Raw genomic sequence first — 55341 nt, 5'->3', positions numbered from 1 at the left:
TCGCGGCATCCGCCGGTTATCGCGTTCTCGTGGCCGCGTCAGGAAACCCTGCTCTCATCGCCCCGCTGATGAACGCTATCGGTGCGACGGCCACCACCACGGAAACGGTCATTGCCGAATCGGATGCCGTCATACTGGCGATGCCGCTCGGCAGATACCGGACACTGCCTGCCGAATCGCTGCGCGGGGTTCTGGTGATCGACGCGATGAACTACTGGTGGGCATCTGATGGCGTTCGCGATGATCTGAGCGATCCGCGCACCTCGACCAGTGAACTCGTACAAGCGCACCTCACCGGAGCGCGCGTCGTGAAGGCGCTGGGCCACATGGGCTACCAGGATCTCGAGGATGAGGCGCGTCCTCAAGGACGCCCCGGACGCAAGGCGATCGCGATCGCTGGCGACGATGCGGATGATGTTGCGATCGTCGCAGCGCTCGTGAACAACCTCGGGTTCGATCCGGTAGTCGCTGGCCCGCTTGCCGCGGGAATCATGCTGGAATCCGGCGCCGAGGCGTTCGGAGCGGATGTCGACGCCGCTCAACTGCGAGAGATGCTCGACCATTTCCCGACGTCGCAGCGGGGAATCGTCGTGGCGCGAGCACGCGGTGAGGCGCCTCGCTAGCTAGGGGGCACGTTGATGCCGAGGATGCGTGCACGTCCCGGCCAGTTCGATTCACCCACGTACGGAAAATCGAGCTCAAGAAGTGCCGAGTTGTCGAACGCCGGGAAGATGTCGCGGTACCAGTCGGGGTCAAGCCCGACGAGCTCGCACAGCATGAGTCGCATCAGAGTCGCATGTCCGACCACGAGTACTCGGCCATCGGGGAACTCGTCCGCGAGTTCATCCAGCACCGGCATGGCCCGGGCGATACCGTCGCGTCCTGCTTCTCCGCCAGGCAGCGGGTGCTGCGCAGGCTGTCGCCCGAACTCCGCCCACTCATCCGGAAACGCCGTCGCGAGCTCCGCTGGCGACAGCCCCTCGCCGCGCCCGAAATCGATCTCCACGAGACGCGGATCGATTCGAAGCGTCAGGCCCGCAGCCTCTGCAGCGGGTTCGGCTGTCAGCCACGCACGGCTCAGGGGCGAGGCGACGATCGCCGAGAGTCCCGCCGTCCCTGCCCACTCCGCGAGATTCGCAGCCTGAGAGATCGCGTCCGGTACGAGGGCCACGTCGGACGAACCCGCGTAGCGATGCTCGGCATGCCACTCGGTTTCGCCATGTCGGGCAAAGTAGAGCGTCGTCATATACTCTCCGATCGATTCCTCTGATCGTAGGTGCACAGGGTGACGTGCACCGGATGCCGCGGCCCTACGAGTTCTCCGTTCACCCGCATGTCACTCAGGCGAAGTAAGTTGTCCCCTCGTGCATAAGTTTCAGCTCCGGGCAGTCGGGTTCGGACTCTCTGTCCACCTGGCGCGCTTCGCCATCATCTGGGTCACGCTTGCACTCGCGCCGCTGGTGGGCATCACCGGTTGGTATCTGGGCCTGGCCGCGAACGTTGCTTGTGTCATCTTCGCCGCAGCGTTGGTAACGGCGCGTGGATTGTGGAAAACCTCCGGGATCCTGGTCGCCTGGCGTGGACCAAAAGCCGTCATCCTGCTGGTCCCTCTTGTCATCGAAGTGCTTCTCTGGGCCGTACCAGCGGGGGTGATCGAGCAGCCTCCGGGCTTCGGGCTCTGGAGCATCACTCTTCTGCTCGCTGCCGCGAACGAGGAACTAACGAGCCGGGTGATCGTGCTGGAGCGGATGCGTTCGGCATTCCGCCCACACGCGGCTGTTGCCATCACTGCAGCCCTCTTCGGGCTCCAGCATCTCTCCGCCTTCGCGACGACGAGCCGTTCCGTCGACGACATCCTCCTCAATGTGCTCGTCTCCGCGTGCTACGGATTCGCGCTGGCATCGTTCCAGTTCCGCTTCCACTGGGTGTGGCCACTGATCCTGCTTCACGCGTGCGCGAATTTCACGTCGATCTTCTCCGCACACCCGCTTCCGGATGCTGTGATCGCGATCACCCTCGTGATGTTCATCGCGCTCGGGTTGCTGATATTGCGTCCTCTTAAGTCACTTCCGCCTCTTAAGTCACTCCCGCGCTCAAAGTCACTTCGACGCTGAGACTGCTGCCCCCATGCGTATGACCGCTTCGCGGAGGATCGGCCGAGGCATGGCGAAGATGAAGCGGGCACTGCCCACGCCCGCGGAACCGCACGCGCTGCCATCGGTGAGCCCGACGCCCGCATGCTCACGGAAGTAGTCTCCCGGCTGCTCGATTCCCAGTTCGCGGAAGTCCAGCCATCCGACATATGTGCCCTCCGGCGCGGAGATGCGCACGCCGGGAAGATGCTGCGACACCAGCGACACAAGTTCGCGGCGGTTGCCATCGAGGTAGTCGACAACTTCGTCGAGCCAGGGCTGACCGTCACGGTAGGCGACGGTGTTCGCGATCGCGCCGAGGTTGGACGTGCCGTGGCCGATCCATCCTCCGATCTCATCGAGCTTTTCCTGATCCGCGTCATTGCTGACGACGAGCTGCGCGCACTTGAGCCCAGGAAGATTCCACGCCTTCGAGGCGGAGACTGCCGTGATCGTGTGCCCCGCCGTCACATCCGAGATCGTCGCATACGACACCATCGCCGTCTCGCCGTAAACGATCGGCGCCCAGATTTCGTCCGAGAACACGCGTCCGCCGTTTCGATCGACGAGTTCGCTCACGGCAACGAGCTCTTCGCGCGTGAAGACACGACCGAGCGGGTTGTACGGGTTGCAGAGGATGAGAACCTCGCCGCCCTCGTCGAATGCGCGCTGGATGCCGTCGAGGTCGAGGTTCCACACACCGTCCACCCGCGACATCGGGACCTCAATCACTTCGCGCCCCATGGTGGGTGGAACGAAGAGGAACGGCATGTACGAAGGTGTCGGCACGATCACCTTCGAACCGGGCGCGGAGAAGTGCTCGATCGTCACTTCCAATGCCTTGATCACATCGGGGATCGGAAACACCTGCTTGGCCTCAATCGTCCAGCCCTGTCGGTCGCGGAGCCGATCGGCTGTCGCCTGCTTGAGATCATCGCTCATCGCGGCCGGCATGTATCCGAAGACGCCCGCATCCACGGCGTCGTGAAGAGCTGCGCGGATGACGGGAGCAACGCCGAAGTCCATCTCGGCGACGAACGCGCCGATGGGCACCTGCGGATCCGTCCACTTCATCCCACCCTTTGCGCGGAGCATTTCAAGGGAGGTCGCGTTGATCTCGTCGGCAAAAGTCATTCTGGTCTCCTCTGGCACGGCTGCGGTTAACCCTATCCAGTGGCGGATGCACCGGCGCCGGTGCAGGGTGGATGTGGGAAACGTCATCCACGGTGTCGAGTGACACCTTGCTCACGAGTGGTTTCTGGAAGCGGCGTCCTAAGCGCTCGCCACCGGAGCATCCACCAGCTGAGCCACAGTCACGATCGAAGCGAAACCACGGGCTCCGAGAACGCTCTCAGTTCGCCGCATGATGTCCTCGCCGGCCACAGCGGCGTACCCGTCGCCTGCCGAGATTCCGGAGGTCGTGGTGGCGTCCGTGACGAAATCGACCGTGAAGCCGAGGTCGCTCGCCACCCTGGCAGTTGTTTCGCAGCACTGCTCAGTACGGATGCCGCAGATCACCAGACGACGGATGCCGCGCCGCATCAACTGCTGCTGCAGATTCGTCGTGGTGAAGGCGTTGATCGAAGTCTTCGTGATGTGGATGTCCTCGTCGGCAGGCTCGAAGTCCGATACGACCCGAACAAGACCAAGCGCAGGATCGAACACCCCACCCGATCCTGGTTCGGCATGGGTGATCCATACGATCACGTCGTCGACTGACCGCGAATGATCCACCAGCCGCGCGATGTTGTCGAGCACCTGAGGATTCGCCGTCGCCGCCCAGTCGTCGGTCCGATGACGGAAAGACTCCTGCGCATCGATAACAAGCAAAGCGGTGTCGGTTCCAGTTGTCATGCATCCATCCTGGTTCCGCATCCTGCGGCGAGGCAAGACATCGCACTGCCAACATGCGAAATAATCCAGCCACGCTATGTCGTCGGTGCCCACTATTAGGCTGAACCCATGGATGCGCTCGCACGCCTGCTCGACGCTCCTCGCGGTCGCGACGCCTACCTGTTGCGCGCGAGCCTGACGCCACCCTGGTCGGTACGGCTCGCTGACGAGTCGCCGTTGGGTTTGATAGCGATTGTGCGCGGTTCAGCCTGGGTCGAAGGAGGCGAAGGTGCCCCGCTGGAGCTGCGCACGGGTGATGTCGCAGTCGCGCGCGGACCCGCTGCTGTCACCGTTTCGTATGAGCCCGGCGTCAGTGCGGACGTCGTAATCCTGCCCGGCATGCGCGTCGAAAGTCCTGACGGCCGCGATGTCGAGGACGAGTGGTCACTTGGCTTGCGAGCATGGGGCAACGATCGCGATGGCGAGACCGTCATGCTCATGGGCTGCTACCAAGTGCGCGGTGAAGTCACGCAGCGACTGTTGAGTGCACTTCCGCCCGTCATTCACGTGCGGGCGCCCGAATTCGATACGCCGTTCATCAGCATCCTGGCAGATGAGATCATGCGGGATGCGCCCGGTCAGTCAGCCGTGCTCGATCGTCTTTTCGACGTGCTGCTGGTCGCGGTACTGCGCGCGTGGGTCACTCACGCGGAACCGGAACGCGCCGGGCTCTACGGCGCGCAGAGCGACCAGATCATCGGCCACGCCCTGCAACTGCTGCACGACGACCCTGCGTACCCGTGGACGATCGCGGAGCTCGCGGCCCGTGTGCGCGTCTCGCGGGCGGCGCTCGCCCTACGCTTTTCGAAGCTGGTCGGAGAGCCGCCCATGACTTACCTGACTGGGTGGCGCCTCGCACTTGCGGCCGATCGTCTCTTGCAACCGAACGTGACGATTGAAGCGGTCGCCCGCGAGGTCGGATACAGCACGGGCTTTGCGCTCAGTACCGCGTTCAAGCGCGAGCGCGGCATGAGCCCGAAGGAGCACCGGGCACGATCGCTCGCGTCATAGCCGCTCGACCGGGGAACGCAGCCCGGTGAGTCGTTCGCTTTCGCGCCAGAGGTTCGCTGCGATCGTCAGGTCGCGGGAGGTGCGGCTTGTGGACACCTCAGTCGGGAAGCCGTTGCGTTGAAACCGACCGTCAGGGCCGATGCAGGTTCCGCCCGTGATGTTCGGCGCGGTCGCAGCGAAAAGGATGGCAGCGCACCCATCGCTGACGGCTGGGCTCGGCCGCCCGCGAGGATCTTGCCCTGCAGAGAAGTGTCGCGGCGTTGTCCCTTGGTCGCAGCGACGCCCGGGTGCGCAGCGATCGAGACGATGTCGCGATTCTCGGCCGCGAGCCGTCGTTGCAGCTCGTAGGCGAAGAGCGCGTTGGCTAGCTTCGACTGCGCATAGGCGAACCACCGCTGATATCGGCGATGCTCCCAGTTGAGGTCGGGCGAGATCGTGCCGAGCACATGCAGACCGCTCGTGACCGTCACGACGCGGGCGGAAAGCCGGTCTAGCAGCAGGTTTGTGAGGAGGAACGGCCCGAGGTGATTCGTGCCGATGTGCCGTTCAAAACCGTCGGCCGTGCGGCCCTTCGAAACGCCCATGACGCCGGCGTTGTTGATGAGCACATCAACGCCAGTGTCGATGCCGTCCGCGAAGGCCCGCACCGAGGCCAGATCGGCGAGGTCGAGGTGGCGCACCTCGACCTCGCCGAGAACAGTGCGGGCGAACGCAGAGGCCCGATCGATGTCGCGACATGCCGCGACGACTCGTGCACCCGCACCCGCGAGCACACGCGTCATCTCGGCACCGAGTCCGCTGTTTGCACCTGTGATGATGACCGTGCGTCCACGCTCATCTGCCACGTCGTCCGCGACCCACTTCGCCACAGCGATCACCTCACGCGTAGGCCAACGCCGGGGTCTTCCCCAGCCAGACGTCATCGGTGAGTTGCGAGACGACGAAGTCAGCGACATCGGCGCGAGTGATCTTGAGCGATGACTCCGCCTCTCGAGGCCCGAATCCGAGCAGGTACTGCCCGGTACGCGGTCCGTCGACGAATGCCGCTGGCCGCGCGATTGTCCAGTCCAGGCCGCTGTCACGCGTCACTCGCTCCTGCTCGACGTGGTCGGCGTAGGCCTTGCGCAGCAGGAAGCCGAACATCACGCGCTTCCACATGAAGTTGAGGTTCTCCCAGCTGTCCCCCACTCCCAGCGTCGACTGCACGATGAGTCGGCGCACACCAACCTGCTGCATTGCCGCGACAATCGTCGCAGTGCCTCTCGATCGCACTTCACCCTTCGCTCCGTTGCCGAGCGTGACGATGACCGCGTCGTGTCCCTCGATCGCGGACGCGACGTCGCCGATCTCGAATACGCTGCCCTCGACAACGGTGAGTCGCGTTTGCATCTTGGCAACGGATGTTTCACTTCGCGTGAACACCGTCACTTCGTGCCCATGCTCAAGCGCCTGCCCGACGACGAGTGTTCCGATGCTGCCGGTGCCTCCGAATACGATGACCTTCATGACGACCTCCCTAGGTGTGTTGTGTCACTTCCTAGTTCAGCCGCTCAAGCATGGATGAGCCATGGTCTCTCGTCCTGAATTTATACGCAGTCGTCCACACTCTGGATCCCCACGCGGTGTCCGTTCAAGCCGCGTCGAATGAGCGCAGCAGAATTCGTTCGTCTTCCACGTTGACCTCCCAGAGCGGCTGGGGCACGCTAGCGGGCCCCCGTTCGACAGCGCCGTCTTCGAGGCGGAATCGACTGCCGTGCCACGGGCAGGTAATGCAGCCGTCCGGATCAAGTGTTCCTTCATCCAGCGGACCACCCGCGTGCGTGCACACCGCCGAGATCGCGCGAAGTTGACCGCCTTGGCGCGTCAACAACACGGGCACGTCGTTCACGCTGACGCGAACGAGCGAGCCGTCGAGGATCTCGCTATCGGCGGCGACGTCAGTCCACGATCGCGCCTGCTTCTGAAACGCCGTCCGGTTGACGCCGATGCCGCGCACGAAAGACAGATGTCCACCGAGGTACGCAGAGGCGAGCGTGATGCTGAGACCGAGGGCACTGAGGGCGATGCCCGTACGGCGGTGACCGCTGCGGCGGGCGAGCCACGACCCGGCCTGCATCGTCGTGGCGACCGCGTTCGAGAGCCCATGAACGAGCCCGACACGCTTGTCAGCGCCTCTTGTGCTCGACCAGTCCGATGCGCCTGACATCGCGGTCGGCGCGGAAGCGAGGATGCCGAGACCGACGAGCCGTCGTGCAGCCGCTGCGCCCTCCTCTCCAGCTGTGAAGTCGAGCGCGACGGCCGCACCCCACGCGCCGATCGGCAGATCGCTCAGCACCGGGTGCAGCTGATGTCCGAGCCAGGATCCTGACAGAGCGTTCTTGAGCCAGGTGGGATGTGTCACGGCATCCACCCAGCCGCTGACCGTCTTCGCCGCACCATCCAGCGCCTTCGCCCGCTCGATGCTGTGAATGACTTTGCTCGGCATACTTGTCGAATCGTTCATTTGTGCCACTCCTCACGACGGTGATGGGGCCTTGCATGTCCGCTCTGTCTACTCCGACGATACCCCCGGGTCAACGGTCTCGAGTTGTGCGCTGGGAAGGTGTGAGATCGGGGCACACTGGGTGGGTATACGGTTGAGCACATCAGTACCCCACCGGGGTATTAACGTAAACAAAGCAGCACCGTTGCGCTCGCCGCTGAGCCGCCCTGCACGCAGCGATCATTCCGAAAAGGAAACCCATGAGCAACTCGCACAACGGCGACGTTGAACACTTGGCCGACCGCCACCCATCCCCCAGCCACGTCGAGCACGCGGCCAGCCGCGCCCACGGAGACGGAGCAGAAAGTCACACGCGGCACGGCCACCACGACGGGCACGGCGACCACGTCGGACAGTTCCGGCGTCTTTTCTGGATCATGCTCATCTTGGCCGTCCCCACCGTTGTGCTGTCAGGCATGTTCTCCGTGATCCTCGGCTACTCCCTCCCGGACATCCCTGGCCTCGCCTGGGTATCCCCGGTGATCGGAAGCGTGATGTACGTCTGGGGCGGCAGGCCATTCCTTGTCGGTGCGGTCAGCGAGATTCGCTCCCGCAAGCCGGGAATGATGCTCCTCATCGGTCTCGCCATCACGGTCGCATTCCTCGCTTCGTGGGGCGCAAGCCTGGGGCTGCTGCATCATGAGCTCGATTTCTGGTGGGAGTTGGCGCTCCTCATCGTGATCATGCTGCTCGGCCATTGGGTCGAGATGCGCTCCCTCGCTCAGACGACCTCCGCCCTCGATTCGTTGGCCGCGCTCCTGCCGGATGAGGCCGAACGCGTCGTCGATGGCCAGGTCGTCGCCGTCTCACCAGCCGATCTCGTTGTTGGCGACATCGTCGTCGTCCGCCCGGGTGGCAGCATCCCGTCAGACGGACGCATTGTCGACGGACGTGCGTCCATTGACGAATCCATGGTCACTGGTGAATCCCGCACCGTCACCCGTGGCACCGGCGACTCGGTCACAGCGGGCACCGTGGCCACCGACTCCGGGCTGCGCATCGAGATCACCGCGACTGGTGACGACACGACTCTCGCAGGCATTCAGCGCTTGGTGACTGAAGCGCAGAGCTCATCCTCTCGCGCCCAGCGCCTCGCCGACACAGCCGCCGGTTGGCTGTTCTGGTTCGCGCTGGGTGCCGCCGTCCTGACCGCGATCGTATGGAGCGCGTGGGGCTTTCCCGACGCCGCGGTCATCCGCACGATCACGGTGCTTGTGATCGCCTGCCCCCATGCACTCGGATTGGCTATTCCGCTCGTGGTGTCCATCGCGACCGAGCGTGCAGCTCGTGGCGGCGTTCTCGTCAAGGATCGTCTCGCGCTGGAGAGCATGCGCACGATTGACACCGTGTTGTTCGACAAGACCGGCACCCTCACGATGGGTGAACCTGTCGTCTCTGAAGTCTCGGTCGTCGACGGCAATGATGCCGACCAGGTGCTCGCGTTCGCTGCGGCCGCGGAAGCCGACAGCGAACACCCGCTCGCGAAGGCGATCGTCCGTGCCGCGGCCGAGAAGAAGCTCACGGTGGCCGAGAGCCGCGAGTTCACTTCCTCTCCCGCCGTCGGAGTCACCGCAACCGTGGAGGGCACCACTGTTCGCGTCGGCGGCCCACACTTGCTGTCGGAAGAGGATCTGGCGGAGCTTCCCATCGCCGAGCAATGGCGCAGTGACGGCGCCATCATCCTCCACGTCATCCAGGATGGCAGCGTTGTCGGCGCGCTGAAACTATCCGACGAGGTACGCGCCGAATCACGCGAAGCAGTTGACGCACTGCGCGCCTTGGGGGTGCAGGTCGTCATGATCACGGGAGATGCCGAAGCTGTCGCTCAGACGGTGGCGCAGGATCTGGGAATCGATCGGGTCTTCGCCGGCGTCCGTCCGGCAGACAAGGCGATGAAGGTTCAAGAGCTTCAGAACGAGGGTCGGAGAGTCGCGATGGTCGGCGACGGCGTCAACGACGCTCCTGCCCTCGCCCAAGCTGACGTCGGTCTGGCGATCGGAGCTGGCACCGACGTAGCGATCGCTTCGGCAGGAGTCATCCTCGCCAGCGACGACCCCCGTTCCGTGCTCTCAGTGATCGAACTGTCGCGCGCTGCGTACAGGAAGATGAAGCAGAACCTCTGGTGGGCCGCTGGCTACAATCTCCTCGCGGTGCCGCTTGCGGCTGGTGTCCTCGCACCGGTGGGATTTGTCCTGCCGATGTCGGTCGGCGCAGTTCTCATGTCGCTGTCGACCATCGTCGTCGCGGTCAACGCGCAGCTTCTGCGCCGCCTCGACCTTCAGCCTGAATCCACGGTTCGCGCGATCCTCAGCCGATGACCTCAGAGCCGCGCGCTATTGGGCGTCACCACAGTCCACGGCGACCCCAGGGTGACACGCGCTGCTAGGCGCATCGACCATATGCGGCGAGGAAGACGTCAAGTCCGCGCGCCACCTGGGTCGCAAGGTCCACGCCGGACAGTGCTTCGTCATCCCCGAGCAACATGGCGCGATTGACGGGGTCACCCATGATCAGCCAGTTGAGCTGCGTAGCTGCGAGCACCGGATCAGGCGTTTTGAGAGCATCCACGGCATCCAATCGCGTAAGCACCTCGGCGAGGGAGTTGATCGCACGCTGTGGACCGTGCGCATGCAGAGCGCGTGCGAGATCAGGAAACTGCGGCAAGAGTCCAATCACGAGGCGTCGGAGTGCGAGCAGTCCCGGAGCCAACACTGTGGAGAGCTGCTGTTCGAGGATCGGCGCGAGCACAGAACGAGCGTCGGCGTTGTCCGAGATCACCGGAGGCGAGCTGAGGACGCGTTCACTCGCGGCGCGAGTCTGCGAGCCGACAAGCTCGAGAAACAGTCCCTCCTTGCCGCCGAAGTGACTATAGAGCGTCTGCTTGGCGACACCGGACGCCCGTGCGATCGATTCCATGGTGACACCCTCGTACCCGTTGGCGAGGAACTGCTCCTGCGCAGCCGCCAGCATGGACTCGCGTTTGCGCGCAGAACTCGGACGGAGATCTACGGCACCGCTTGATAATTTCATACTGATCAGTCTAGTTTAGAGAAATCAGACTGTTTGGTCTTAAAATTGGAGATGATGATGAGCACGAAGACCGCTCTTGAGTTCGAAGCCGAACTCATTCACCCCGATGAAGCTGGATCATGGACCGTGTTCGAGGTGCCGGGCTCGATTGAGTACTTCGGCACGGGAAACCCCGTGCGCGTGACGGGAACGATCGACGAGACGCCGGTGGAGCTCACGCTCATGCCCACTGGACGGGGGCTCCATTTCGGTCCAGTGAAAGCAGCGACGAGGAAGCTGCTCAGCAAGACAGCCGGCGACCGTGTGCGAGTGCGGATCGAGGCTGCGACTTGAGTGCACTCACCACCACGCGCGGCGATCGCATCGTCTACGACGACCTGGGCTCAACTGGAGCGACGACCGCGATCTTCATTTCCGGAGCGGGCCCCACTCGCGCTGAGGACCCTGTGACTCTCGCGACAGGTGAGGCGTTCGCTGCACGTGGCGGGCGGGCCTTCATTCCCGATCGCCTGGGGCGTGGCGAGTCGATAGCGGCGGGCCCGATTGACCTCGACGCGCAACTCGACGTGATCGATGCGCTTTCACGTGAGGCAAGAGCCCCGGTCATCCTGGTTGGACACTCCTCCGGCTGCGCGATCGCGATACTCGCCGCCGCCCGCACCACAAACCTCGCCGGGACGGTGTTGTGGGAGGCGCCACTCGGACTATTCGAAGGCGGAGCACCTTCGTGGTGGGCCGGCGTCCGCGCTGCGATCGACGCCGACGACCTCGACGACGCGGTCGCCCGGTACATGGTCGGGATGCCGCCAGAATGGCTTGAGGAGCTCAAACAGTCCCCTGCCTATCCACAGATCGTGCTCGGCTGGGTTCCAGACGGTGAAGCGCTCAAGACCGTCGAGGAACGCGGCTATCAGGACGTGCTGTCATCTGTAACGGCACTTCTCCTCACTCTGGTCGGCTCCGAGACCTTTCCCGGCATGACGGCGACCGCCGACGAACTTGCGGCCTCGGCATCCGACGGGCTCTCGGAGCAACTGGCCGGCGCGTGGCACTCGTGGGAGCCGGAGGCGATGGCAGAGCGGCTCGCGCGGCTCGCAGGGCTGGCTCGATAGCTTCATAGGCTCTATATAGGCGCCGTGTTGCGCCAGACCTCCGCGTCGACGCTCGCGCTGTCGGCTTCGCCCCAGGCGAGGAGGCAAAGGGGACCATGAGTGCTCGACGCGATCTCAGGTCTCAACCTCCCGTCTATGCTGCAGCTCGCGTCATCGGAATGTGGGGAATTCCGTCTTCAAAGAAGACCTCACCCGAGCGAGCAAAGCCAAAGCGCTGATACCAGAGTTCAAGGTGCTGCTGCGCATCCAGAACAATCACATCCCCGACACAATCGGCAATCGCGCGGCGCATGAGATCCGCGGCGAGACCTCGACCGCGAGCGGCCGGCGCAGTGGCGACGCGTCCGATTCGTGAACCAGCAGACTCTGCCAGAACCCTCAGCGTCGCGAGAACAGCTCCCTCTTCCTCTGCCCAATGGAGGCGAGCGGCCGGTTCGATATCTATGCCATCGAGATCGTCATATGCTGCAGCCTGCTCGACAACAAACACATCGATTCGGAGCTTCAGAACCGAGTACAAACGGATGGGATCCATCTCGGCGGCGCTGGCCGAGTGAAAGGTCACAGTCACGTTTGTTCCTCGTTCCGTCAAGGGTTTCATCTACACAGGCAAAGCAGCGTCAACGAGTGGTCGTACCTCAGTGCCGAGAAGCTCAATCGCGTTCATGACGATCGCGTGCGGGACCCCCGACCAATCGAACTGCAGTCCGTAGCGGTCAGCGCCTACCACCCCACCGATGGTGATGAGGCGCTCAGCGATCTCGGCTGGGCTACCGGCCAGGAGCGATCGAGCGCCGGTCGTGTAATGGTCGTAGTCGGCCCGGCTGGGCACAGTCCAACCACGGGCCATGGCGCCGTACTCCATCATCCGATTCCAGTAGGGGTAAAAGCTATCTTTCGCGTCCTGCGAGTTCTGCGCAAGCATCGCGACGCCGGTCATGGTCACGTGCTGCGTCTGCGGATCGTGGCCGCCGGCGACGCTCGCCCGCCGGTAGAGGTCGACAAGCCGTGCGAATCTCTCAGGTGCTCCGCCGATGATCGCATACACGATGGGCAGGCCGAGCATGCCGGCGCGAGCGGACGAGTTCGGGTTGCCGCCGGTACCGACTGAGATGCGCAGGTGCTCGCCGTAGGGCCTGGGCAGCACGCGCGCCGCGTCGAGCGGGGATCGGAAGCGGCCCGACCAGGTGATCGGGTCAGAACGGTCGAGCGCAAGCAGCAGGTCGAGTTTCTCCGCATAAAGGTCGTCGTAGTCGGCAAGGTCAGCGCCGAACAGCGGAAAGGACTCAGTGAAAGAGCCGCGCCCTGCCAGCAGTTCGGCGCGACCGTGACTGAGCTGATCGAGAGTGGTGAATTGCTGAAACAGGCGCACCGGGTCTTCCGAGCTCAGCACGGTCACCGCGGTGCTGAGGGTGATCGACGACGTCACGGATGCGGCAGCCGCCAGCACGGTGCCGGGACTCGAGATCGCGTAGGTGTCGATGTGGTGTTCACCGAGCCCGTAGAAGCCCAGCCCCACCTGCTCGGCGAGGCGAATACGCTCGAGGGTCTGGTCGAGCACCGTGGCGACCGACAAGGGTGCGCCGATCTCGTCGCGACCGATGTCGCCAAAACTCAATACGCCGAGTTGCATGGGGTTATCCGTTCTCGTGGACCATTTCCACAGTTTGTTCGACGAGCGTCGCGTGATCAGTCGTCAGGACGCGTCGATCAGTACATAGACGCTGGTGATGCTGTCGCCCCGGATGATGAGGACGTCGCGGCCAGTCACCATGGTGGTTCCACCAGCGGGGCCGAGACTCCAGCTGTATGTGACGAGGTCTTGCGCTGTCTGAATCGGACTGGATCGGGTGATGACGGTACCAGGCAGCTGCACCTGGAGGCCAGCAATCGCCTCGGTCATACCCGCGTGCCCGGTGTAGGCGGCCCCTGGCTCGCCGATGGTCACGTCGGGTGAGTAAATCGAGGCGATCGCCTGCTCCCGTTCCGGGCCGGGCGCCCCATTCCAGGTGCTTAGGTGTGCGTCGATGATCGATTCGTGTGATTCGGACATTGTTATCCCCTTCGGTATCGGTTGTGGTTTCCACGGCGATGCCATGTCAGGTATATGGCGTGCGAGATCGTCAGGGCGAGGCCGAGCGTGCCGACAGGGATGCCGACAAGAGTGAGAGCCCCGGCGCCGATGTTGGCGTCCAATGCCGTCGGGTCTCGAATGAGTGCTGCGGTCGCGAGCATGACGAAACCCAATCCGAGAAGGATCGTCCCTAGATTGCGAATGAGCATTTCAGCCTTTCTCGACAGCGACCTCAGTACCGACCGAGGCCGTCATCGCCGGTCTTGGTCGTGCTCTCAGAATCGCATCGACGGATGGGGCTTCGCGTCGGTGGAAGTCACGTAGGTCGACGCGCGGGTACCGATCCCCCGCTGCGCCCGGAACTCACAAGCCTCAACACAGGTAAGGAAATCAGGAACAAGCGCTACAGCGGTGGGGCGAGCAGTTCCGTGAAGAACGCACGCATGTCGGCGCTGAGGATTGCCGGCTGTTCGATGGGCGCGAAGTGTCCGCCCGACGACAGCTTCGTGTAGCGCTGGACGTTGTGGGTGCGCTCCGCCCACGCACGCGGTGGCTGTTGCAAGTCGGCCGGGAACAGTGCCAGCGCGGTGGGCACCGTCACGTACTCGTGCGGAGGAAGCGCCTCGTAATATGGGCGGAAGGACGTACTGATCGTGTCAGTGAACCAGTAGAGGCTCGCCTGCGTGAGCAGGAAATCATCGGTGAGCGCCAGTGCCGCGCCGGAGCTGCGGTCGCTCCATGCTCGGTACTTCTCGAGTATCCACGCGAGAAGGCCGATCGGTGAATCCGAGAGCCCATATGCCAACGAGAGAGGGCGGGTGCGGTGCTGGTGCATGTACGCGCCTTCATCACGGTTCCACGCGTCGATCCGCTTGAGGTGAGCGCCTTCTTCCTCGGTCAAGGATGACCTGTCCAACTCCTGCGGCATTCCCACTGACATCACATGTGCCCCGAGCACTGATTCCGGATGCGCGGACGCCAGCCGCGACGTGATTCCGTTGCCCAGGTCTCCGCCGTGCGCAAAATAATGATCAATTCCCAGCCCGCGCATGAGTCGATGCCACAACTCATGGGTCGGCACTCCCGGCGGAGAGGTCGGTGAAGCATCTGAGAAGGTGAAGCCAGGCAGCGAAGGCACGATCACAGTGAAGGACAGACCCTTCTCCCCGTAGGCGGAAGGAGTGGAGAGCCGTCGTGCGACCTCGACCATCTCGAAGAAAGTGCTCGGCCAGCCGTTGGTCAGCACAACCGCTGGTGCGTCAGTGGTTTCAGCGTCGAAACGGAGAAAGTGAATCTTTTGCCCGTCGACCTCCGCCATATAGGAGGGAAGCGCGTTGATCTCTGCCTCGTGAACGCGCCATTCGTATCCATTGCCCCAGTAGCCGGCCAAGCGTCGCACTTCCTCGACATCGGCCCCGGCTGCCCAGGGCTCGGTCGGCCACGACCGTGGCCACCTCGTCGCGGCGATCCGGCTTCTGAGATCATCCAAGTCCTGTTGAGGGACGGTGATCAGCGGATCGCATCTCACAGCAAAACTCTCTGACTGCTCCGCCATCTGGAACATCCTCTCGAGCTAGTGCGATCCAGCGAGTCCGAACTGCTAGGAGAGCTCCCTTATCGCCCAAGAGCGAGCGCTCAACGTCAAGTAAACATCAACTGTCGGCATCCTGCCTTCTCGTTCGGTCACCTTGCCGGGCCGTCGCGGAGGACGCCGCGCGGGTCAGTTGTGCAGCGGCGTCAGCCGCAGAAGGGCGAGACCGAGTCTTTGAGCTGATCAATCGCCTCAATCGTCTCGGGTGCTTGCAGATCAGTCATTCCACCGACCTGCTGCGCACCTGAACTGATCAGGTCGCCGAGTTGACCGTCGACATCCGCCGCGAGACCGTCGAGCGTCACGACGAGTTGGTCGCGGGCGGCGTCGATCTGCTCCGCCGAGGCCTCACCCTGGTCGAGCAGCGTCTGATACTGCCCGTAGGCGTCGTCGATCGTCGAACAGGTCGCCTCGACGTCGACGCCGAGTGCGTCACCCGCGACTTGCACCACCTGTGAGCACCCCGCGAGGAGTCCTACGGCAAGAAGAAGGGGAAGGATGACGAAGCGACGCATGCTCCGAGGGTAGCGGCGCGACCTGAGGAAGGTCGGTCAGCCTGGGCCGTTCGGATGCGCGAGATCGTAGGCGCGGGAGACCTTTTGGGGAACAACCATGCGCCACGCGTCTACGACGAGTTCACGCGCCTCGCTCGACTCCAAGGATGCGAGATCTGCATGAACCCAGTTGAAGCGCAGATCCAACTCTGATGGCATCTGAAACTTGCGCGGATCGCCGCCGACCAGAGCTGCACGCTCCTCTTTCGGGAAGGCGAACTCCATGACGCTCTCATCGAGGGAGAACGCCACATAGACGAGCTGACCGACGCGGAACTTCAACTTTCCGCGCACGTACACCTGATATGAGCGCTCCAACTCAGTACCCAGCGCCAGGACGCTCTCAATCACCGCCATGCTGAAGACCCTACTCAGCCGCATGCCGCGAAGACGGGGTGCGCTGCGATGAGCAGCCGGAACGACTGCTCGCTGACCCGATACGCCGAATTTCGGCGGCAGTTCCTCGGCGAATGTCCCAGCCACGTACTGGACAGCCGGTCGCTGCGGGCGGACAATTTCTTACAAGAGCGACAGCTCACGACACGCAAATTTGGGGGCATCCAAAAGCAGAGGAGTGCTTCATGGGCAAGGTGGTCATGTATAGCTCGGTGTCGATGGACGGCTTCATCGCCGACGAGAACGACCAGCCCGGACCCCTGTTCGACTGGTTGTCCAGCGGTGACGTGTTGTTGGATGAGAGCGGCGAGTTGAAGGTGTCGCAGACGTCCTACGACTACACCCGACCGTACTGGGACCAGATCGGCGCGACGCTCGTCGGCCGCCACGTCTTCGATATGACGGACGGATGGGACGGAAAACCTCCGGGCGGGATCGACCACGTCGTCGTCGTGACGCACCGGCCGGAACCCGAGGGTTGGGACCCCGAGTCGCCGTTTCATTTCGTCGACAGCGTTGAGGCAGCCGTAGCCACGGCGCAGAAGCTTGCGGGTGACCGCATAGTCGAGGTTGCCGCTGGCGACGTCGGTGGTCAGGTGCTTGCTGCAGGTCTGGTCGACGAAGTACGCATGGACGTCGTACCTGTCGTGTTCGGGTCCGGCAAGCGCTACTTCGGGTCGGTCCACGCACAGCACCTGTTGGAGGATCCTGACCTGGTGATTCAGGGCAACCGGGTGCTTCACCTGCGCTTTGTGGTGCGCCGTTGACTGGGTGTGACCGATTCAAGGCCGGAGGAGGCCGGATCGATATCGGCAACCACTTGCACGCCACCGTGTGACGCATGCCAGCAACCTAAGAGGCGAAGTCAGATGAGCGCCTCGAGCCCCGTGATGATTCGGGCCAGTCCGAAGTCGACGGTCTGCTCGGTGCCGTCCTCCAACTCGCCGCTAGCCAGCACCCGCGAGAGCATCGGGAAGGTTCCGGTGTCGATCAGCGGCACGAGCCAGTCGGTCGGGCCGACACGACCGCCTGCCGCGGCACGAGCGATCTCCCGCGAGAGGTAGGCGGTGTTGCGCGCATGGCCGTCGACCAGCAGTGCCGCGTCGAGCATGTCCTGCAGGTTCAGCCCCGTTGTCGCGAGCACCTGGAGCATGTATTCCAACCACAGCGCGTTGTTCTTGCTGGTCGGGAAGCCGCTGATTGGCGCGTCGATCAGCCAAGGGTGCGCCTGATAGCGCTTGGTGATCGCCTCGGCCCAGCGAGTGAGCCCCTGCTGCCACGTCGACGCTTCCACGATGCCCTTATCGGGCGGGCCCAGAGCCACGTCGACCATGAGGATGACCAGATCGTCGCGCGAGTCGATGTGGCGGTACGCGGCCATGGTGCCGGCGCCCAGGCGTTGTCCAAGCTTGCGGATGGAGAGAGCCGCGAGGCCATCCTCATCGGCCAGCTCGACGGCCGCTTGCACGACGCGGGTGGTGCTCAGGCCCGCGTCTGACGGAGAACGCGCGCCAGAATCCAAGCCCCAGGACGCCGAGGCCCAGCGCGGTGGGCCAGTTGGCGAAGCATCCGTCATGTGATTTCTCTCGTCGGCGTTGACACGAGACTAACAGCCGCGTACGGTGTACGCAACCGAAGGACGCGTACACCGTACGCAGCACAGTCGAGCTGGCCTGACAGAGAGAAGAGAGCACATGAGTACGAGAGTCATCGCGACCGTCATCCTGATGGTCGCCATGTTCATGGACCTGGTGGATTCCACCATCGCCACCGTCGCCTTGCCGGTGATCGGCGCCGACCTGGGCGCGAACGCGGCACAGCTGGAGTGGACTCTGGCCGGGTACGTCGTGGCCTTCGCTACCCTGCTCATCACAGGCGGACGCCTCGGTGACATCTTTGGCCGGCGCCGGGTGTTTGTAATTGGCGTTGCAGGTTTCACTATCGCCTCGCTCGCTGCATCCTTCGCAGGCAGCGGCGACGTGCTTGTAGCCAGCAGGGTGATCCAAGGCGCGTTCGCTGGAGTGATGGTGCCGCAGGTGCTCTCCAGCGCGCAGGTAATGTTCAGGCCGGAGGAGCGCGGCCCGATCTTTGGGATCATCGGTGCGCTCAGCGCCCTCGGTGCGGTGTCTGGTCTGCTGTTCGGCGGAGGACTCATCACGGCTAACGTGTTCGGCCTCGGTTGGCGGAGCATCTTCTTGGTGAACGTGCCGGTCGGCATCTTGCTCATCATCGCCGCACTGCTCTTCGTGCCAAATAGTAAGTCCGAGCATCCGCTGAAACTAGATCTGGTCGGAGTGCTGCTGGGTGCGGCATCCGTATTCCTGGTGGTCTTTCCGCTCACCGACGGTCGTCAGGCGGGCTGGCCGCTGTGGATCTGGGCCATGCTGGCCGCCGCACCATTCACGATTGCGCTGTTCATCTGGCAGCAGAAGCGCAAGCTCGCCAGGAATGGCTCTGCGCTGCTGCCGATGCCGCTATTCCGCAACCGCGCATTCTCGAGCGGCCTCGTGGTGCAGGTACTCTCGTCGATCGGCAACGGTGGCTATGCGCTAATCCTGATCTACTACGTGCAGCAGGCACTCGGCTTCACCCCACTCTCTGCCGGCCTCACCATCCTGCCAATCGCGATCGGTTCGATGGCCGTCACACCGCTCGCGATGTTCGCCGCGAAGAAGCTTGGCCGGCTCGCGGTGCTCGTCGGTGGCGTGGTGCAGGCTGGTGCATTCCTCTGGGTCATGCTCATCGTGGACGGGCTCGGCCATCAACTGTCTGGCTGGCACCTGGTTGTGCCGCTCGCGTTGGCCGGTGTCGGGATGATGATCCTGATCATGTCGCAGATGGAGATCACGCTCGCGACGGTTCCGACCGCCTCCGCCGGAGCCGCGTCGGGCACCCTGACAACTTTCGGACAGGTCGGCATGGTGCTCGGGGTGGCGTTGGCCGGCACCGTGTTCTTCGGCATCCTGGCCGACTCGGGGGCGCCGACCGACGCCGTGACCACCGGGCTGTGGGTGACGATCGGCGCCTACCTGCTGGCCGGCACTGCCGGACTCGTCATGCCGCAGATCGCTACGACAGTGCACACCGACGCGACGGTCGAGGTCCTTGTCTCTACTTGAGACGTCGGCGTGCCGCGTGCTGCGTCAGGCGGGCTGCGGGCTGCGGGCTGCGGGCTGCGGGCTGCGGGCAATGTGCCAGCCAGGGCACCAACCTGCCCTGTATAGGCACCAACCTACGCTTCGTAGGTTACGCTTGTCGTCGAGGGAGGGAAGTGGGCAAATGGCACGAGCGGGTTTGAGTGGCGACCGTTTGGCGCAGGCCGGTTTCGAGCTGGTCGATGAGATCGGTTTCGAGAAGGTCACCATCGCTGAGCTTGCGCGGCGCTTCGCAGTGAAGCCGGCGAGCCTCTATTCTCACCTGCACGGGTATGACGACCTCAGAACTCGAATCGCGTTGCTGGCCCTCGAAGAAATCGACGAGCGAGTGTCGGATGCTGTTGCCGGGCGAGCGGGCATCGACGCCCTCCGCGGCCTCGCCGACGCGTACCGCGACTATGCCGCCGCCCACCCCGGTCGGTTCGCCGCCGCCCAGCACCCACTCGACCTGGAAACCGCCATCGCCAGCGCGGGCGCTCGTCAGTCGCAGAGAATCCGTGCAATTCTGCGTGCATACCCACTCGCTGAGCTGGAGCAGGTACATGCGATCCGGATGATCGGCAGCACCATTCGCGGATTTGTGGCGTTGGAGCTGAGCGGCAGCTTCAGCCACAGCGCTCCCGGCGCAGAGGCGAGCTGGGATCGCATCATCGACGCGCTCGATGCACTGTTGCACAACTGGCCGACCCACTGACCAACGAGAGATGAAGCATTGTCCGTGCCGCATTTGACGACTATCCCGATCACCGCCAGTCTCATCCGCGGCGCGGCGGAACTCGAGCACACCGACCGCGGCATACTGCCGCACCGGCTTCCGGCCTGGGCGCTGAAGCAGTGCGCTGACCCGCAGTTGGCAATGGTGGAGGCGCAGCCGTCTGGTGTGCGGATCGCCTTCAGCACAAGGGCGACGGTGATCGAACTCGACATTCTGCGCTCCCGCACCGCCTACGCGGGTATGCCGCCGCGACCTGACGGCGTGGTCGACCTCGTCGTCGACGGTGAGGTGGTCGCGCTCTCCCCCACGTCCGGCGGCAACACGATGACGATCGACATGTCGACCGGTGGCGCCGAACAGGTGGCAGGAGCAGTCCACACGGCCCGTTTCGACGGGTTGGCGGATGCGATGAAGTCTGTTGAACTGTGGCTTCCGCATAACGAAAAGGTTGAGCTGGTCGAGCTGCGCGCCGACGCCGTTCTCGAGCCGGGAACGGTTTCGGGCCGACCCACGTGGTTGCACTACGGCAGCTCGATCAGTCACGGGTCGAATGCGGCGCGCCCGACCGGGATCTGGCCGGCGGTGGCGGCACGTGAGTCCGGGCTCGAGTTGGTCAACCTGGGCTTGGGCGGAAGCGCGCTGCTCGACCAATTCGCAGCGCGCACTATGCGCGACACCGAGGCCGACGTGATCAGCCTGAAAGTGGGGATCAACCTGGTGAACACTGACCTGATGCGCCTGCGGGCTTTCGGGCCCGCGATACACGGATTCCTAGACACGATTCGGGACGGGCATCCGTCGACCCCACTGCTGGTGATATCGCCTATCTTCTGCGAAATTCAGGAGAACACCCCCGGGCCGGTTGGGTTCGATCTGGATGCTCTTGCCGACGGGGCGGTGCGTTTCAACGCGACCGGCAACCCCGCGGAGGTTGCGGCCGGGAAGCTGACGTTGATGGTGATCAGGGCAGAGTTGGAGCGCGTCGTCCGGGAACGACAGGAGGCCGATCCGAACCTGTTCTACCTCGACGGCCGACAGCTGTATGGCGCGGATGACGCGGCCCGGTTGCCGTTGCCTGACGCGCTGCATCCGGATGCAGCGACCCACCGCTTGATGGGCGAGCGGTTCGCGAGGGTGGCGTTCGCGGAGGCTGGCTTGCTGGCCTCTCCACGTTGAGTCGACGTCCTAGTCGCTGCCACTGAGCATCGCCCCGGTCACGACCGCAAGTGGCAATTGCTCCGCTACAGTGGATGCACTGGAAGTAAAAACGCAGATCCCGCATCTGTGTCCACACGCCGCTCATCGAGTCGCCACTTCTCCCCATATCGAGGAGTGCGCCATGAGCGACAACAATCAATTTACTTCCGCGCCTGAGGTATCTCAGGTCGCCTTCGGCCGAGGCCGGCCACAGACCCTACGAGCTGCAGGGCTGGCCCTAGCCGGTCTTTCCGCCGTGTTCCTGTTCGAGATGCTCGACAACTCGGTCCTCAACGTGGCGCTGCCCACGATCGGCCGCGATTTAAGGGCGTCCACGACAGCGTTGCAGTGGGTTACCAGCTCGTATGCAGTGGTGTTCGGCGGACTGATGATCGCGTTGAGTGCCGTAGCCGACAGGCTGGGCCGCCGCAGCGTCATGATCGTCGGCCTAGTGCTGCTCGCCCTCGCGAGCCTCGCGACAGTCTTCGTCACCACCATCGAACAACTGATCGCCGTCCGCGCGGTTATGGGCATCGCCGCCGCAATGACCACACCCGGTTCCCTCGCCCTCGCGTTCCGACTCTTCGATGACGAGCAACTCAGAGTGCGCGCCATCACCTTCATCTCCACCGTGGGTCTCATCGGTCTGGCGCTCGGCCCCACCGCAGGAGGCCTCGTACTCGCCTTCGCACCTTGGCAGACACTGCTGCTGATGAATGCGCCGATCGCCGTCGTTGCGCTGGTGTGCATCCGCCTGGGGGTGCCCGCTGACCGGCCCGAAGAACTTCACCCCAACCCCACCGACGTTCTGGGAGCATTCTCCGGAACCCTCGCCATCGTGTTTGCGCTCGTCGCACCGACACTGTTCGTCGAAGAGGGCACAGCTTCATGGATGCCATGGCTGGCCAGCGCAGCAACAGTTGCGTTCGCGGTGATCTTTGTCCTCCGGCAACGCACCGCCGCGCACCCGCTCCTGGACTTCGCGCTCATCGCCCGGCCGCTCGTATCCAGCGGCCTCGCGTTCAAGGCTGCTGCGGGACTCGCAGTCGCAGGACTGAGCTACCTCGTCACACTGCAACTACAGCTGGACTGGGGATGGACACCCGCGCAAGCAGCGCTCGGGATGCTCCCGCAAGTGGTCGTTCTCATCGCTGGAGGTGCCGCCATCTCGCCGCTTATCAAACGCATCGGACTCGAGAAGGCTGCCTGGCTGAGTGCTGTCGTCGTGGTCGTCGGGCTAGCCGTATACGCGGCTTTCGGCCAGCTCGGATACGTGTGGATCGCCACGGCACTCGTGCTTGTCGCCGCAGGCATGCGCATAGTCGGCGTCGTCGCAGGCAATAACGTGATGAACGGCCTACCCGCCGATCGAACGACGATCGGCGCCGCGCTCATAGACACCGCCAGTGAACTCACCACCGGTATCGGCATCGCAATATCCGGCACGATCATCGCCGCGGTCTTCACTGGCAATATTGCGACACACGACTGGACCGCCGCCCAAACCGACCAGTTCCGCGTGGCAACCACCCTCGCCGCAATCATGCTCACGGCGCTCGCGGCATTGCTCGTTATTGTCGGGATGCTCCGGGCCCGCCGCGGACACGCGTCAGCGGCAGTCAATTCGGTGTCGCATTAATTGCGCAGTTGTCAGAAAACAGGTCACAGGCGTTGAATCGGATTGAGCCACGCCATTCGTTCGGCAAGATCGTGCTCATGCCCTGAAGGTACGAAAGCTACCGGCGCTCCCCGTCGGTCGACGATCAGCGCCGCGGGTCGCTATCGGACGCGCGTTTCCTGTCCTTTCCGATCCATCCCATATGGGTGTGTGTGAAGGCATCCGGGAGCTTTAGTCCATATCCGAGAGCCCGATCAACTCCCACGTGGAACGCCCAGGCGAAGGCGACGATGGCGGACCACATCGACAGAATGGGCGCGGAGCCGCTAACTACTAGCGCAACGACACCGAGAGCGGCCGCCCAGGCGTAGGTATGAATGGCGTTGTACCAGCCTGCGCCTGCGGCGGGAGATCGTAGGTATCCGAGTTGGGACAGATCGAACACCAAGAACAGCGCCAGCGGCATCCACCACCAGTCTGGGGCGATGACGATTGTGCCCGCGAGCGAGAAAGCCGTGATCAAGGCACCTTCAATGCGCTGGATGACTGCGGGACCTGTTGGATCACCATTTCTCATTTGTGATCTTCTCCATTTGCTAGGGCCGCCTCAGGGGCGGTCACGCTGGTCCGAGCCGCAAGCCATGGTGCGAACAGGCGCAGCATGAGGGGCATCACGAGGAAGTTCATCAGCGAGACGAGGATGAGCGACACGATGAGGGTCGTTATCCAAAGCGGGTACTCAGTCAAGAGCGGGAGTAACAACCAGAGAGTCAGCGTGATGAATGGGTACACGGCTAGCCAGTTGATGAGGGCTATTTTGTGGCGAGGAGGTCGCATGGGAAGAGTCCGATCGTTCGAGGTGAATGTGGGATATGCGAAGCAGCGGCGGCGAAGTATTGTGGTCCCCGCCGGCGCTGCCACGCGGCCAGGCCGAGAGTTAGTCAGCGAATATGGACGATGCCGGTCCGAAGATGGGACGCCAGTTGTGCACGCGCTTGTCCACGACAACGTTGTTAACGACGTAAGGATCGTTGTCGACGATGGTGTCGATGCCGGCGCGGTCCTCGACTTTGTAGATGAGTAGCCCGCCGGGAGCCTCGTTTTGTCCCCACGGCCCGGAAAGCAGGAGCTCGCCCTGTTCCACACGCTCTCGCAAGTAGGCCAGGTGAGCGGAAAGGTGCTCGTTCTGGGGTGTGGTATCGGTCGGGTAGGAGTACTCGACGGTGAAAATTTCAGCCACGATGGGTTCCTTTCTAGGTGGATGTAACTAGCATCACGCCAGCCGGGAGAATGCAGGTAGGACTCCTGGTACCAGTGGCGATTGCGAGGCTTCCTGCACAATGGAGCCATGACCGACCGTGGCGAACTCAGCGAGCTCTTGACCATGTGGCGCGCCCGGTTGAAGCCCGCGGCGGTGGGTCTTCCTGCTGTGTCCGCTCGATTGAAGGGCCTTCGTCGAGAGGAACTGGCGATGCTGGCAGGGCTGTCCGTGGACTATCTCGTTCGACTTGAACAAGGCCGCTCCCAAAACCCGTCGGTGCAGGTCGCAAGGGCGTTGGCGCGCGCGTTACAGCTGTCCGACGAAGAACGCGATCAGCTGTTCCAGGCGGCGGGGCTACCGATCCCGTTGCCGACGAACGTGCCCACCCACATCCCGCGAAGCGTGCAGCGGCTTCTCCTCCGCGCTCCCGATGTTGCTATCGGCGTCTATACGATGCATTGGACCCTGCTCACCGTGAACGCGTCCTGGCAGGCCATGCTCGGGCAACCGCCCCGCGACTACAACCTCATCGAAGCGCAGTTCACCGGAACAGCGCCCAATGTCCTGATGAGTGCGGCGTACATCGAACGTTTCGAGCGCGCCCTAGTGACGGATATGCGAAACGCGATGCTGCGGTATCCCAAGGACCGCTCCGTTCAGCAGCTTCTGCAGCGATTGCGTCGCATTGACCGTTTCGAAGAGTTGTGGTTGGAGGGCACTTCCGTCCCGCAACGGTCTGAGGAGAAGACCTTCCTGCATCCAATCGTCGGTCCAATCACCGTCGACTGCGACGTGTACACCACGATCGGGACAGATCTGCGGATCATCACCTACACGGTGGAGCCCGGTTCCGACGACGCTTCTAAATATGATCTTGCACGAACTCTCGGCGTCCAACAGGCCTCGCGCTGAGTACTGGCTAGTCGATCGAGGCAACGGTCTAAAAATTTGATTCAAGGCGGCGCAAGGCGTACGGCGTCCGTGCAGCTCCTGCCGGCGGGATCTCGTTCGCTTACTGGTTCCTCTTGTGGGTTGCCTCAGCGCTGGCTAGTGTGTGGTCTACTTTCACGCAGTGCCGGAGCTCGGAGGAGAAAAGCGCGCAGCATTCGGATTGCCCTTACGCCTAGTTCTGAGGAACTGCAGGCGCTCGAGCGGGCCGCGGCCGCGAGCGGTGAGGACCATGGGGGTTTCGTTCTCTCACACCGTGGATCGCGTCAAAGAAGCCTTCCCCGACGATTATGGAGCCGCGGAGGTGAATGCGGACCAGAGTTCTGGGTGGATTGCCTTCGCGGGGGCGGTTCCCAAGGGTGCGGAGGACGTGGTCAGAGAGCTGCCAGGCATCGAACTGCGCGGAGATCTCGGACTGAGCGAGAAAGAGATTTCTGTGACGGTTAATCTGCTCTTCCAGTCGATTCTAGAGACGCACGGTAATGACATCACGATGACTGTGGGGCCGGTGCCGCGTGACCGTGAGATTGTGGTGGAGTACGCGCCGTCGGCGACCGCGCGCATCTCTACGGAAGCCATCGAGGAGTCTGTGCGATCGGCGACTCTGGCGACCGACCTCGGAGGATTCTCTGTTCGTGTCGAAGCGATTATCGACGCCGACGGCTGAACACAACGAAGAGGGCTGTTGGCACACCCTTCTACCGCGCCGATCCCCGGTGGTCTTCACTCAGGACTTTCCTCCGCGCCGTCAGTGTTTTCCTGTCGCCGGCGAGCCGGGACGTGCCGCCACGTGCCGAGGCTCGTGATCGAGGCGTCGATGATGTCGTCGTGGACGGCTCCGTGCTCGATGGTGCTGCGGTAGTAGATCGGGCCTATGGCCTGAGCGGCTGCGGACAGCGGGTCCGAGGCGAGGATGATCTCGCCGCGGGTTTGTGCGTCCGTGAGGGCGACGGCGAGGCGTTCGGCGAGCGTGTGCGCGAATCGGCTGCGCCGAGCATCCATGCCGTCGTCCCAGAGGGCGGTGCTGGCGAGCGTGGTGGTGACGACGCGCACGTCGTCCTGTTCCAGCTGGCGGGCGATCGCGATGAGCTCGAGGCGAAGCCACTCCCGAGTTGGGGTCGCAGGAGTGTCGAAGAAGGGCATGGGAACGGTCGCCATGGCCTCCGCGAGCATCTCGACGCTGCGCGGCCAGTGTCGGTAGACGGTCGCGCGTCCCATTCCTGCGTGCTCGGCGACCTGAGCGTGGGTCACCGCGGTCGGCCCCCCCGCCATTAGCAGTTCCCGTGCTGCGTTCAGGATCGCCTCCTTGCTCCGCAAGAATCTGGGGTCCGCCTCAGTACTCATGGCTTCATTCTACGAGACATCTTGACTTATAGGTCAACCTCAGCAATGCTCGACTTTATGAAACAGAATGTATCGCAGAGGTTGAAGGTAGCGGTCCTTGGAGCTACCGGCGCTACCGGGCGGCACGTCGTCGCCACGGGACTCGAGCGCGGTCACGAGGTGGTCGCGCTAGTTCGGAGAGCAGACTCGTTCGAGCCAGCTACCGGATTGACGGAGGCGTTGTGGACTGACCTGTCCGATCGCGGCCCACTGACTCAGGCATTCGTTGGCGTGGATGTGGTGATCAGCACCCTCGGTGGAGCCAGTACCGGGCCGACCACGGTATGCACGGATGCAATCAGCACGACACGGCCGGCGATGAGCGAGGCCGGAGTGTCGCGTCTAATCGTAGTGAGCGCTCACGGGGTGCTCGAATCTCACGACCGGTCGCTGTATTCGATGGCGGTGTGGGCAGGGGTGAGCGAGAAGATGAAAGACAAAGAATCGATGGAATCGCTCATCACGTCGTCCGAGTTGGAATGGTCGATCGTTCGTCCGCCAATGCTGAAGGACACCCCTGCGACAGGCAAGTACCAGGTGGGCGAGGAGCTTCCGATCCGTCTTTGGCACACCATCGGCCGCGCCGACCTCGCAGCGTTCCTGGTTCGAGAAGCCGAAGAACCTCAGTTCATCCGCGGATACCCGAGGATCCACCGATGACCGACCGGTACTCGCTCGAGGGGAGGGTCGCAGTGGTTACCGGTGCTACCGGCGGCATGGGGCAGGTCATCGCTCTGGAGCTAGCTCGAGAAGGCGCGCACGTGATCGCCATCGCCAGGGACCCACGTCGAGCAGACGCCCTCGAAACGCAAATTGCCGGGCAACCAGGCCCTGGTCGTCTCGAGGTACTCGCTGGCAACTTGTCGCAGCGGGACGGAATCATCCACACCAGCCAAGCGATCCTCGCTCGGCACGAAGCATTACACCTCCTGATCAACAACGCCGGTGCCCACTTCAACGACCACCGCGTCTCCCCAGACGGCCTCGAGATGCACATAGCTGTCGACTATCTCGCTGCATACGGATTGACCGCACTTCTTCAAAACGCACTGCGCCGGGGGCGGGCGCGGGTGATCAACGTCGCTTCCGACACGCTCCGAGACACCCGACAAGTAAAACTGGTCGGTAGACCTCTTCCAGCGACCCTGAATACTAGGGACCTCGACGACCTTACGCACCTCAACCCCGAGACGGGGTTCATACCGTTCCACGCATATGCGCGGGCAAAGCTACTGACAGTGATGGCCGGCTACCACCTCGCCCGCACCCTCGCTGCAGACGGAGTAACAGTGAACGCGGTGCACCCCGGGATCGTTGCAACCGAGATCATCGACAACGTCATTCCCAAGGTCTTGCGCCCGTTCGGTGGTCTCATCCGGCGGTCGATGCTCACTCCAGAACAAGGCGCCGCAGCAACCCTCCGGCTGGCCACCGAGCCCGCGCTCGACAATGTGACCGGCCGATACTTCGTCCGCGACACCGACACCCCCACGCCTTCTGTTTCATACGACACGGTCGCGCAAGCTCAACTGCGACACACCACCGACAGCTTCCTCAATGCTGGAAAACCTGCAACGGGTGTCTGACGGGGAGCGAACAACGACGCGCACACTCGAGGAGATCGCTGCCGACTAACTGCGCCATCGATCAAGATTTCACCTCGCGCGGCGCCGGCGGGCGCGAGGTCAGGTGAGGATGCGGGTGATCGCTTCGACCGCGGCGGCCCGCCTCGTGTCGCCGTCGGCGTGCCCGTCGGCCGCCAGGAGCCCGATCGGCGCGAGCTGCCAGGCTTGGGCGACGGCGTAGATGATGACGAGGAGGTCGACTGCGCCAATGGCGGGCGACGCTTGCTGCTGCACCGATTCGACTTTCGCCAGATACGTCTCGAGCGGCTCGGAGGCAGCCTCCGGCCGTTCGAGCTGAGCCCAGAGGCAGATGCGCAGCACCTCGGGCCGGCGCTGATGGAAGTCGAACAGCTCGCCGACCCACACCGGCAGATTGGACGGCTTTGGGGGCACCTCCTCCGCCATCCGCACGATCGCGGCGGATAGCGCCGCGTCGAAAAGGCCGCTCTTGTTGCCGAAGTAGGCGTAGATCATGCGCACGTTACTCTCGGCATCTTTCGCGATGCGGTCGATCCTGCCGCCTGAGTAGCCATGCGCCGCGAACTCCGACACCGCGGCCGAGAGGATACGCGCCCGTGTCGCCTCCGCGTCTCGCTGCCCCATGCTCGCTCCGTTCACTCGGTGCCGTCGTTTGACGCGATCCTGATCTCGCGTCTAGTCTATAAGTAAATAGATACTTACTTAGGAGCATGATGGAACCAAGAATCGAACGGGCCTTGGCTATTACCCCGGCGTCACGTGCTCGGGAGCGCACGATCGACATCACCACCACCGGCGCGCGCACCGGCAGGCCGCGGCGCATCGAGGTGTGGTTCTACCGGGTCGACGGGCGCATCTACCTGTCCACCTCGCCGGCTCGCCGCAGCTGGTACGCGAACATCGTCGCGAACCCCGACTTCGTGTTCCATCTCAAGAACGGGATGCGGGCGGATCTGCAGGCAGTGGGCACCCCGGTGCTCGATCACGCTCAGCGGGAGGCCGTGTTCTCGTCGATCATCGGCGACCTCAATCAGCAGTGGAACCCGGCCGGCATCCGACAGCCGGTCGAACCCCTCGACGAATGGATGCACGGAAGTCCGCTCATCAGTGTGGACTTCCCGGAAGGGGACACTGATGACTGAGAACACCCCTCGGATCGCCGTCGTCACCGGGGCCAACCGGGGCCTGGGCCGAGCGACCGCCCGCGCCCTCGCCCAACGGGGCTTCGCAGTCGTGCTCACCTACCGAGGTGACGCGGATCAGCCCGAGCGCGCCGTTGAAGAGATCCGAACCGTGGGAGGTGATGCAATGGGCGCGCGACTCGATCTCGCGGATGTCGCCTCCTTCGCCGAATTCACAGTCGCGCTCCGGCGCGACATCCACGAGCGGTGGGGTCGTTCCGGCATCGACGTGCTGGTGAACAATGCCGGGATTGGCCTGTTCGGCCGGCTCGAAGACGCCACCGTCGAGGAGTTCGACGCCCTCATCGGCACGAACCTGCGCGGCACGTTCTTCCTCATCCAGGCACTGGCACCCCACATCGGCGACGGCGGTCGCATCATCAACGTATCCACCTCGCTCACTCGCCACGTCAGCCCCGGAACATCGCTCTACGCAGCCTCAAAGACGGCAGTGGAGGCCATCACCCGCAGCCTTGCCGTGGAGCTCGGGCCCCGCGGTATCCGCATCAACAGCATCGCCCCCGGCCCGACGGCCACCGACTTCAACGGCGGCGCCATGCGCGACGACCCCGAGCTACGCAGCAGCCTGGCCGCCCACACCGCGCTCGGCCGCGTCGGCCAGCCCGACGAGATCGCCGATGCCATCGCAGCCCTCGCGTCGAGCGAGCTGCGCTGGGTGACGGCTGAACGCATCGAGGTCTCGGGCGGCAGCCTGCTCTAGAACCCTGCGAGCAGACCACCGGGTGTCCCCCGTGCTCGCAGTCGACGACCGTCTGTCTCCCGAGGCCGACTCGAAACACCGGCACTCGACGGGCTGACCGCACTGCGCTGGCTCGTCGAGAATGCCCGGCAGATCCTGATCTACCCCATGCTCGACGACCGGGTCCCCGCTCCAGATGCGCACCTCACCGCCCTGCCGACGACCTTCACTACCGAATACAGCCGCACCGCCTGGTCGGCCGTGCAATTCCTGCGCCCGATGACGTCGCGTGGATCGCTGAGGCCTGCGCTGACATCCACCAAAGCTACGACGACCACGTCATGCTCAGCGCGTTTCTCGCCGCGCGCAGTTCGGAAGTAGGCGGCTCGTCATCGGCAGGCTCACGACGCAACGGTCGCGCAACCTGCCGTTGTTGCGCGGGCCAGGCGGCGACGTCATCACGACTGCGACATTGCGTGGCACAACCAGTTGGGACGAACTGGTTGCATCGCTGGGGTTGCCAGAGTTGCGTCGCCATGACCTTCGACATGTGGGTGCAACCAGGTTCGCGAACGCCGGCATCCCGATTCACGTCTCTGAAGTACCACAGCACCAAGAAACGAGCCATGCGGATAGCTCTGCACATACTCGCGCAGGATGCTCCTGGGAGCACCTGCTGGTAGATCAGCAGCACCGCCGAGCGCGGCACCCACGAGAGGAAGCATGTCGGCCACAGTTGAACGCAACAGACGAGCACACCACGCATCGGATCCTGGCGTGCGCTTAGGCGTCGTCTCTATGTGAGCAATCATGCCTGACTGGGTCGCCTGTGAGCCTGGTCCGTATACGGCTACGCGCGAAGGACTCATGGGATGTCGCTGGTCACCGCGATAATTTCAAGATGAGTACAAAGAAGCGCGGCGGCTTGATCGGCCAGATCGAGCGGGACCTCCTCACTGAGAAGCCGCTGGACACCCTGCTACGCAAGTTGATACTTCTCGGAGGAAACGCAGGGTCGCCTGAGCTTCGCGCGTGGGCATCGGTGGAACTTCGAGGGTACGCCAACAGCGATGAACTGCCTTCTTATCGCAAAGTAAATGCACCACTTCAGATCGATGGGGCAGTACCAGGCGGAATCATCCGCCACCAGTCGATCTCATCGATGGACCTGCCAGACTTCGCCCGCGAGGAGATCGACGATCTGGTCCCGCTTCGCATGGGAGTTCGCGAGCTTCACAGTATGGTCGAGCACCACCGAAGCGACCAGATAGTGAAGCTCCAACCACCAGGTTCTGCACTCCTCGTCGGCTACATGAACCATGAAAGTGGCATGAATGGCCACATCGATTCGCTCTACTGGAGCGTGTCAACCGTCGCAATCGAGGGGGTCTTAGATCAGATTCGAACCCGACTTGCTGAGCTTATCGCCGAGCTTCGTTCCGGCACCGCTCCGAATCAAACCTTGCCAACGCCAGTACAAGCAGCGAACGCGGTCAATCTTGTGATCAACGGTCGCGGAAATCGAGTGAGTATTGCCCAGGCGACGGACGGAGGCGTGATCACATCCCAGTCTGATGAGACCGCTCCTCGCTTCTGGACGAAGGCTCGGGTCATGGGGGCAGCAGTCGTAGGTGTAGCAACGGTCCTCGGCACCGTACTCACCGCTTTGCAGTTCTCCATGTGAGCTCGGACATTGCGGACGCCGTGGACGGCGAACAGCCGTTACTCCTCCCAAGAATCAGGCCAGACGAGTTCAATCTGCGCGAGGCACGATTGGGGGTGGGGAGTCAGCATGGCCTTCCGCTAGACCAGACGATCAGCGGCCTGCCTCTATCCTTGTTGTGAGTAGAACACCGCCGAAGGCCGGAGAGCAACGTGGGCACTAGCGAGGACGAGCGTGCGTTTCTAGAAGAAGTCTCGCTGGTGAGCGACGATGAGGTTTGCTTCTTACCCACCGCAACAGATAAGGCGGTCGCACTTCTTGCGGCTATCCGTGACTCTGACTCTTGGGTTGCGAGCGACCGTCCAGACTTCTATTCGGAAACGCACGAACTCGCGATCGAGGTGATGCGAGTCGACGATCACCCACAAGTCGGCAAAATCACCAACCCCACACTTGCCCGAGAGAGGGAGGCCGAGCGCGAGGCCCGAGCGGCGTTCCCGACGCTTGACTCCAGTGTGAGAGTGACGGTCATCGCAGGAACCGGGCTACCAGCCGCGCAGGACCACAACTTCGACGCCCACCGCCAAGCATTTACGCGAATCGTGGAAGATCATGCCCAAAAGGTCCCCGCCTACCGAGAGAGTCATCCTGGATACGATCTGGCGATGCTCATCCACGACGAATCTTCCGCATACGTGCAGGCGGAACACTCGGCGAGTCCGCTTGCGAAAGGTGAGATGATTGCCGGTCGACCACATTTTTGGTTCCTTGATGCCTATTTCACCCGCACCATCGCCGCGTCTAAGGCAGACTTCCTGATCTGGTCCACCCCGTACAAGCACACTTGGCATGTCGACACTTCGGGACGGCGCGCGAAGATTGACCTGCCCGCTTTGGCGATCTACGACATCGCAGCAATGCCCAGGTGGGAAGATCCCTTGGTCTACGACCCGAGCCGGATGCTCAGCGTGGAAGAGTGAACCGGTTGGCTGCTGTCGTAGATAACGCAGGTGCTCGATCGATCGGCCCGCCCACTGCACAGCGCACGAGCGTGGACACCTTGTCCTCTACAACCAGTACATTGACGTGGATGTGGAAGATCAGGCAATCCTGTTCGCCGCAGAGTTCCTGATGCCCTCACATCTGATTGTCCCTCAGCTGGCCAACCTCACTCTGGGCAAGCTGACTGATCTGACGGCCGAGTGGGGTGAGCGATCCCCGTGTTGAACGCGCCTATCGCGGCGTGAGGAACGGCTCGCTTGCCTCAGCGAATGCATCGACCCTCATGAACGCGCGTCCAAGGTCATTGAGGACCAATTCAAGCCTCCAGTGGTCGACCTCATTGGCGGAATTTCCATACGGTCGCAATTCGCCGTCATCGAACTTCCGATGCCAGTCCTCATATGACTCGCTTACATACCGGAAGTCTTCTTTGTCGTATCGCACACATTCGGCTTCCCAGGCGTCGTGATCGGCTACTTCGTAGGATTCCTCGTGCAGCACCACCGCGGCCCAGGGCAGCAGACCCGGGAGGATGCCCTCATACGGCGCGAAGCCTCCCCATAGGAGCCAGGTCCCAAACTCTTCACGATCCTCATTCGCGTCGTCAACGGAGACGATTGCCAGGTCGCCACGACCGGATGTCCTATTGATCCACTCATCCGCCTCGAGTAGCACTCGACGACCGCTCTCGAGGAGTCGCATCCACGGCAATGCAAGACGAAGTTGACGGATTCGCAGGTCATACGGGTTACCTTCGGCCAACACCGCCAACTCAGGCTTCGAAGATGACCCCAGGTGTTTCGAGTCGGGGATGAGCAGCTTCTTGCCCCCTGTCCTCGTTTGCACCAGCTTGCCGGACTCGACCGATTCCCAGTAAGCCTTCCCGGTCCCTGGTTCGTAACAAACCACGATCACCGGAAGCGAATGGTCGAGCCAATATTCAAGGTCGTCAGGATCGAGGTAGAACCACCAGCCTCCCTGCGTCGGCTTGAAATAGCTCGAGCCGGACTTTATCTGCGCGGCGATCAGCTTGCCGGTCACCGTGGCGCCGTCAACAATCTCCAACTGTGCGTCAATGCCGTAGTCGTCCGTGACCTGCTCACGAAAGATCCAGTCGAGTTCGCGCTGGACCATCTGGCCAACAGCGAGCACCCCAACTCGGTCCGTCTTCGCCGACGATGTGCGGGTTTTTGCCATCTCCGAAGTCTACGAATCTATGGGTTTCGGACAAAGAGTTCACGCAAGGAGCGCCGTGGTTCCACTTGCCAATCGAGTTCCACGGACTCCTCCCCCAGGCGGAGATAGCGGTTCGTGTTCTTCGAGACCCCAGGGACGATGATGCTGTCCGAAATACGAAACGGGGGTCGATTCAAAACTTCTGCGACACCCTGCTCGTCCTCTCGCTCTTGCCATGAAAGCGTGCCGATGGTGGAGTTTCGGCGATCCGATCGCAGGCTAGGATAGGCGCCTCGCTCCCACCACAGACCGATCCGCGCCGCGAGCGCAGAGAGCAGCGCTGACGGGCGGTGAAAGCCGGCGTATGCGGTGAGTTCGTCGTCCGTCATCGATGCGGTGCGGAACAACGGTCTGGCCCTCGGGTCATCGCGCACGGTGTCCAGTTCGAGCTCGAGATGCTTCGCAATCCAGTTCTTCCTGGCGTCTGTCGGTGCCTTCTCACCGATGGCCAGTTGGCCACCCGTAGGGAGGTGCTTCATGACGACTGTGTCGTCAGTTGCGCTCACAAGCCGCAAACCGGGTACGCCAGCGACTCGGGTTCCGGGTTCGGCGGCGTCACGAGTGAAGGGCAGCAGATAGGCGGCCACTCGTGCGGGGGCGCTGGCGTCAAGGATGAAGCGGTCGCGAGCTGCGCCACCCCAGGATGCGTAGCTTTGCAGATCGAAGAAGCTTCGTCCCACCGACCAGTCCCATGGGTTTAGCTCGCGCGGGGTGCTGAAGCAGCGGAACAGTAGCCCGTTAAATTCGCTTTGGCCGGGAGGTAGCGCGTCGAGACTGAATTGACCGTTGTTGGATTGCTCGCGTAGCAGGCGTGTGGGGATGCCGAGTTCCTGCGCTACCGTGCGGAGAAGGTTCTTGTCGTTGACGTGCGGCACGAGGTTCCGATCCGACGACACACGCCTCGGACTGGTGCCGCCTGACTCGAACGAGGTGGTGCGGTCAACTGGGTAGCGTCCAGACTGGGCATCGCACCCTTTGGGTTCTAGTGGCAGTCGCATCCGAGTGCGCCGCTACCTCGTGCTCGTCTGGGAGCAGGTCCAGTCTATCGTCGTGCTCTGGATCAGCGCCGAACGACACATACGTTAGCACCGCTTGCTCGGATTCCCTCCCTGTGCGGGTGCATCCCTCCCCCGGTGCGGGAGGCCTGAGCATCAAGCCCCCGAAGGGTCGTCGCGCGCGCCGTGTGCCGACCACCGAGCCGCTCGACCCCGTGCTGCGCAGGCTCACGACGCAGCGGTCGCGCAACCTTCCGCTGTTGCGCGGGCCACGCGGCGGCGTCATCACCACGGCAGCGTAACGTGATGCAACCGATTCGGACGAGCTGGCTACGTAACTGGGGTTGCCGGACCTACGCCGCACGACCTCCGGCATGCCGGTGCACCCTGGTTCGCATGCGCCGACATTCGAATCCATGTCGTGAGCGACATCCTCCGACATGCGTCGGTCGAGACGACGCGAGCGTACCGGAACACTGACAACACCGCGCTGCAGAACGCCGCGGCGCGGACAAATGAGCACCTTCGGGAGGCCGCGATGAGCAGCTAAAAATGCTTGAACCCCTTGACCATGTCGAGTCAAGGGGTTCAGCGGGTACATTTTTGAGTACGAGACCGGTGAACACCGATCTTACGATCTCATGAAAATATCTTCTGATCTGGTATTTTCTTCGGTCGGTCTGACAGGATTTGAACCTGCGACCCCCCGACCCCGAGGCGCCCTGGTTAGGCCTCTTAGGCCAATTGACCGAGGTATTTGTGTTTCATGAGCTCACTCTGCGCGTCGCGTTTTGCAGGATTTGCAGGATGTTGGTCACTTGATCGATGTCGTTGAGCCTGAAAGGTCCGGGCACTCACGCTGCCCGATGAAGATTAGGTGGGGGTTCGATGACGCTCGCCCCCAAGCGCCCGTGTGTGGTTGGAACGACGAGGCTCCGATTCGCGTCATGGCTGCATGTCTAGTATACGAACTGCGCAGACTTAAGGAGCAGTCGCTCGTAGTAGTTGTCGCTGGCGTTCCAGGAGAACATGGAGGGTTCCCACCGGCTCTGCTGCAGGCGGCGCATCTTTTGCTCTGAGTATCCGTCCCCCATCACGTTGGCCAACTCCCGCGGTGACGCACCGGGGAACGTCGGCAGGCTGAGGAGGAGGATGGCACGAGCTGTCTCATCCGCGCGGCTACCCTTCCCAAGTTGAATCAGGTATCGCGCACGATCGAGGAGCTGCGTCTTCAGCGGACTCAGGATGTGAGGATCTTGGAAGCGTCGGAGGAGAGTCAACACTCCGAACGCGTCCAGGTCGCCCACACCTTTGCCCCGCCGTTCGAGGAGTGAAAGTAGGGTGCCTTCCGAGAACTCGGGATCCACGAAGATGAGGCAGTCGATGAGAAGCAGGGTGTGTGCGCCAAACGATGCCTCGTCCTGTGCTGCAGTGAGTTGAGCGATGATTTCTCGGCGAACTCTGTCCCGGAACTGGTGCTTTTCGAGTGTCCCGAAACGGTTCACTTCGAGTTCGCCCAGCGACGCGGCGACCATTCGGGTCAGCTTCACGCTGTGCGAGACGGAGGGAGCCCCCGAGTAGATAAAGATGGCAACGTCAAGCATCCCTACGAGGTACTTGATGAGGAGCAGCCGAGCAGCACCGATCGCTTTCGCGTCGCCGGCTTCCACGACAGCGCTCAGATATCTCCGGAACTTCCGAACAGTCTTGTCGCGGCGTCGGCCGAGCTCATAGAGGTAAGAGTTGGCGAGTTCGCCATGTTCGAGCCCTGTATCGATAAGTAGCGCCTTATAGTCAAGGATCGCCTTCCTCGCCGAGAAGTACAGCTTGGCCTTGGCGGGTTCAGCGGCGGGATCATGCTCATACTCGGTTCGTCGCTTGAGATCCTCTCGGATTCGCACCTTGGCAACCGACATATGCGACTGCAGCGGAGTATCGAAGTGCCGCTGCTTCTGTTCATTGAGATGCAGTTTGAACGCCGCTAGCTGCACGGCAAGAATCTCTTCGACTCGATGTGCCTTGTGAGGGTTCGCCAGGAACACGAAGTAGTCGTCGACATAGCGCATGATCTCGTAGTGGGTCCCGCGAACGAAACCTTCCTTCGTCAGTTCACGTTCGACTCTGACGTCTACTTCTTGAAGGATGATCTCTGCAAATACGCGGGAGAGCTCGGGACCGATGATGATGCCGCTAGTCTCTGCGTAATTGAGGTACTGCATTAGGCGGTCGAACCGGCCGCCGAATGTGGACTTCGTCTCTCGCTGCTTGTGCTTGCTGGCGTGGATACCGTTGGTGACCCACGACACGGTGTGTGTATATACGCTGTCAAAGCACTTTGCGACGTCTGCTCGCATGAGGTGCGGGTACTTGCGTTCGCAGGCCTGGAACTCGGGTGAGGAGTAGAAGCGATTGATGTTGTTGTAGCGGCGATAGCTGAAGTAGGAGGAGACGTGTGAGTACTCAAGGTCGGACTGCTCAACACCATAGGATTCACGGTCTTGGATCCCGTCGAAGACCGAGCTCGTCTTCGCTTGGAGGCGCGCAATGCGATGAGGGTGCCTGATCGAAAAGCTACTACGATTCGTGTAATAAAGGATCGAATCACGGTTCTCGTGGATGAAAGATGCCATCTGAACCATTGAGTGCGGGTGAGGCACCGATAGCTCTCTGGACTTCCCGTTGTTGCGTCTCGACCGAAACTTATAGGGGTGCCGTAGATCGCAGTTTTTCCTACCCCCATCGGAGAGGCGAAACTCTCTCCTGTCTCCGAGAACCGTGCCCGGCCCCAGGTTGATCGGATCGAAAACGATCCCGAGCCACAGCTCCTCCGCCTGACCAAGCCGCGAGTTGATCACTGTGAATTTGTGCTCTCCGGTCCAGGTGAAATTGAGCCGCCGAAGGAACTCATAGAGCCGGGTGACATCGAAGGGTATTGGCACTTCGTAAGGCAGGATCTCCGAAGTGAGGGCACGCAATGAGTCACGTTTCGCTCTGCGGTAACCCATCAGTTGGCGCCCTTCCAGATGTGCACAATCTTCTCAATTCGTTTCTGATGAAACCTAAGAAACGCCTTACTTGCGAACATCTCAACGAACGAGATCTCCGCCAGTCGGGACTTCAGCTTCGCGGGCATCTTTGACCCATGCCGCTCGCGGAAAACCGTGAGCATGTTGTCGAGCTCTGCAAGCTCGCTTGCATCGGAATCGAGCGCACTGTTAGAGAAATACAGCCCGATGGCGACGTTGCTCTTCGAGTTGAGAAGCTTCGTGTTTCCCGCGAGGTAACGCACCCGATCAAGCAACATGCCGTTATTCCCATGATTCGGCCAGACCGCATTCGGCGACGTACTCAGCCACCTCTGTAGGGCGAGCTCCAACCGTTGCACACGTCGACCCTTGCGCTTGTCAGTCAACCCGGTCGTCAGCTTTCCGCCACTGCGACTGAAGCGGTATCCGAGATACTCGATCTCGGCGCGCTGCTCATAGTCTCCGCTATCGCCGGTGACTACTTCGCGCGTCTTGTCCTGGTTTAGCTCCAGTTGAAGCGAATCCAGCTCAGCAGCAATTACTCCTTTCAACCCGATCAGGTCCCGCCCGCTTTCGAGCACGATTACGACGTCGTCGACATACCGAGCGTAGAACAACACCCCTGGGTGCGCCTTGACCACGTCGTCGAAGCCGCTTAGGTATAACTCCGCAAGGTGCGAGCTCAGCCCTACCCCTCTGGGCAACCCGACGCTAGAACCCTGTATCGCTTCAAACTCCGTAAGCAAACGCCTCGCTAGCTGGACACTTACGCTGTCCAAGCTCGGGTAGGTCGAGAGTCGCGCAAAGAGGGTCGAGTGAGGCACGGACTCGAAGAACTCCTTGACGTCGAGCTTGTAGATCGCGTGGGCGTATCCCTTCTCTAGAGAGGCCTTGAGTGCCCTCACGATGCTGTTGCGACTGGGAGCTTCGATGAATGCCGCACGTTTGACAGCGTCGGCCGCTTGCTTCGCCGGGAACGCAATGTCAAGTGCCGAACCAATCTGGTAGGTCGGCTTGCCGCCAACGAGAGGCCCCGGCTCGAGGGCAAACGTGAACTCCTGCTGGGCCAGCTTGTCTTCAAAAGAAGTGAGGGTGCGGTGTAGGGCAGCTTCGACAGCCTGATCGCGAGCCTTGCGCAACTGCTGCCGATCTTCGCGATATACATCTCGGATCTCATCACGAGCCGGATCATCCTTGCTGTACCCAGTGATCGCGAGGCGGAAGCGTTTGCGCCTTTCGCCCAAGGCTCGAGTTGCACGCCCTACCTCAGGGTCAATACGACTGATGTCCTTGCCTCGACGATTCTCGCTCTCTGCGAGTTCGATGAAGCTTCGAAGGGTGTACGGGACCGTCCTCATTTGGTCAGCCCACTGTTTTCAGATGCATTGTCGTCTCCACCGCCTCATCCTGGCAGATACGACCGACACGAACCCGTATCGCAAGCCGTCAGATACTTTGCTTCTTGCGGTATCGACCTGGTCGGAGCTTCCACAAGAGCGGGCACACGAAGCGCGGTTGCGACTCGACGGCAAAGATGAGCGCCGCTCCAACGAGCACTCCGGCGAGCGTCGACCAGTAGAGGCCCGGAACGAACACGCTGATCAAGAGATACAAAAGCGTCATGGGCATCGCCACGAACATGAAACCCACCACATAGCTGAAGAACGACCGTCAGAGGGGACGACGAACTGATACTGCCGCCATCTGGGCAACGACCTCGTCATGTTCGACGGCGATCACCTTCGCGGCCTCGCTATCCTTATCCACGGTCGCTAGCAGCTTCTTGCAAAGCTCAAGTTCTTGAAGCCGCCGGAGGCGCGCCCGCGCCACGAACACTCCCGTAACGCCGTTGGCGGCGCTCGCCGCGAGCGCCCCGGCGAGCGCCGTGACCACCAGCAACAGAATCTGTTCGGGAGCCATGCTACTAGCGAATCGGCGGTGCCGACAACTGGAGCGGTTTTGGAGGGGTTGACGATCCCAGAGATGCGAAAGGCCCGGAGACTCTTGCGAGTTCCGGGCCTAAATCGGTGGGCTGTTGGCACAACCTGCGGTGGTGCGGATCGCCATAGCTTCGCTTACGACCATTTCCTGCAAGCCCTCTGCCATTTTCCTGTAGCTGCGCGCTGGTGGCCAGCTGGGCACCACTCGCGTCGTGCCGAACCTCAACATCAACTGCCGCCGTACGCTGATACTGCCGGGAGACTTCGGATACGAGCACACCGGTTAACCGCGGCATCGCCTCAGCGGAAGAGGCCGTCGAACGCCGTCTCAGCCGACGCGGCCAGCACGAGGACTCACCCTTCTCCTCCGGGCAACGAACCTTAGAACATCGACCATGTGGCCGAACGACTCGCTGCCCGACCTCAGCACTGCACGGCGGATGCGGATTCAATTATGAGAGCAAGTCAACCGCGGGCTGGAGATGCGGCGAGGAGGTCGACGAGCGCTGCAGTGTCACTGAGCAACGTCGTGTTGTAGCGCTTGTCGACCTTGCCCTGACGCAGCCTATGGACCCACTGTTTCTCAGTGACCACGACGTCGCAGTACACGGCTGCGACTGGCAGAGCCACGATGTCGTTGAAGTCGTTAGGCTCCCACTTCTGTTGAGTCTGACGAAGTTTGGCGGATCGCATCACGTTCGTCACATACCGGGTAGGAAGGTCATCGATGAACCTCACCGCTTCAGCGGGGGGCGTGCTCTCGATGAAGTCTTCCCAGGTCATTCCGATGCGCTCGAGGGCTTGGGCGACGGCTGTTTGGATGCCGCCGAGATCGGCTGCGCGAACGGCCAGGTGGAGAAGGGGGCCAGATAGTCTTTGGTCACGGATCGCGGCGGCGATGGAGTTCTCGTAGTCGATGAATCGCTGCGCGAGCTCGGTGTCCGACGGGTCGAATCCCGCGTCGCGCACCGTGTCGGGTCCTGTGCGGAGCAGTTCTCGTTCGACAAGGTCGTTGTAGATCTGCTTGACCGTGATGAGGTCGCTGGGCGACACGTCCGTGCTGATGCCGGGCAGCCTGCTGGGATCGAAGGGTGCCCAAGTCACGGCGTCGGCGGTAATGTGACGCAGCCCCGTGCCGAAGACCTGATGTCGCCGAGGGTTCTCAGGACGCCCAAACCGACGATTGAGGGCCTGGTCGATCTCTGCGGGAAGAATGGCGTGCGGACGGGCCATGGAGTGTCGCTTCGAAAGCTGGAGCATGAGGTCGGCCACATCGATCCGGGACCGGTCATCGCCGCGTTTCCCAGTCTCTAGGTATCGGTAGATGTCGAGCGGAAACGATGCCACGCCCGAAGCGGCGGCGGCGCGGGCCGACGCCAGTGCATCGACGAACCGTGCACCGTGACGGTGCCCGGTTGCGGCGCGCGCAAGGTCAACCCATTTGTTCTGGTCGAGGTAGACGCGGAGCACAGTTATGCTTCAGGCTCTGATGACCGTGCTTCGATCGAGCCAGCGGGGAGCACTGGCTGTGATTGTTGCTCGTTCGTATACCAGTCGCGCGGGATAAGTGCGGTGCCGTCACGCCATGTCTCGATGATCGAGTGTTGAAACCACTCGTCAGCGAAGTCCGCGTGGTCGAAGGCGATAATCTGCAGCTGCCCGTCGAGTTGGGTGACGACGTCGAACATCATCCGGTACAGGTTGCGAGTGTTGTCGCGATCGACGTCGGACAGTTCGGCGAGGTCTCCCCCGCTCTCCCTGTCCCGGGGGAAGAATGCTTGGCTGGGCTGGTCGAGAACGATGAATCGGGGAACGGGTCGGTTCGCGTCGATGAAGTAGCCCTGCAGTGCCAGGTAGGCGGTGAGGTGATAGCCGACCCAGCTCATCCCGCTGCCGATGGCACCGGCATCCATGTAGGCCGGGCCTTGGAGAGTGTCGGCGACGACCGTGAGACGGTAGGGATCGATACGTACACCGTGCTCAGAGTGCTCAAGCGGCAAAGACTGTGCGAGTGCGGTCATGCGTCGCCCGACAATGTTAAGGAGGGAGTCCACGGCCGAACGAAGTGCCTCAGGGTCCAACTCATCGGTGAGGCGCGCGGCCTCGTCTTCGAGGGTTTCGACCGCGCGTTCCAGGGCCGCGATGGTGTCGTCGCTCTCCAGTGTGGTCGTTTCGAGATACTGGGCGATGCGGCCTCGAACGAAGCTCTGCTGATCCCAGGTGTGCTGCGCAGTCGCCCGGATGTCGTCGGTACGCGCGAGCTCTTCCAGTGACGTTTCGATGTCGGTCAGGTCGGCTCGCACTTGACCGCGGGCCTGGAGAAGTTCGATGCGGGCAGTGGCGATGCGCGGCTGGTCACGCTGGGCCAGCTCAATGCGGCGCGCGACACGGCCGAGGCTGTGCCCGATGGCATCGTGGGTGCTCGTATTAGTCAGGGCTGTCTGGCAGACCGGGCACGTGGCCTCCGCATCTGTCGTATCTGGGATGAGTCCGATGGATGCCAGCCGGACGCGATGTTCGTTGAGCTCCGCGCTGTACTCGGTGCCGACCCGGGCGAACTCATCGAGTCCGCGTAGCTTATCGTTGATGTCTCGCAGCGAACCGCGTAGTTCCCCACGGCGCGCGATGAGAGCCTCTGTTTCCGCGTCGCGATCAACGTCATCGGCATGTGCCAGAGGCTGGTCCGCCTCAAGGAGCGCCGAGAGGAGGTCGATGGCCTCACCTGCATCGACAGGTGTCGTGTCCACCGGGAGTAGTCCGCTGGATCGGGCATCAGCGATGAGTCCCGCCGCACGACCCACGCCCAACTCGCGCGTCGAGCGGGCCTCGGCGAGGCGCGTTTCTTGGCGCCGGATATCACGGCGGAGATCCGATAGCTGTTCGCGCTTGCGAAGAGCATCCGGGCTTTGCGCACCGAGGAAGTAGGGGAACGTGTCTCGAATCGCTTGCTTCTGGAAATCTCGGTTCTGGTGGTGGAAGAGAAGGTCGGGATTGGCGACCTCCCCCTGCCCCTGGAAGTTGTAGTACAGCGAGTGGCGGAAGTTCGCAGCGAGGGCGCGGCGGGTGCGCCCTTCGGCGGGAACATGGAGGTTTTCCTCGATCCCAATCAGGCCACCAAGGTAGTCGATGAGGTCCGCCGTGTTGGCATTGGACTCCAGTGCCGCAAGTTCGGGAACGCCATTCTCTCCGATCGAGAGCATCACCTGGGATGTCGTCACTCCGTGCGCGGGTGCCGGACGTCCGATGAAGAACTGTGTGTTGCCAACGTGTGCGAGAAGTCCGTACCAGGCCACGGTGTCCTGAATCGGGCCGAGCGGAACATGCGGGCTGTCGCCACCGAGCAGGAACCTGAGGATGCCGATGATGCTGCTCTTGCCTGTGCCGGACTCGCCCGAGATGATGTTGAGCTGTCCCGACCGGAATCGGATCTGACGGATGTCCCCGTCAGCGTTGTAGAGGATGAGCGCATCGAGTTGCATCACGGTTTGACTCCCCAATGAGCGAGGGTGGTGGCTTCGTCGAGGTCGGCTCCTCCGAACCAGCGTCCGAGAAACTCGGCCGCTTTCACGCATTCCGTCCAGTCAGCGGTCGGATAGAGCGTGCGCGGGCGGCGACCGAGGTTTCCTGCGGAAATCGATCCGAGTGAGCCGGTGAGGACGGCGTGCTGTAGTCCGTAACTGATGGCAGCCCCGGTAAAGGATCGGAAGGTGCGGACCCGGGTGGCGAAGTCCATGAGAATGACCGGGTTGCTTCGGAGCCACGACCACATCGATGATCTGGTTGTGCCTGGCAGTGCGTCGCGGGTGGGCTTGTGCAGCGCACTGGGCAGGATGAGAAACGAGAATGTGACCGGCATAGCGGCCCCCGCCTTCGCTTCATACTCAGCGCATGCCTTGTGAAGTAGGAGGGCGCAGAAGGCTGGGTTGAAGAGTGTGCTGGCCTCGGAGCCTGCGGCAGGGGTCGGCGTATTGATGCTCACGCCACGTCCTCGGTCTCGGCGGTCCCTTGCGCTTCGGAAAGGCGGTGCTTGAGGAGATCGAGCCAATCTGGATGCCAACCAATCTGCAGCCGATCGGCGAGGATGTGCAGCGACCCAAGAGGAACGTAACCGGATCGGACCTCCGCGCGGATCTCCGGCAGAGTGCGCTCCTGAAGCCGCACGTATGTCATTCGCGCAAACTTCCGCTTGTCGTCATCGCTGATCGCGTCGCCTACATCCGGTTCCTCCAGCGGCAGGAACACACGCTTCCACTCCTCCATCAAGCGCCGGTCGTAGGCGTCGATCTCTCCGATCGCGAGTAGCTGCTCGCGTTGCCAACGGGACCGCTGGAGGAAGGCCCGATTGTGGTCGTACACCGCCTGCCGGATGCGCTCGTGGTGCAACATGATCATCTGAAGCTGCTCCACGAAGACCCGGTCATCTACGGCAACCTCATCGGACGTTGGTTCCGGCTCGTTGCCATAGTCCAGAGGCAGATTGTCGTCTCGGAGAGACTGCGTAATCAAATGCAGCTGATCTTCGATCTCCCGGATGTCGATCCAGTCAGCTTCACCTTGAGCGACCCTGGTGAGATGCGCCATCGCGCGCCCGTGCCACCACCCGCGCAAACGATCGACAAGAGGGCGGCGGCGCTGCTGCACCGTCGCCTTGCGAACAGTGGCGACAAGTTGCCCGGTGATCTGCTCACCGGTAGCGGCTAAACCGAGCACGATGACGCGATCCAGCAGATCTGTTCGCTGAGTCTCATTGAGCGAAAGATATCGCTCGTAATAGCCGGCGGACGCCGCGTTTCCTGCCGCACGGGCAACGGCGTCAAGTTTCTCTCGGGCTGTGACCACCTCCCCGCGGCTGCGTACCGGACCGAGCAGGCCTGCCGCCGTGTCGACCTTCGCAGTTGCCGTGGTGTAGAGAAAGCAAGCGGATCGATCGTCGGAAGTTTCGATCCAGTTGTGCAGCGTTTTCCAAAGATCCGGACTCGCATCACCGAGAGAGCCTTGCCTATCGACATGATGCTTCGTCTGCCACAACTCCTGCGGCTGCCCCTCAGCTTCGAAGGTGATGTCGTCCACTGTTTCGAGCGATAGTCGGAGGCCATCGTCGACATCCATTCGCTGCAGGGCAATGAGTAGCGCGTACTCTACCTGGGCGAGGTAACCGAGCGCCGAGCCCGCGGCACTAAACCGATTGCTGTCGACGATGCTCATACAACATGACCTTAGCGGTAGCGTTCTGCAGCTTTAGCCGTCCTGGGTTTCGTTCCGTGTTTATGTCGCGAGGATGGGAGTATGCCCACGAAGCACCCGCAGCAGTTTTAGGACAGATCGGTGCGCATGCTGTTTGGCCCGTCTCGAGACTGATCGAACTAGGACCTCGACGCATCCGACCTGGAGCGCCCGACGAACACAGGCGACACCGCCGACTCCGGGAGCGTCGCGTTGTATGACGATGTGGCGAGACGCCCAATCGGACGACTGCTCACCCATCTCTCCCGTCCATCACCCGGAGCGCGTCGCCACGTCGATGCCTTGAGGCGCGGATCCGAAATCGCGCCCGGGTCCGTTGGACCCTTTTGGTCCGCGTGTCCGCTCGAATGGACAGACGCGTGAACTTGCCTGTTCATTCACGGAGAAAGCCTTCGATCGGTGGGGCTGTACTCAGGATCCTCGCGGCGATCTGGTCAGTATCGGCGACGCTGAGTTCCGGTACGTCGTCGAAGTTTGTGCCGCCTCCGGGAAGCGTCGCAGCGACATGAAAGTGGAGATGAGGAATCGCCTGGTGAGCTGCGGTGCCATTGTTCTGCCACACAGCAATCCCAGGACGCTCGTACGCCTCGTCAATGGCGGCCGCTGCCCAGGTCACGGTATCGATCAGCTCGTGGCGTTCATCCCGCCGTGACTCCAACAATGTTGGGTAGTGCCGCGTGGGGAGGACTAGAAGATGTCCGAGTCCGCGTTGCTCTCGTGTTACGAGCACCGCCACGAGGCGGTCGCGGCGAAGGATAGTGAACGGGCGACTCCCCGCGAGATAGTCACAGAACGCACACCGCTCCTGCTCGGGGATGTCGAGACTGCTGGTGCTGTCGGTCATTCTGTCGCCAATGAGCGGAGAAAAGCTTGGAACTCAGTCTGGTCGATCTTATTGATCTCGTTCGGGTGGATGACGATCCGCAGTTCGGAAGACACCCGTTTCCGGCGACATCGCAGGAAGAACGAGAACGCCATCAACCGCACGGCGGCTTCAGCGGTCAACTCCGGGACACGAGACTGACCTTGGCCAAGCAACGGCACACAGATTGGGGCACCATTGCTGTTAATATCGATGGCGTCCCACAGCCTGTCCAAGCTGTGAACAATGCCGCGAATTGAACCTTGCGCGCGGTTGTGCACGTCCATCTCAGTGTATGCGAGACAGTAGTAGCGGATGGCACCGCGGCCCTTGAGAATCGCAGTGGTCCCCAGAGGATACGCATGCCCCTTGCCAGCTTTGACGATAGTGGAGACTGGATTTGCTGTTGCCAGCGATTCCCCCAGCTCCTGGTCAAGACGGGTATGCGAGCTCGCGTAAATAGTGCGCAGAAAGCTTCCCTGCACGCTACCCGCGTCGATGATGCTCGGGTCCGTATCGAACGTCGTCGTCATCCCGACCATCGCCGATGCATCCTGCTGAAACAAATCACCAACGACGAGTCGGATCGTGAAGTTTCCATGGGCGTACCATTGCGACGGCGGTACCTGACGTTGCTTGAATACCGCCCATGCTGTTGCCACAACCACAGTCGCATACACCAGCCACCATTGATCCTTCAACATGTCAGGAGCAATCACGGCGATCGCACCCGCGCCCGCAGCCTGCGCACCAATTGCCTCTAGAAAACGGCGAAAAAACCCTGCTGCATACCGACGAGGGTTACGTTTCCGACGCACTATTTGTTCAGTCCAAGGCTCTCGTACACCGATTCCTTGTAGCGGTACGGTCCTGTGTTGCCCGATCCGGCGAAGTTGGCGGCGTAGTCATCGAGGGCGTGCTTGATGATCTTGGGCCCAAACGATACCGACATCGTGTAATAGTCGGCATCAGCAAACGGTATCGGAACATTCCCGCTGACATACCCGCGGGCGCGGTCCAGGTTCGCGATCACGACTGGAAGTCCCAGAGAAATGATCGCGTTGACCTCGTAGGCAAGGAACGAAGTACCGTCGCCACCCTTGCGACGCGCGTCCGCGCTTCCCAGCAAGATCACCTGCTTGGTGTTGTTCAACCGTTCGCGTAGCCGCCGCTTAATCGTTTCACGCGTACTCGTGTCCCGGGCTTCATAGATATCGTGAGCGTTAGTGAAATCGAAGTCGATGTTGTCACTTGCCTTCCACGCTGTCATCAATCGGTAGTAGTGGATGTCTTCACTGGCGAAAGCGACATAGGTTTTGTTGCGATAGCTCATCGTTGGGCTCCTGGACTCGTCTGACAGGGGTGAGCGGACCGGTGATACCAGCCGTATTGATCGTATCGACCACCACCGACATCATCATCGCCTGCCCCAGGCGCCGGGCTGTCCCACTCAGGCAACCCTTGGACGGCACAGTCGAACGGGACATAGCTACGGGACACTCCTGGCTTGGTTAGCGAGCGGTGGGCGGTACGCCAGCACTGTCCCGCTCACCGTTCGTTGAGCGGTACAGACCGCTGCTCCCCCGAACCTGAGCCGAGTCGGCGAGGTGGATCAGTCCCAGCCGAAGTCCATGACTCGCCTACTTACGGCTTCTACGCTTCTACCTGCCGCTCGCCATTCGCGTGGTGACGTGCCATCGAAACCTCGACGTCAGTCATGAACCGAGCCTTGGAATCGGCTTCGACCGTAGGGTGCACATTGATGCGGGAGGCCAAGAGACCGTGACAGCGGGCATCGCCCGCTGACGCGCCGGCTGCAACGCGAACGCCGGCGATGAACGCTCGACCGTCGCCCTCAGAGAACAAAGCCGGCCACCCCAGGCAGCTATGGCAACAACGTTCCCCCGTTCTTCCACCGCTCTAGCGCATCATTCCATTCGCGCGAGGACAGGCATACGTCAGCGACCAGCACTCCCCCTGACATGTACCGGGTGCGGCGCCGTCCAGAAGAGGACTCCGACGACGGAGGTGCCGATGTGAGGACAGCACCCATGCCGTCCCGGCGAGACAAGCTGAAGCACGCCTCAAGCGCCCGCTTGTCGCCACCTTTTGCCGATTCTGGCAGATGACGGATCACGAGAATCTGGGACGAATCCATAGAGATCTCGATCTGCACGCGGGATCCCGAGTGCAGAGCGAGATCGAGCGCGTCACCCCGCTCGTTATTCCCTTCCTCGGTGAGGCCGTCTTGAAGCATAGTGCTCGTGTGTTGGTTCATAGCTCCCCTATGCGTGGGGTCGCGCAATGATGTTCAGCGCACGCCAACACGTTGATAAATCAGCGTCGGGGCCCTTCAGCGCGAGTGTCGCGAGACCCAACTGACTCGAAACCCGTGGGCTACGAGACACCGAAGCTTTGGGACAGCGGGAGGAAGTTACCAGGCGTAGACGTTCTCAGAGACTTGCGTTGCTCCATCTGGTGCTATCGACCCGTCGGGTAGGACTTCGAAGGTGCCAGTGATGCCTTTGGTTCCGATCGGTGGGCCGCCGCACGACACGGTCCAGGCATCGTCCCCGGCATCTGCAATCAGACAGACCGTTGCCCCCTCGATCCCCCGAGCGAGCCAGAGCGACGTCCCCTCGTGCTCTCCGACGAAACGACTGGACGAAACGTCAACGGCGTCGTACGCATAATCTTCCAGCTGCGGTAGTTCATCGTGCGACTCACGATCGCCTTGAAGGTCCATGACTGGTTCATACTGGGCACTGCAACCGGCGAGAAGAACGACGGATATCACTGTCAGGGCAAACGCGGATGCATGGCGTTGGTGGGACATGACATCATCTTTCATCACTCGGGTGTCGCACGCCACCCCCCCCGTAGTTCGTTCCTCCGGCGTCGATGTCACACTCCCTGATTTTGCCCTTGGACTCGAGAAGGCTCGCGATTCATCCCACTTGGCCCGTGACGAGTTGAGCTTGTGGTTTCCTCCGTTCGTTCGCAATCCAATACGCGAGCTCACGCTCGTCCTTGTCCGCTCCCTTCCTGGAAGCACTCGGGGGACGGCCATGCAGTGCGAGGAACTGTTCGACCTTGTCGATATGAGCACACCAGTTCTCGATGCGCGGATCCCAGACCCAACCCGGGATTCTGTTCAGGCGATCCTCACGCAGTGCGCTGAGGCGTGGCCGGTGGTCTTCGGGCGGATGCTGCTGGTCTTGACGCCGGGCCCATTGTTGTCGCCGGACCCAGCGCAGCAACGTGCTGTCCACACCCTCGTCACCGGCGCGAGGCATACGCCCCAGTACGCGAACCAGCCGGTCAACGTCATCAGCACGGCGGATCCATGCGGATTCTCGGGGCCCGGCCGGCTCATAGACCTTGTCGGCAGGGGCAGGGGCAGGGGCATCTGGATTTTCATTGCTCATATCTCCCTTCATGCGCGGTGCGCCAGCAACGTCGGTCCGTCAGGTCAGTAAATTCGCCCGAATCTGGGCGGCGGGTTCGCATAGCGTGTCGTCCCGTGCGTCCTCATGGCGCATGAGATCGGACTGACAGGAGCACAGATGGCGATGACCGCACAGGAGACAGCGTCAACATTCGACCTTCCCGAGAACGAGGTCGTCGTCGCCGGAGACTGGCATGCCAACTGCTTATGGATCGGCCGCGCAATCCCCGCCGCCGCGCGCACAGGGGCCCGGACCTTGTTGCATGTCGGGGACTTCGGCTTCTGGCCAGGCGGGAGCGACGACCTGCTGGCGACCGTCGAGTATTGGGTAGCGAAATCCTGGGAGCAGCCGACGACATCAGGCATCGAGCGTGTCTTGGTCTGCCCTGGGAACCACGAAGATTGGGATGACCTCGACGCACTGTTCGAGACGAACCCGGGTCTCGCGGTCCGGGTCAGCGAGTCCGTGTGGGTGCTCCCCCGCGGGTTCCGTTTCACCATCGGGAACCGGTCATTCCTCAGCTTCGGCGGGGCCGCCAGTATCGACGCCAGCTATCGTGTTCCGGGCCGATCCTGGTGGCCCTCAGAACTCCCCACCCCCGACGAGGTGGAAGCAGCAATCGCCGCAGGCCACGCGGAGGTGCTCCTCACCCACGACGTGGGGCATGAGTGCACCCCACTGGTGGCGAGGATCCTGGTCAGTTCCGACGGTTGGCCGCTGGCCGCACGCAGCTACGCGGCCACCAGCCGCGAATACATCGGACAGGTCGTCACAGGAACGCGACCCCTGCTCCAGCTGCACGGCCACTACCACGTTCGCGACTCCGCCACCATCGAACGCGAAGGGCTCCCACCATTGCGGGTGGAGGCGTTGGGCATGGACGGTCAGACCGGGAACCTTGTACTCCTGCGGCTGGATGACCTTTCTGTGACGGACGTGGCGGTGCACCTGTGACCGACTCCCGATTCCGGCCAGTCGTCGCCATCGACGTCGACGGCGTCCTACGCGTGAATCCCCCGGGCCTCGGCGCGACAATAGCCCCCGCGGTCTTCGGCAGGGTGATCACAATGCGGAAGACGCAGTACCCGACGTACCTGCACCGGGAGCCCGACTGGGACGAGCACGGTGAGTGGACCGCCGAGCACTGTTTCTCCGGCATCGGCGCAGCCTGGGTACAGAGTCTGCTGGACCGTGGGATCGACGTCGTATGGGCAACCACCTGGCAGCAGTATGTACATACCTACTTTGCACAGGACCTCGGATTGCCAGAGTTGCCCGTCGCCGTGCAGGGACCCGGGAGGGTTACCGAGTCGTCCCCATCGTGGAAGGCACACCGCCTCGCCCGACAGTTCGATGGCAGACCATTGCTGTGGGTCGACGACAACGTACTCAGAGAAACGACACTCGAAGAACTCCGCCGCCGGGAAGACCGCGTCCTCACCCACTTCCACTGGGTCCGCAAACCACACATCGGGATCACCATCTACGACGTCGCCGAGATGGACGAGTGGGTCGAATTGACCCGCACCCCGGACGGTCAACGCGAGCTCCGCCGTCGGCGGCGACGCGACCGCGTACACACGGCGCAAGCGCACCGCCGCTCCATCTGGGGAAGCGACGCTAACTACCGTGCCTGGCAGCCCGTGCAATCACGCCTCAACACCGAGCTCGGCCTGGGCACGGACGACATCGACATGCTCGCGGCATACGTCCGCAACCACCCAGCGAGCATCGACCCCGTCGAGGTCGCGGACCTTATGGCCGAATGGTGTGATGCCAAGGACGTGCCGGGCGAGGACATTGCCCGCATCCTCCGCGACTACCGCCCCCGAACAGGGAGAGAACAATGACACGCGAATCGCAGGCACCCGACGGGCGGCCCCATCAGGACGGTCCCCTGACCGAGCAGTCCCCTCCCGGCAGGTATCTCGTGGTCACCCAGTCCGGGACCATCTACTGCGTCGAACTTGTCGACCACGATTCGGTACCTGCCGTCACCAGATATCCGAAGGACGCGGCACTCAACAAAGACGGCACACCCTTGCCCGGCGTTGAGGCGCTCTACTTCGACACCCTCACCGGACACGGTGAGATCAGCTGGTGGAAAGACAACCCCTCAGACTACGACCGACCCGACCTGCCCTACGTAGGAACCATCCGCACGACAAGTCGCGTCCTGCTCATCGTCCGCGTCGACGACACCGATGACGCAGACACGACTCCCGACATGCTCGCCGAGTCGCTACGCGCTGCACTCGCCCTCGGAGAAACCAGCGCGTTCCCTAAGTTCATCGACGCACTCCTCGCGACGAACACACACCCGCTCGGCCGGGAGTGAAGTGTCTCCGTGGGATGACGCTGCTAAGCGATCGCTTGGTGCTCGATTACAACGGAATAAGCTGTCCCCCATGACAGATAGCGATGAGCAGGGCCGGTACGCACCGATTCCACGAGAATCGGTATATACCGAGCCCGCTCATCGCTTGCCCTTCGATATTTCCAACCTGACGGTGACCCGTCTGGTCATCATCTGCGAACTCGATGACCCGCCCACAGGAAACTCCAGCCCAACCATGAGCACGAAGATGACCCAGTACCTGCGCCTATCGGACGAATCGATGATTCGTCTCGATATGGATCGTGGAGTGTCCTCGTCCCAGCATGGACGTATCGGGGCGACCATCTCCTGGAAGCAATCCTCAGCCGACGTGATCTCAGAAGTTCTCACGCTAGTGCAAGCAGATGCGGCCGAACCCGATTCCTTTCCTTGGGACCTATACGCAGAGGCCGCACGACTGCGGGGACTCTCGGTTGATGCCGAGGCACTGCGCGATCTCCCGCACACAGTGCTGCTGTCGGATGAGCTCGCCACGATCTACGAATTCTGATTGACGTGCGCCTCACGGCGTGCCAGCTCGGCTGGTCCTTCAAACGGCAATCATCACGCGGCGCTCTCGACGTTGGTCGGGTCGGGCGTGACCGAACCTAACACGAGCCTTCGATGTGTGACTTCTCTGTTCTCGAAGCAAGTCGAGGTGCCGGCAACCTTGCGTCCACGCGATGACGCCGCAGGGTGTCTCATAACCAACGATGAGTACCGAGAAACTGGCAATCGGTTTTGACACATAGTTATGAGACTCGACGGCACCGCGTCATTTCCTGAATTGCGCTCTCACCAGTTCTTCAGCGGCAAGACGTCTCGTATTCCTAGGGTTTTGAGACAGTCATTCGGCTGTCGCGCGAGTCTGACGCGTCGGCAGACGTTTTAGGCCCGGCCGGACATGTCCATGGTGTAACCCTATTTCTAGGAGATCATCATGAGTTTGACACCCGACGACGACCAACTGGATCGACTTCTTGGGGACTCGAGCCCCGAGACCGCACCGATCACTGCGAGCGTTGCGAACGAAATCATACGCCTTCGTGGAGTGACGCAAGCGGAAGTAGGTGAGTCAACGCGCGTGCGCCGGTGGCGACGGCCAGCGGTCGCGGCACTGGCGTCCGTCCTCGTTCTGGGTGGTGCAACGGCAGCAGCTGCTGCAACCGGGATCTGGACCATGCCGTGGGCTAATGATCCTGTGGCTTCGTTCGATTTCACTCTCCCGAGTGGTGCCGTGTGTGAGCAGCGCATCGGCAACGTGACGGGGCTTGCACCTGACGAGATTGCTGTCGTGGAGAATTTTTACCTCAGCACCGATCTCGAAGCACTTCTTACGGATGATGCGATCGATGCGACCATCGTTCAGCGTCGCGAGGCCGGCGAGGGTATCTACGTGAACGCGGACGGATCGACCGAACCTTCTGGTCTGGGAACCGAGCACTACAACGCCGATAAGGAGTACTGGACGGCCGTTTGGGATGTGGTCACGACAGCGCTTGACGATGATCTCAAGCGAGCTGGTATCGACGGAATCGACACGGACCTGTCGTTCCAAGGCGAAGCGAATTGTCCGGGCGCGGACTGGTGACCCGCAAAGAGGTCGACGCTGCAGGGTTGACAGCTGTGCTCGCCCGGGACTCTGCCGACGTCCTGAGGTATGCCGAACGTCGTATCGGCACAGAGGATGCCGCTGACGCTCTTGCCGAAGTGATGCTGACGGCATGGCGTCGCGTTGATTCGATGCCGCGCGAGAGTGAGCAAGCACGAATGTGGCTATTCGGGATTGCCCGAAACGTTGTCGCAAACGCCACACGGAGCGTTCATCGACGCGGGAGACTCACAGAGCGCCTCCGAGGAGCGCTCGCGTCGACGCGCGTTCATGGACACCCAGCAGATCGCGGTCTCGAAGTGAGAGACGCGATTGCTCGACTTTCTGGGGAGCAGGCCGAACTCGTGCGGTTGGTCCATTGGGAGGGGTTCAGTGTCGCCGATGCTGGCGCGATCCTCGGTGTTCCCGCTTCGACCGCTCGCACCCGGTATCAAAGGGCGCGAGCGGACCTCAAAGAAGCATTGTCGCTTGAGCGTGACGGTGTGTCGTAGCCTCAATGTGTCTGACGCCTAGATGTGCTGGTCAGTGGGCGCGGCGAGAGCCCGCTGCATGCATGTTCGGTGTTGTTGCGGGTTCTTTCCTGTTGCTTCGTGCCTATCGCTGCCAGACTGAGACGATGATGCCGCAGACAGATCTGATGAGCCAAGCGATGCATCGTTACGGATCCTTTCTTCGTGTCACCGACCCGGATGAGAGTGAAATTGGGTTCGGTGCAAGGTACGTCGACGAGAATACGACCGCTTCGGTCGGCACGACCCGAACTCCGCAGCACAGATTCTCTGTGACCGTCGTGCCAGCGGGGCCCCTGATGAACGCGGTCCGCAGTTCGTTCCAGGAGCACCCCGTCGATGTGTATCTGGATGGCGCATTCGTAGGACAGGGAGCATGGCGTCGCGATCTGGAGGACATCTGGCCGGACGCATGGATGGCGTCTGTTCGATTAGGGGCTGACCTTGAGATTACAGTTCGGGCCGCCAGCGAGACGTCGGCCCTGCCAATTGAACTGACCCTCGTCCGAGACCGCCCTTCACGTCCATGCTCAACTGCTGGAGCCTAACCACCGCGCAGACCTGACCGACCCAGTCCCCCGCGTTGCCGTTGACGAGCGTCGCGGAGCGTCGCATATCCCATGAGATTTGAGATACCCCTCTGACAGAAACGAAAGGTGCGAGTTCAGCAGGGCACAAGCGTCGTGCGGTCTCCGGTGATCGCGAGGTGGCCACTAAAGTATCCGGCATGACTGAGTGTCCCGCCAGCGGTAGAGTGCGATCAATCGCGAGCAAGGATCAGTAGTGGACGAGGAGCGAGGCTCTCGATCGGGGTTGGGTGATGCCCTGGTCGGCGTGCATGTGCTGGCTGCAGTGGTGGCTGCGTTCTTAGTTGTCACGAATATTTTGAGTGTCCCGGGCTGCGTGGACCGATGCAACTACCCGGTCCTTGAGGACGTAACCCGAGTATTCTGGCCGCTCAACTGGATCGTCTTGATCGTTGCGGCCGCCACATATATTCTGCTTCGGTCACGGGTTCGACATGCCTGGCTCGCTCCAGCAACCGGAATCGCCGTCACGCTCGCAACTTTCATCGCCGCAAGTTTCATGATCAATGAAGCCTTAATCGTCGGATAGCCGATACTGCCCGGCGTGGCGCACGTGCCAGCCTAGAGAACCCTTTTATAGGGCCTCGAAGCCGATCGAGCACCTGTCTCGTAACCTCGGTGTCTCCTACCCGGCGAGTTCAAGCGGTGAGCGCAACGCCCTGAGTTCTGCGGGGTGTTCTCGATGGTTCGACCATTGTCGCCGTTGGGTGTTCGTTTAGCGTTCTGGGATGGACTGGACGCG

The 55341-nt window shown here is 62.2% G+C and carries 62 protein-coding genes and 1 pseudogene (1 of these 63 only partly in view); 29 read left to right on the top strand and 34 right to left on the bottom strand.

Features of this window, described 5'->3' with window-relative positions; genetic code table 11:
• On the top strand, positions 1-623 hold the 3' portion of the coding sequence (locus AC1C2O_RS00315) for an NADPH-dependent F420 reductase (protein ID WP_495428440.1). 76 nt of this gene lie to the left of the window's left edge; the window shows 623 of its 699 coding nt (coding positions 77-699); its start codon lies off the left edge, out of view; it ends in the stop codon at positions 621-623.
• On the opposite strand, the gene AC1C2O_RS00310 is transcribed toward AC1C2O_RS00315, so the two are convergent.
• Positions 620-1246, bottom strand: coding sequence for a histidine phosphatase family protein (locus AC1C2O_RS00310; RefSeq protein WP_495428439.1), 627 nt, complete (start codon positions 1244-1246; stop codon positions 620-622). The genes AC1C2O_RS00315 and AC1C2O_RS00310 overlap by 4 nt on opposite strands.
• Before the next feature lie 118 nt (positions 1247-1364).
• On the opposite strand from AC1C2O_RS00310, the gene AC1C2O_RS00305 reads away from it, so the two are divergent.
• On the top strand, positions 1365-2114 hold the full coding sequence (locus tag AC1C2O_RS00305) for a CPBP family intramembrane glutamic endopeptidase (RefSeq protein WP_495428438.1): 750 nt from the start codon (positions 1365-1367) through the stop codon (positions 2112-2114).
• Here the strand turns inward: AC1C2O_RS00305 and AC1C2O_RS00300 are convergent.
• Both AC1C2O_RS00300 and AC1C2O_RS00295 read right to left on the bottom strand, forming a co-directional pair.
• The gene (locus AC1C2O_RS00300) at positions 2100-3266 is read right to left on the bottom strand and encodes a MalY/PatB family protein (protein ID WP_495428437.1); all 1167 of its coding nucleotides are present in this window, start codon (positions 3264-3266) and stop codon (positions 2100-2102) included. The two genes, AC1C2O_RS00305 and AC1C2O_RS00300, sit on opposite strands and share 15 nt — an antisense overlap.
• 138 nt (positions 3267-3404) lie before the next feature.
• The gene (locus AC1C2O_RS00295) at positions 3405-3986 is read right to left on the bottom strand and encodes an isochorismatase family protein (RefSeq protein WP_495428436.1); all 582 of its coding nucleotides are present in this window, start codon (positions 3984-3986) and stop codon (positions 3405-3407) included.
• Positions 3987-4094: 108 nt separating this feature from the next.
• Here AC1C2O_RS00295 and AC1C2O_RS00290 point away from each other — a divergent pair, with 108 nt between their 5' ends.
• Positions 4095-5036, top strand: coding sequence for an AraC family transcriptional regulator (locus tag AC1C2O_RS00290; protein WP_495428435.1), 942 nt, complete (start codon positions 4095-4097; stop codon positions 5034-5036).
• Between the two features lie 65 nt (positions 5037-5101).
• On the opposite strand, the gene AC1C2O_RS00285 is transcribed toward AC1C2O_RS00290, so the two are convergent.
• The 3 genes from AC1C2O_RS00285 to AC1C2O_RS00275 form a co-directional block, all read right to left on the bottom strand.
• Positions 5102-5905, bottom strand: a complete 804-nt coding sequence (locus tag AC1C2O_RS00285; RefSeq protein WP_495428434.1) for an SDR family NAD(P)-dependent oxidoreductase — start codon at positions 5903-5905, stop codon at positions 5102-5104.
• A 10-nt stretch (positions 5906-5915) separates the two neighbouring features.
• Positions 5916-6542: an NAD(P)-dependent oxidoreductase gene (locus tag AC1C2O_RS00280; protein WP_495428433.1), complete on the bottom strand. Its 627-nt coding sequence runs from the start codon at positions 6540-6542 to the stop codon at positions 5916-5918.
• Between the two features lie 124 nt (positions 6543-6666).
• A complete protein-coding gene (locus tag AC1C2O_RS00275) occupies positions 6667-7539 on the bottom strand; it encodes a Rieske (2Fe-2S) protein (RefSeq protein ID WP_495428432.1) in 873 nt (290 codons plus the stop codon).
• A 239-nt stretch (positions 7540-7778) separates the two neighbouring features.
• On the opposite strand from AC1C2O_RS00275, the gene AC1C2O_RS00270 reads away from it, so the two are divergent.
• The gene (locus AC1C2O_RS00270; protein ID WP_495428431.1) at positions 7779-9896 is read left to right on the top strand and encodes a heavy metal translocating P-type ATPase; all 2118 of its coding nucleotides are present in this window, start codon (positions 7779-7781) and stop codon (positions 9894-9896) included.
• Positions 9897-9960: 64 nt separating this feature from the next.
• Here AC1C2O_RS00270 and AC1C2O_RS00265 read toward each other — a convergent pair whose 3' ends face one another.
• Complete coding sequence (locus AC1C2O_RS00265; RefSeq protein ID WP_495428430.1) at positions 9961-10608, bottom strand: TetR/AcrR family transcriptional regulator; 648 nt, start codon at positions 10606-10608, stop codon at positions 9961-9963.
• Positions 10609-10665: 57 nt separating this feature from the next.
• On the opposite strand from AC1C2O_RS00265, the gene AC1C2O_RS00260 reads away from it, so the two are divergent.
• Both AC1C2O_RS00260 and AC1C2O_RS00255 read left to right on the top strand, forming a co-directional pair.
• The gene (locus tag AC1C2O_RS00260; RefSeq protein WP_495428429.1) at positions 10666-10941 is read left to right on the top strand and encodes a DUF1905 domain-containing protein; all 276 of its coding nucleotides are present in this window, start codon (positions 10666-10668) and stop codon (positions 10939-10941) included.
• Positions 10938-11720 (top strand): alpha/beta hydrolase, encoded by a 783-nt coding sequence (locus tag AC1C2O_RS00255; RefSeq protein ID WP_495428428.1) that lies wholly within the window; start codon positions 10938-10940, stop codon positions 11718-11720. Before AC1C2O_RS00260 ends, AC1C2O_RS00255 begins: the two co-directional genes overlap by 4 nt.
• Before the next feature lie 133 nt (positions 11721-11853).
• Here the strand turns inward: AC1C2O_RS00255 and AC1C2O_RS00250 are convergent, their stop codons facing one another.
• From AC1C2O_RS00250 to AC1C2O_RS00220, 7 genes are all read right to left on the bottom strand, one after another.
• The gene (locus AC1C2O_RS00250; RefSeq protein WP_495428427.1) at positions 11854-12291 is read right to left on the bottom strand and encodes a GNAT family N-acetyltransferase; all 438 of its coding nucleotides are present in this window, start codon (positions 12289-12291) and stop codon (positions 11854-11856) included.
• Between the two features lie 30 nt (positions 12292-12321).
• Positions 12322-13353, bottom strand: a complete 1032-nt coding sequence (locus tag AC1C2O_RS00245) for an LLM class flavin-dependent oxidoreductase (protein WP_495428426.1) — start codon at positions 13351-13353, stop codon at positions 12322-12324.
• Positions 13354-13416: 63 nt separating this feature from the next.
• Positions 13417-13773, bottom strand: a complete 357-nt coding sequence (locus AC1C2O_RS00240; RefSeq protein ID WP_495428425.1) for a nuclear transport factor 2 family protein — start codon at positions 13771-13773, stop codon at positions 13417-13419.
• A gap of 2 nt (positions 13774-13775) precedes the next feature.
• Complete coding sequence (locus tag AC1C2O_RS00235; RefSeq protein ID WP_495428424.1) at positions 13776-14003, bottom strand: hypothetical protein; 228 nt, start codon at positions 14001-14003, stop codon at positions 13776-13778.
• Positions 14004-14197: 194 nt separating this feature from the next.
• Complete coding sequence (locus AC1C2O_RS00230; RefSeq protein WP_495428423.1) at positions 14198-15349, bottom strand: epoxide hydrolase family protein; 1152 nt, start codon at positions 15347-15349, stop codon at positions 14198-14200.
• A gap of 182 nt (positions 15350-15531) precedes the next feature.
• Positions 15532-15900 carry a hypothetical protein gene (locus AC1C2O_RS00225; protein ID WP_495428422.1) on the bottom strand — a complete coding sequence of 123 codons (369 nt, stop codon included), beginning with the start codon at positions 15898-15900 and terminating at the stop codon, positions 15532-15534.
• 36 nt (positions 15901-15936) lie between these two features.
• Entirely contained in the window at positions 15937-16296 is a 360-nt protein-coding gene (locus AC1C2O_RS00220; RefSeq protein ID WP_495428421.1) for an MmcQ/YjbR family DNA-binding protein, read from the bottom strand.
• Between the two features lie 224 nt (positions 16297-16520).
• Here AC1C2O_RS00220 and AC1C2O_RS00215 point away from each other — a divergent pair, with 224 nt between their 5' ends.
• Complete coding sequence (locus AC1C2O_RS00215) at positions 16521-17102, top strand: dihydrofolate reductase family protein (RefSeq protein WP_495428420.1); 582 nt, start codon at positions 16521-16523, stop codon at positions 17100-17102.
• A 98-nt stretch (positions 17103-17200) separates the two neighbouring features.
• Here AC1C2O_RS00215 and AC1C2O_RS00210 read toward each other — a convergent pair whose 3' ends face one another.
• Positions 17201-17911, bottom strand: a complete 711-nt coding sequence (locus AC1C2O_RS00210; protein WP_495428419.1) for a TetR/AcrR family transcriptional regulator — start codon at positions 17909-17911, stop codon at positions 17201-17203.
• A gap of 118 nt (positions 17912-18029) precedes the next feature.
• Here AC1C2O_RS00210 and AC1C2O_RS00205 point away from each other — a divergent pair, with 118 nt between their 5' ends.
• The 4 genes from AC1C2O_RS00205 (at position 18030) to AC1C2O_RS00190 (ending at position 23041) form a co-directional block, all read left to right on the top strand.
• Positions 18030-19454 carry an MFS transporter gene (locus AC1C2O_RS00205; protein ID WP_495428418.1) on the top strand — a complete coding sequence of 475 codons (1425 nt, stop codon included), beginning with the start codon at positions 18030-18032 and terminating at the stop codon, positions 19452-19454.
• A gap of 160 nt (positions 19455-19614) precedes the next feature.
• Positions 19615-20184 carry a TetR/AcrR family transcriptional regulator gene (locus tag AC1C2O_RS00200; RefSeq protein WP_495428417.1) on the top strand — a complete coding sequence of 190 codons (570 nt, stop codon included), beginning with the start codon at positions 19615-19617 and terminating at the stop codon, positions 20182-20184.
• A gap of 24 nt (positions 20185-20208) precedes the next feature.
• Positions 20209-21381: an SGNH/GDSL hydrolase family protein gene (locus AC1C2O_RS00195; RefSeq protein WP_495428416.1), complete on the top strand. Its 1173-nt coding sequence runs from the start codon at positions 20209-20211 to the stop codon at positions 21379-21381.
• A gap of 163 nt (positions 21382-21544) precedes the next feature.
• Complete coding sequence (locus AC1C2O_RS00190) at positions 21545-23041, top strand: MFS transporter (protein WP_495428415.1); 1497 nt, start codon at positions 21545-21547, stop codon at positions 23039-23041.
• A gap of 124 nt (positions 23042-23165) precedes the next feature.
• Here AC1C2O_RS00190 and AC1C2O_RS00185 read toward each other — a convergent pair whose 3' ends face one another.
• The 3 genes from AC1C2O_RS00185 to AC1C2O_RS00175 all read right to left on the bottom strand — a co-directional run bounded on the left by AC1C2O_RS00185 (position 23166) and on the right by AC1C2O_RS00175 (position 24260).
• Positions 23166-23597, bottom strand: coding sequence for a DUF4260 family protein (locus tag AC1C2O_RS00185; protein WP_495428414.1), 432 nt, complete (start codon positions 23595-23597; stop codon positions 23166-23168).
• Entirely contained in the window at positions 23594-23857 is a 264-nt protein-coding gene (locus AC1C2O_RS00180; protein ID WP_495428413.1) for a putative antibiotic biosynthesis monooxygenase, read from the bottom strand. The genes AC1C2O_RS00185 and AC1C2O_RS00180 overlap by 4 nt, the downstream gene beginning before the upstream one ends.
• A 100-nt stretch (positions 23858-23957) precedes the next feature.
• The gene (locus tag AC1C2O_RS00175) at positions 23958-24260 is read right to left on the bottom strand and encodes a YciI family protein (protein WP_495428412.1); all 303 of its coding nucleotides are present in this window, start codon (positions 24258-24260) and stop codon (positions 23958-23960) included.
• A gap of 108 nt (positions 24261-24368) precedes the next feature.
• Between AC1C2O_RS00175 and AC1C2O_RS00170 the strand changes: the two genes are divergently transcribed.
• Both AC1C2O_RS00170 and AC1C2O_RS00165 read left to right on the top strand, forming a co-directional pair.
• Positions 24369-25193, top strand: coding sequence for a helix-turn-helix transcriptional regulator (locus tag AC1C2O_RS00170; RefSeq protein ID WP_495428411.1), 825 nt, complete (start codon positions 24369-24371; stop codon positions 25191-25193).
• A 160-nt stretch (positions 25194-25353) separates the two neighbouring features.
• Positions 25354-25896, top strand: a complete 543-nt coding sequence (locus AC1C2O_RS00165) for a hypothetical protein (RefSeq protein WP_495428410.1) — start codon at positions 25354-25356, stop codon at positions 25894-25896.
• A gap of 56 nt (positions 25897-25952) precedes the next feature.
• Here AC1C2O_RS00165 and AC1C2O_RS00160 read toward each other — a convergent pair whose 3' ends face one another.
• Positions 25953-26573, bottom strand: coding sequence for a TetR/AcrR family transcriptional regulator (locus AC1C2O_RS00160; protein WP_495428409.1), 621 nt, complete (start codon positions 26571-26573; stop codon positions 25953-25955).
• Between the two features lie 57 nt (positions 26574-26630).
• Between AC1C2O_RS00160 and AC1C2O_RS00155 the strand changes: the two genes are divergently transcribed.
• Entirely contained in the window at positions 26631-27272 is a 642-nt protein-coding gene (locus AC1C2O_RS00155) for an NAD(P)-dependent oxidoreductase (RefSeq protein WP_495428408.1), read from the top strand.
• Positions 27269-28198: an SDR family NAD(P)-dependent oxidoreductase gene (locus tag AC1C2O_RS00150; protein WP_495428407.1), complete on the top strand. Its 930-nt coding sequence runs from the start codon at positions 27269-27271 to the stop codon at positions 28196-28198. Before AC1C2O_RS00155 ends, AC1C2O_RS00150 begins: the two co-directional genes overlap by 4 nt.
• A gap of 99 nt (positions 28199-28297) precedes the next feature.
• On the opposite strand, the gene AC1C2O_RS00145 is transcribed toward AC1C2O_RS00150, so the two are convergent.
• Positions 28298-28840: a TetR/AcrR family transcriptional regulator gene (locus tag AC1C2O_RS00145; RefSeq protein ID WP_495428406.1), complete on the bottom strand. Its 543-nt coding sequence runs from the start codon at positions 28838-28840 to the stop codon at positions 28298-28300.
• 86 nt (positions 28841-28926) lie between these two features.
• On the opposite strand from AC1C2O_RS00145, the gene AC1C2O_RS00140 reads away from it, so the two are divergent.
• The 5 genes from AC1C2O_RS00140 to AC1C2O_RS00120 all read left to right on the top strand — a co-directional run bounded on the left by AC1C2O_RS00140 (position 28927) and on the right by AC1C2O_RS00120 (position 32987).
• Positions 28927-29358, top strand: coding sequence for a nitroreductase/quinone reductase family protein (locus AC1C2O_RS00140; protein ID WP_495428405.1), 432 nt, complete (start codon positions 28927-28929; stop codon positions 29356-29358).
• The gene (locus AC1C2O_RS00135) at positions 29351-30118 is read left to right on the top strand and encodes an SDR family NAD(P)-dependent oxidoreductase (RefSeq protein WP_495428404.1); all 768 of its coding nucleotides are present in this window, start codon (positions 29351-29353) and stop codon (positions 30116-30118) included. Before AC1C2O_RS00140 ends, AC1C2O_RS00135 begins: the two co-directional genes overlap by 8 nt.
• 880 nt (positions 30119-30998) lie before the next feature.
• Positions 30999-31781, top strand: coding sequence for an AbiTii domain-containing protein (locus AC1C2O_RS00130; RefSeq protein ID WP_495428403.1), 783 nt, complete (start codon positions 30999-31001; stop codon positions 31779-31781).
• A 191-nt stretch (positions 31782-31972) separates the two neighbouring features.
• Positions 31973-32740, top strand: a complete 768-nt coding sequence (locus AC1C2O_RS00125) for a hypothetical protein (RefSeq protein WP_495428402.1) — start codon at positions 31973-31975, stop codon at positions 32738-32740.
• A 106-nt stretch (positions 32741-32846) separates the two neighbouring features.
• Positions 32847-32987, top strand: coding sequence for a M78 family metallopeptidase domain-containing protein (locus tag AC1C2O_RS00120; protein ID WP_495428401.1), 141 nt, complete (start codon positions 32847-32849; stop codon positions 32985-32987).
• 6 nt (positions 32988-32993) lie between these two features.
• On the opposite strand, the gene AC1C2O_RS00115 is transcribed toward AC1C2O_RS00120, so the two are convergent.
• On the bottom strand, positions 32994-33959 hold the full coding sequence (locus AC1C2O_RS00115) for a DUF4365 domain-containing protein (protein WP_495428400.1): 966 nt from the start codon (positions 33957-33959) through the stop codon (positions 32994-32996).
• 17 nt (positions 33960-33976) lie between these two features.
• Positions 33977-34894, bottom strand: a complete 918-nt coding sequence (locus AC1C2O_RS00110; RefSeq protein ID WP_495428399.1) for a hypothetical protein — start codon at positions 34892-34894, stop codon at positions 33977-33979.
• Positions 34895-35115: 221 nt separating this feature from the next.
• On the opposite strand from AC1C2O_RS00110, the gene AC1C2O_RS00105 reads away from it, so the two are divergent.
• On the top strand, positions 35116-35295 hold the full coding sequence (locus AC1C2O_RS00105; protein WP_495428398.1) for a hypothetical protein: 180 nt from the start codon (positions 35116-35118) through the stop codon (positions 35293-35295).
• Between the two features lie 26 nt (positions 35296-35321).
• Positions 35322-35543 (top strand): annotated as a pseudogene (locus AC1C2O_RS00100) (tyrosine-type recombinase/integrase); the annotation flags it as partial.
• 409 nt (positions 35544-35952) lie between these two features.
• On the opposite strand, the gene drt3b reads toward AC1C2O_RS00100, so the two are convergent.
• The 12 genes from drt3b to AC1C2O_RS00040 form a co-directional block, all read right to left on the bottom strand.
• Positions 35953-37968, bottom strand: coding sequence for an antiviral reverse transcriptase Drt3b (drt3b, locus tag AC1C2O_RS00095; protein ID WP_495428397.1), 2016 nt, complete (start codon positions 37966-37968; stop codon positions 35953-35955).
• Between the two features lie 29 nt (positions 37969-37997).
• Positions 37998-39377: an antiviral reverse transcriptase Drt3a gene (gene drt3a, locus AC1C2O_RS00090; protein WP_495428396.1), complete on the bottom strand. Its 1380-nt coding sequence runs from the start codon at positions 39375-39377 to the stop codon at positions 37998-38000.
• Positions 39378-39465: 88 nt separating this feature from the next.
• Entirely contained in the window at positions 39466-39642 is a 177-nt protein-coding gene (locus AC1C2O_RS00085; RefSeq protein ID WP_495428395.1) for a hypothetical protein, read from the bottom strand.
• Between the two features lie 48 nt (positions 39643-39690).
• Positions 39691-39939: a hypothetical protein gene (locus tag AC1C2O_RS00080; protein WP_495428394.1), complete on the bottom strand. Its 249-nt coding sequence runs from the start codon at positions 39937-39939 to the stop codon at positions 39691-39693.
• Between the two features lie 485 nt (positions 39940-40424).
• Positions 40425-41429 carry a hypothetical protein gene (locus tag AC1C2O_RS00075; RefSeq protein WP_495428393.1) on the bottom strand — a complete coding sequence of 335 codons (1005 nt, stop codon included), beginning with the start codon at positions 41427-41429 and terminating at the stop codon, positions 40425-40427.
• A 2-nt stretch (positions 41430-41431) separates the two neighbouring features.
• Positions 41432-43438 carry a DUF3732 domain-containing protein gene (locus AC1C2O_RS00070; RefSeq protein WP_495431628.1) on the bottom strand — a complete coding sequence of 669 codons (2007 nt, stop codon included), beginning with the start codon at positions 43436-43438 and terminating at the stop codon, positions 41432-41434.
• The gene (locus tag AC1C2O_RS00065) at positions 43438-43938 is read right to left on the bottom strand and encodes a three component ABC system middle component (protein ID WP_495428392.1); all 501 of its coding nucleotides are present in this window, start codon (positions 43936-43938) and stop codon (positions 43438-43440) included. Before AC1C2O_RS00065 ends, AC1C2O_RS00070 begins: the two co-directional genes overlap by 1 nt.
• A complete protein-coding gene (locus AC1C2O_RS00060) occupies positions 43935-45164 on the bottom strand; it encodes an ABC-three component system protein (RefSeq protein WP_495428391.1) in 1230 nt (409 codons plus the stop codon). Before AC1C2O_RS00060 ends, AC1C2O_RS00065 begins: the two co-directional genes overlap by 4 nt.
• Before the next feature lie 412 nt (positions 45165-45576).
• Positions 45577-46047, bottom strand: coding sequence for an HIT family protein (locus AC1C2O_RS00055; protein ID WP_495428390.1), 471 nt, complete (start codon positions 46045-46047; stop codon positions 45577-45579).
• A complete protein-coding gene (locus AC1C2O_RS00050) occupies positions 46044-46784 on the bottom strand; it encodes a macro domain-containing protein (protein ID WP_495428389.1) in 741 nt (246 codons plus the stop codon). Before AC1C2O_RS00050 ends, AC1C2O_RS00055 begins: the two co-directional genes overlap by 4 nt.
• A gap of 98 nt (positions 46785-46882) precedes the next feature.
• Positions 46883-47398 carry a TIR domain-containing protein gene (locus tag AC1C2O_RS00045; RefSeq protein ID WP_495428388.1) on the bottom strand — a complete coding sequence of 172 codons (516 nt, stop codon included), beginning with the start codon at positions 47396-47398 and terminating at the stop codon, positions 46883-46885.
• Positions 47399-49013: 1615 nt separating this feature from the next.
• Complete coding sequence (locus AC1C2O_RS00040; protein ID WP_495428387.1) at positions 49014-49493, bottom strand: hypothetical protein; 480 nt, start codon at positions 49491-49493, stop codon at positions 49014-49016.
• 138 nt (positions 49494-49631) lie between these two features.
• Between AC1C2O_RS00040 and AC1C2O_RS00035 the strand changes: the two genes are divergently transcribed.
• The 7 genes from AC1C2O_RS00035 to AC1C2O_RS00005 all read left to right on the top strand — a co-directional run bounded on the left by AC1C2O_RS00035 (position 49632) and on the right by AC1C2O_RS00005 (position 55128).
• Positions 49632-50468, top strand: a complete 837-nt coding sequence (locus tag AC1C2O_RS00035) for a metallophosphoesterase (protein ID WP_495428386.1) — start codon at positions 49632-49634, stop codon at positions 50466-50468.
• On the top strand, positions 50465-51364 hold the full coding sequence (locus AC1C2O_RS00030; RefSeq protein WP_495428385.1) for a hypothetical protein: 900 nt from the start codon (positions 50465-50467) through the stop codon (positions 51362-51364). Before AC1C2O_RS00035 ends, AC1C2O_RS00030 begins: the two co-directional genes overlap by 4 nt.
• Entirely contained in the window at positions 51361-51852 is a 492-nt protein-coding gene (locus AC1C2O_RS00025) for a hypothetical protein (protein WP_495428384.1), read from the top strand. The genes AC1C2O_RS00030 and AC1C2O_RS00025 overlap by 4 nt, the downstream gene beginning before the upstream one ends.
• Before the next feature lie 70 nt (positions 51853-51922).
• Positions 51923-52402 carry a hypothetical protein gene (locus AC1C2O_RS00020; protein ID WP_495428383.1) on the top strand — a complete coding sequence of 160 codons (480 nt, stop codon included), beginning with the start codon at positions 51923-51925 and terminating at the stop codon, positions 52400-52402.
• Between the two features lie 429 nt (positions 52403-52831).
• A complete protein-coding gene (locus AC1C2O_RS00015) occupies positions 52832-53482 on the top strand; it encodes a hypothetical protein (protein ID WP_495428382.1) in 651 nt (216 codons plus the stop codon).
• Complete coding sequence (locus AC1C2O_RS00010) at positions 53479-53994, top strand: RNA polymerase sigma factor (protein WP_495428381.1); 516 nt, start codon at positions 53479-53481, stop codon at positions 53992-53994. The genes AC1C2O_RS00015 and AC1C2O_RS00010 overlap by 4 nt, the downstream gene beginning before the upstream one ends.
• 801 nt (positions 53995-54795) lie before the next feature.
• Positions 54796-55128, top strand: a complete 333-nt coding sequence (locus AC1C2O_RS00005) for a hypothetical protein (RefSeq protein ID WP_495428380.1) — start codon at positions 54796-54798, stop codon at positions 55126-55128.
• Positions 55129-55341: the final 213 nt, after the last annotated feature.

This window comes from Microbacterium sp. Y355 (assembly GCF_059445345.1).
The sequence above is the reverse complement of the archived record's forward strand: the minus strand, read 5'-3'. Positions and strand labels throughout refer to the sequence as shown.

Coding starts and splice junctions, on each gene's coding strand:
- AC1C2O_RS00310 (WP_495428439.1), bottom strand. CDS start 1,246: ATGACGACGCTCTACTTTGCCCGACATGGCGAAACCGAGTGGCATGCC.
- AC1C2O_RS00300 (WP_495428437.1), bottom strand. CDS start 3,266: ATGACTTTTGCCGACGAGATCAACGCGACCTCCCTTGAAATGCTCCGC.
- AC1C2O_RS00295 (WP_495428436.1), bottom strand. CDS start 3,986: ATGACAACTGGAACCGACACCGCTTTGCTTGTTATCGATGCGCAGGAG.
- AC1C2O_RS00290 (WP_495428435.1), top strand. CDS start 4,095: ATGGATGCGCTCGCACGCCTGCTCGACGCTCCTCGCGGTCGCGACGCC.
- AC1C2O_RS00280 (WP_495428433.1), bottom strand. CDS start 6,542: ATGAAGGTCATCGTATTCGGAGGCACCGGCAGCATCGGAACACTCGTC.
- AC1C2O_RS00275 (WP_495428432.1), bottom strand. CDS start 7,539: ATGAACGATTCGACAAGTATGCCGAGCAAAGTCATTCACAGCATCGAG.
- AC1C2O_RS00270 (WP_495428431.1), top strand. CDS start 7,779: ATGAGCAACTCGCACAACGGCGACGTTGAACACTTGGCCGACCGCCAC.
- AC1C2O_RS00265 (WP_495428430.1), bottom strand. CDS start 10,608: ATGAAATTATCAAGCGGTGCCGTAGATCTCCGTCCGAGTTCTGCGCGC.
- AC1C2O_RS00260 (WP_495428429.1), top strand. CDS start 10,666: ATGAGCACGAAGACCGCTCTTGAGTTCGAAGCCGAACTCATTCACCCC.
- AC1C2O_RS00245 (WP_495428426.1), bottom strand. CDS start 13,353: ATGCAACTCGGCGTATTGAGTTTTGGCGACATCGGTCGCGACGAGATC.
- AC1C2O_RS00240 (WP_495428425.1), bottom strand. CDS start 13,773: ATGTCCGAATCACACGAATCGATCATCGACGCACACCTAAGCACCTGG.
- AC1C2O_RS00235 (WP_495428424.1), bottom strand. CDS start 14,003: ATGCTCATTCGCAATCTAGGGACGATCCTTCTCGGATTGGGTTTCGTC.
- AC1C2O_RS00230 (WP_495428423.1), bottom strand. CDS start 15,349: ATGGCGGAGCAGTCAGAGAGTTTTGCTGTGAGATGCGATCCGCTGATC.
- AC1C2O_RS00225 (WP_495428422.1), bottom strand. CDS start 15,900: ATGCGTCGCTTCGTCATCCTTCCCCTTCTTCTTGCCGTAGGACTCCTC.
- AC1C2O_RS00220 (WP_495428421.1), bottom strand. CDS start 16,296: ATGGCGGTGATTGAGAGCGTCCTGGCGCTGGGTACTGAGTTGGAGCGC.
- AC1C2O_RS00215 (WP_495428420.1), top strand. CDS start 16,521: ATGGGCAAGGTGGTCATGTATAGCTCGGTGTCGATGGACGGCTTCATC.
- AC1C2O_RS00210 (WP_495428419.1), bottom strand. CDS start 17,911: ATGACGGATGCTTCGCCAACTGGCCCACCGCGCTGGGCCTCGGCGTCC.
- AC1C2O_RS00205 (WP_495428418.1), top strand. CDS start 18,030: ATGAGTACGAGAGTCATCGCGACCGTCATCCTGATGGTCGCCATGTTC.
- AC1C2O_RS00200 (WP_495428417.1), top strand. CDS start 19,615: ATGGCACGAGCGGGTTTGAGTGGCGACCGTTTGGCGCAGGCCGGTTTC.
- AC1C2O_RS00190 (WP_495428415.1), top strand. CDS start 21,545: ATGAGCGACAACAATCAATTTACTTCCGCGCCTGAGGTATCTCAGGTC.
- AC1C2O_RS00185 (WP_495428414.1), bottom strand. CDS start 23,597: ATGAGAAATGGTGATCCAACAGGTCCCGCAGTCATCCAGCGCATTGAA.
- AC1C2O_RS00180 (WP_495428413.1), bottom strand. CDS start 23,857: ATGCGACCTCCTCGCCACAAAATAGCCCTCATCAACTGGCTAGCCGTG.
- AC1C2O_RS00170 (WP_495428411.1), top strand. CDS start 24,369: ATGACCGACCGTGGCGAACTCAGCGAGCTCTTGACCATGTGGCGCGCC.
- AC1C2O_RS00160 (WP_495428409.1), bottom strand. CDS start 26,573: ATGAGTACTGAGGCGGACCCCAGATTCTTGCGGAGCAAGGAGGCGATC.
- AC1C2O_RS00155 (WP_495428408.1), top strand. CDS start 26,631: ATGAAACAGAATGTATCGCAGAGGTTGAAGGTAGCGGTCCTTGGAGCT.
- AC1C2O_RS00150 (WP_495428407.1), top strand. CDS start 27,269: ATGACCGACCGGTACTCGCTCGAGGGGAGGGTCGCAGTGGTTACCGGT.
- AC1C2O_RS00145 (WP_495428406.1), bottom strand. CDS start 28,840: ATGGGGCAGCGAGACGCGGAGGCGACACGGGCGCGTATCCTCTCGGCC.
- AC1C2O_RS00140 (WP_495428405.1), top strand. CDS start 28,927: ATGATGGAACCAAGAATCGAACGGGCCTTGGCTATTACCCCGGCGTCA.
- AC1C2O_RS00135 (WP_495428404.1), top strand. CDS start 29,351: ATGACTGAGAACACCCCTCGGATCGCCGTCGTCACCGGGGCCAACCGG.
- AC1C2O_RS00130 (WP_495428403.1), top strand. CDS start 30,999: ATGAGTACAAAGAAGCGCGGCGGCTTGATCGGCCAGATCGAGCGGGAC.
- AC1C2O_RS00115 (WP_495428400.1), bottom strand. CDS start 33,959: ATGGCAAAAACCCGCACATCGTCGGCGAAGACGGACCGAGTTGGGGTG.
- drt3a (WP_495428396.1), bottom strand. CDS start 39,377: ATGAGGACGGTCCCGTACACCCTTCGAAGCTTCATCGAACTCGCAGAG.
- AC1C2O_RS00085 (WP_495428395.1), bottom strand. CDS start 39,642: ATGACGCTTTTGTATCTCTTGATCAGCGTGTTCGTTCCGGGCCTCTAC.
- AC1C2O_RS00080 (WP_495428394.1), bottom strand. CDS start 39,939: ATGGCTCCCGAACAGATTCTGTTGCTGGTGGTCACGGCGCTCGCCGGG.
- AC1C2O_RS00070 (WP_495431628.1), bottom strand. CDS start 43,438: ATGCAACTCGATGCGCTCATCCTCTACAACGCTGACGGGGACATCCGT.
- AC1C2O_RS00060 (WP_495428391.1), bottom strand. CDS start 45,164: ATGAGCATCGTCGACAGCAATCGGTTTAGTGCCGCGGGCTCGGCGCTC.
- AC1C2O_RS00055 (WP_495428390.1), bottom strand. CDS start 46,047: ATGACCGACAGCACCAGCAGTCTCGACATCCCCGAGCAGGAGCGGTGT.
- AC1C2O_RS00045 (WP_495428388.1), bottom strand. CDS start 47,398: ATGAGCTATCGCAACAAAACCTATGTCGCTTTCGCCAGTGAAGACATC.
- AC1C2O_RS00040 (WP_495428387.1), bottom strand. CDS start 49,493: ATGAGCAATGAAAATCCAGATGCCCCTGCCCCTGCCCCTGCCGACAAG.
- AC1C2O_RS00035 (WP_495428386.1), top strand. CDS start 49,632: ATGGCGATGACCGCACAGGAGACAGCGTCAACATTCGACCTTCCCGAG.
- AC1C2O_RS00025 (WP_495428384.1), top strand. CDS start 51,361: ATGACACGCGAATCGCAGGCACCCGACGGGCGGCCCCATCAGGACGGT.
- AC1C2O_RS00020 (WP_495428383.1), top strand. CDS start 51,923: ATGACAGATAGCGATGAGCAGGGCCGGTACGCACCGATTCCACGAGAA.
- AC1C2O_RS00015 (WP_495428382.1), top strand. CDS start 52,832: ATGAGTTTGACACCCGACGACGACCAACTGGATCGACTTCTTGGGGAC.